41 protein-coding genes (1 of these 41 running past the window's edge) are annotated in these 57671 nt (G+C 42.7%); 15 read left to right on the top strand and 26 right to left on the bottom strand.

Features of this window, described 5'->3' with window-relative positions; translation table 11 throughout:
• The 3 genes from MHO82_RS13840 to MHO82_RS13830 all read right to left on the bottom strand — a co-directional run.
• On the bottom strand, positions 1–1531 hold the 5' portion of the coding sequence (locus tag MHO82_RS13840; protein ID WP_239184542.1) for a response regulator. Its footprint begins 623 nt before the window's first position; 1531 of the gene's 2154 nt are visible here — the first part of the coding sequence; the start codon lies at positions 1529–1531; the stop codon falls past the left edge of the window.
• Between the two features lie 107 nt (positions 1532–1638).
• Positions 1639–5880 (bottom strand): response regulator, encoded by a 4242-nt coding sequence (locus MHO82_RS13835; protein WP_239184541.1) that lies wholly within the window; start codon positions 5878–5880, stop codon positions 1639–1641.
• Between the two features lie 197 nt (positions 5881–6077).
• Positions 6078–6275 carry a hypothetical protein gene (locus tag MHO82_RS13830; protein ID WP_239184540.1) on the bottom strand — a complete coding sequence of 66 codons (198 nt, stop codon included), beginning with the start codon at positions 6273–6275 and terminating at the stop codon, positions 6078–6080.
• A 366-nt stretch (positions 6276–6641) separates the two neighbouring features.
• On the opposite strand from MHO82_RS13830, the gene MHO82_RS13825 reads away from it, so the two are divergent.
• On the top strand, positions 6642–7421 hold the full coding sequence (locus MHO82_RS13825; protein WP_239184539.1) for a DUF4344 domain-containing metallopeptidase: 780 nt from the start codon (positions 6642–6644) through the stop codon (positions 7419–7421).
• 89 nt (positions 7422–7510) lie between these two features.
• Here MHO82_RS13825 and MHO82_RS13820 read toward each other — a convergent pair whose 3' ends face one another.
• The 12 genes from MHO82_RS13820 to MHO82_RS13765 are packed head-to-tail and all read right to left on the bottom strand — an operon-like array spanning position 7511 to position 19767.
• On the bottom strand, positions 7511–9190 hold the full coding sequence (locus tag MHO82_RS13820; protein ID WP_239184610.1) for a fused response regulator/phosphatase: 1680 nt from the start codon (positions 9188–9190) through the stop codon (positions 7511–7513).
• Positions 9191–9214: 24 nt separating this feature from the next.
• The gene (locus MHO82_RS13815) at positions 9215–9514 is read right to left on the bottom strand and encodes an STAS domain-containing protein (RefSeq protein WP_239184538.1); all 300 of its coding nucleotides are present in this window, start codon (positions 9512–9514) and stop codon (positions 9215–9217) included.
• Between the two features lie 37 nt (positions 9515–9551).
• A complete protein-coding gene (locus tag MHO82_RS13810) occupies positions 9552–10772 on the bottom strand; it encodes a methyl-accepting chemotaxis protein (RefSeq protein WP_239184537.1) in 1221 nt (406 codons plus the stop codon).
• A complete protein-coding gene (locus tag MHO82_RS13805) occupies positions 10765–11823 on the bottom strand; it encodes a chemotaxis response regulator protein-glutamate methylesterase (RefSeq protein ID WP_239184536.1) in 1059 nt (352 codons plus the stop codon). The genes MHO82_RS13810 and MHO82_RS13805 overlap by 8 nt, the downstream gene beginning before the upstream one ends.
• A complete protein-coding gene (locus tag MHO82_RS13800) occupies positions 11823–12470 on the bottom strand; it encodes a chemotaxis protein CheD (protein ID WP_239184535.1) in 648 nt (215 codons plus the stop codon). The genes MHO82_RS13805 and MHO82_RS13800 overlap by 1 nt, the downstream gene beginning before the upstream one ends.
• A gap of 22 nt (positions 12471–12492) precedes the next feature.
• Positions 12493–13371 (bottom strand): protein-glutamate O-methyltransferase CheR, encoded by an 879-nt coding sequence (locus MHO82_RS13795; protein ID WP_275440617.1) that lies wholly within the window; start codon positions 13369–13371, stop codon positions 12493–12495.
• Positions 13352–15787, bottom strand: a complete 2436-nt coding sequence (aer2, locus tag MHO82_RS13790) for an aerotaxis transducer Aer2 (protein ID WP_343299972.1) — start codon at positions 15785–15787, stop codon at positions 13352–13354. The genes MHO82_RS13795 and aer2 overlap by 20 nt, the downstream gene beginning before the upstream one ends.
• The gene (locus MHO82_RS13785) at positions 15788–16267 is read right to left on the bottom strand and encodes a chemotaxis protein CheW (RefSeq protein WP_239184534.1); all 480 of its coding nucleotides are present in this window, start codon (positions 16265–16267) and stop codon (positions 15788–15790) included.
• Positions 16264–16776 carry a chemotaxis protein CheW gene (locus MHO82_RS13780; RefSeq protein ID WP_343299971.1) on the bottom strand — a complete coding sequence of 171 codons (513 nt, stop codon included), beginning with the start codon at positions 16774–16776 and terminating at the stop codon, positions 16264–16266. Before MHO82_RS13780 ends, MHO82_RS13785 begins: the two co-directional genes overlap by 4 nt.
• Positions 16777–16796: 20 nt before the next feature.
• A complete protein-coding gene (locus MHO82_RS13775) occupies positions 16797–18959 on the bottom strand; it encodes a chemotaxis protein CheA (protein ID WP_239184533.1) in 2163 nt (720 codons plus the stop codon).
• A 19-nt stretch (positions 18960–18978) separates the two neighbouring features.
• The gene (locus MHO82_RS13770; RefSeq protein WP_239184532.1) at positions 18979–19338 is read right to left on the bottom strand and encodes a response regulator; all 360 of its coding nucleotides are present in this window, start codon (positions 19336–19338) and stop codon (positions 18979–18981) included.
• Positions 19339–19368: 30 nt separating this feature from the next.
• Entirely contained in the window at positions 19369–19767 is a 399-nt protein-coding gene (locus MHO82_RS13765) for an STAS domain-containing protein (protein ID WP_343299970.1), read from the bottom strand.
• A 239-nt stretch (positions 19768–20006) separates the two neighbouring features.
• Here MHO82_RS13765 and MHO82_RS13760 point away from each other — a divergent pair, with 239 nt between their 5' ends.
• Genes MHO82_RS13760 through MHO82_RS13750 form a run of 3 tightly spaced genes read left to right on the top strand, consistent with a single transcriptional unit; the run spans position 20007 to position 22251 of the window.
• On the top strand, positions 20007–20861 hold the full coding sequence (locus MHO82_RS13760; protein ID WP_239184530.1) for an ABC transporter ATP-binding protein: 855 nt from the start codon (positions 20007–20009) through the stop codon (positions 20859–20861).
• Positions 20858–21790, top strand: a complete 933-nt coding sequence (locus MHO82_RS13755; RefSeq protein ID WP_239184529.1) for an ATP-binding cassette domain-containing protein — start codon at positions 20858–20860, stop codon at positions 21788–21790. The genes MHO82_RS13760 and MHO82_RS13755 overlap by 4 nt, the downstream gene beginning before the upstream one ends.
• Positions 21787–22251, top strand: coding sequence for a transcriptional regulator (locus MHO82_RS13750; RefSeq protein ID WP_239184528.1), 465 nt, complete (start codon positions 21787–21789; stop codon positions 22249–22251). Before MHO82_RS13755 ends, MHO82_RS13750 begins: the two co-directional genes overlap by 4 nt.
• A 358-nt stretch (positions 22252–22609) precedes the next feature.
• On the opposite strand, the gene MHO82_RS13745 is transcribed toward MHO82_RS13750, so the two are convergent.
• Positions 22610–24610 carry a replication initiator protein RctB domain-containing protein gene (locus MHO82_RS13745; RefSeq protein ID WP_239184527.1) on the bottom strand — a complete coding sequence of 667 codons (2001 nt, stop codon included), beginning with the start codon at positions 24608–24610 and terminating at the stop codon, positions 22610–22612.
• Positions 24611–25863: 1253 nt separating this feature from the next.
• Here MHO82_RS13745 and MHO82_RS13740 point away from each other — a divergent pair.
• From MHO82_RS13740 to MHO82_RS13720, 5 genes are all read left to right on the top strand, one after another.
• Complete coding sequence (locus tag MHO82_RS13740) at positions 25864–27081, top strand: AAA family ATPase (protein ID WP_239184526.1); 1218 nt, start codon at positions 25864–25866, stop codon at positions 27079–27081.
• Between the two features lie 11 nt (positions 27082–27092).
• On the top strand, positions 27093–28067 hold the full coding sequence (locus MHO82_RS13735; RefSeq protein WP_239184525.1) for a ParB/RepB/Spo0J family partition protein: 975 nt from the start codon (positions 27093–27095) through the stop codon (positions 28065–28067).
• A 109-nt stretch (positions 28068–28176) separates the two neighbouring features.
• Entirely contained in the window at positions 28177–30267 is a 2091-nt protein-coding gene (locus tag MHO82_RS13730) for a GNAT family N-acetyltransferase (protein WP_239184524.1), read from the top strand.
• A gap of 283 nt (positions 30268–30550) precedes the next feature.
• Positions 30551–32230 (top strand): FapA family protein, encoded by a 1680-nt coding sequence (locus MHO82_RS13725; RefSeq protein WP_239184523.1) that lies wholly within the window; start codon positions 30551–30553, stop codon positions 32228–32230.
• Positions 32231–32518: 288 nt separating this feature from the next.
• On the top strand, positions 32519–33994 hold the full coding sequence (locus tag MHO82_RS13720; RefSeq protein WP_239184522.1) for an HD domain-containing phosphohydrolase: 1476 nt from the start codon (positions 32519–32521) through the stop codon (positions 33992–33994).
• A gap of 70 nt (positions 33995–34064) precedes the next feature.
• On the opposite strand, the gene MHO82_RS13715 is transcribed toward MHO82_RS13720, so the two are convergent.
• From MHO82_RS13715 to MHO82_RS13680, 8 genes are all read right to left on the bottom strand, one after another.
• The gene (locus tag MHO82_RS13715; RefSeq protein ID WP_239184521.1) at positions 34065–36182 is read right to left on the bottom strand and encodes a type I secretion system permease/ATPase; all 2118 of its coding nucleotides are present in this window, start codon (positions 36180–36182) and stop codon (positions 34065–34067) included.
• Positions 36183–38114 (bottom strand): EAL domain-containing protein, encoded by a 1932-nt coding sequence (locus MHO82_RS13710; protein ID WP_239184520.1) that lies wholly within the window; start codon positions 38112–38114, stop codon positions 36183–36185.
• 5 nt (positions 38115–38119) lie between these two features.
• A complete protein-coding gene (locus tag MHO82_RS13705; RefSeq protein ID WP_239184519.1) occupies positions 38120–38785 on the bottom strand; it encodes a transglutaminase-like cysteine peptidase in 666 nt (221 codons plus the stop codon).
• 16 nt (positions 38786–38801) lie between these two features.
• On the bottom strand, positions 38802–39395 hold the full coding sequence (locus MHO82_RS13700) for an OmpA family protein (protein WP_239184518.1): 594 nt from the start codon (positions 39393–39395) through the stop codon (positions 38802–38804).
• Positions 39395–40714, bottom strand: a complete 1320-nt coding sequence (locus MHO82_RS13695) for a TolC family outer membrane protein (RefSeq protein WP_239184517.1) — start codon at positions 40712–40714, stop codon at positions 39395–39397. Before MHO82_RS13695 ends, MHO82_RS13700 begins: the two co-directional genes overlap by 1 nt.
• Before the next feature lie 13 nt (positions 40715–40727).
• Positions 40728–42119, bottom strand: coding sequence for an HlyD family type I secretion periplasmic adaptor subunit (locus tag MHO82_RS13690; protein ID WP_239184516.1), 1392 nt, complete (start codon positions 42117–42119; stop codon positions 40728–40730).
• Positions 42120–42288: 169 nt separating this feature from the next.
• The gene (locus MHO82_RS13685; RefSeq protein WP_239184515.1) at positions 42289–43626 is read right to left on the bottom strand and encodes a sigma-54 dependent transcriptional regulator; all 1338 of its coding nucleotides are present in this window, start codon (positions 43624–43626) and stop codon (positions 42289–42291) included.
• On the bottom strand, positions 43623–45317 hold the full coding sequence (locus tag MHO82_RS13680; RefSeq protein WP_239184514.1) for an ATP-binding protein: 1695 nt from the start codon (positions 45315–45317) through the stop codon (positions 43623–43625). Before MHO82_RS13680 ends, MHO82_RS13685 begins: the two co-directional genes overlap by 4 nt.
• Before the next feature lie 318 nt (positions 45318–45635).
• Between MHO82_RS13680 and pdxH the strand changes: the two genes are divergently transcribed.
• The gene (pdxH, locus tag MHO82_RS13675; protein ID WP_239184513.1) at positions 45636–46271 is read left to right on the top strand and encodes a pyridoxamine 5'-phosphate oxidase; all 636 of its coding nucleotides are present in this window, start codon (positions 45636–45638) and stop codon (positions 46269–46271) included.
• A 78-nt stretch (positions 46272–46349) separates the two neighbouring features.
• On the opposite strand, the gene MHO82_RS13670 is transcribed toward pdxH, so the two are convergent.
• Both MHO82_RS13670 and MHO82_RS13665 read right to left on the bottom strand, forming a co-directional pair.
• Complete coding sequence (locus MHO82_RS13670; RefSeq protein ID WP_239184606.1) at positions 46350–47027, bottom strand: helix-turn-helix transcriptional regulator; 678 nt, start codon at positions 47025–47027, stop codon at positions 46350–46352.
• 526 nt (positions 47028–47553) lie between these two features.
• Positions 47554–49392, bottom strand: a complete 1839-nt coding sequence (locus MHO82_RS13665) for an SUMF1/EgtB/PvdO family nonheme iron enzyme (RefSeq protein WP_239184512.1) — start codon at positions 49390–49392, stop codon at positions 47554–47556.
• A 616-nt stretch (positions 49393–50008) separates the two neighbouring features.
• On the opposite strand from MHO82_RS13665, the gene MHO82_RS13660 reads away from it, so the two are divergent.
• From MHO82_RS13660 to MHO82_RS13640, 5 genes are all read left to right on the top strand, one after another.
• Positions 50009–50785, top strand: coding sequence for an AraC family transcriptional regulator (locus MHO82_RS13660; RefSeq protein ID WP_239184511.1), 777 nt, complete (start codon positions 50009–50011; stop codon positions 50783–50785).
• 177 nt (positions 50786–50962) lie between these two features.
• Positions 50963–54094 (top strand): bifunctional proline dehydrogenase/L-glutamate gamma-semialdehyde dehydrogenase PutA, encoded by a 3132-nt coding sequence (gene putA / locus MHO82_RS13655; RefSeq protein ID WP_239184510.1) that lies wholly within the window; start codon positions 50963–50965, stop codon positions 54092–54094.
• A 53-nt stretch (positions 54095–54147) separates the two neighbouring features.
• Positions 54148–54861, top strand: coding sequence for an aldehyde dehydrogenase family protein (locus MHO82_RS13650; RefSeq protein ID WP_239184509.1), 714 nt, complete (start codon positions 54148–54150; stop codon positions 54859–54861).
• A 129-nt stretch (positions 54862–54990) separates the two neighbouring features.
• Entirely contained in the window at positions 54991–56487 is a 1497-nt protein-coding gene (gene putP / locus MHO82_RS13645) for a sodium/proline symporter PutP (RefSeq protein ID WP_239184508.1), read from the top strand.
• Positions 56488–56696: 209 nt separating this feature from the next.
• Positions 56697–57671, top strand: a 975-nt coding sequence (locus tag MHO82_RS13640) for a retention module-containing protein (RefSeq protein ID WP_239184507.1), incomplete at its 3' end; no start/stop codon positions are given.

Here is a 57671-nt window from a genome sequence, read left to right as displayed (position 1 = left end):
GATTTTTAAACTCATACGGCAACATTTGTAAAAATGACTGTTCAATAATCACCAAATCAAAATGATGGCTAAGCATATTGCTGTCATTCACATTACCCATCACCGTCACTTTGCAGCCCCACTGCTCAAGTTGTTTACTCAGGTTTCGTTGATAAACTAATTCTGGCTCACCGAGCAGCACGGTTTTTGAACGCATATCGACATCGTATTCAACACACCCAGCCACAACTTTATCGGGTTCGATTGGCATCGTGAGGTGAACAATAAAAACAGAACCTTTCCCTTCTTCACTTTCAATGGAGATACTTCCCCCCATCATCTCCGCCAATTTTTTACTGATGGCCAATCCCAGACCTGTCCCCCCGTATCGGCGTGTGGTGGAAGAGTCCACCTGACTAAACGCTTTAAATAATTTACTTTGCCCTTGCTGGGAAATACCAATGCCTGTATCTCGGACCATGAACTTCAATTTTTGATTACCCGCAATGGTCGCAGTGCCATCCAATGAAACATGTACGGTCACTTCACCATTGGAGGTAAATTTAATGGCATTATTTGCAAGGTTAATTAAAATCTGACTAAGACGAACTTGATCCCCAAGAACAAAAGGATTCACGTTTGAGTCAAGAAAGCAGGAAAAGTGCAGCCCTTTTTTTTCAGAACCAAAAGCCAAGAGTTCCGTTAAATGATTTAATAAAAAATGTAAATTACACGGGACTTTTTCCAGCTCAATGCTGCCCGCTTCTATTTTTGAAAAATCCAGCACATCGTTAATCACATTCAACAGCGCATCCGCTGAACTATTAATAGATTCAGCAAACGTCGTTTGATCTTTATCGAGTTTCGATTCCAACAAAAAACTGGTCATCCCGATAATGCCATTCAAAGGCGTGCGAATTTCATGACTCATGGTCGCTAAAAATTCACTTTTTGCTTTCGAAGCTTGTTTTGCTCTCTCGGCAAATAATAACGCTTCTTTTTGAGAAAGTTGCAATTCTCTGGTTCGCTCTTCCACTTTCGTTTCAAGCTGTTCTTTATAACTTTGCAGCTCTTGCTGGGCCGCGATGCGTTCGCGGATCTCATTCTGCTGCTCTTTCACTTTTTGTTCTAATTCATTTTTCAGCAAATCAACATGCTGCTTCTGTTGATCCAACTGCATGAATATTTTCACTTTTGAAATAAGGTTGTGGGTATCGAGTGGTTTAAATAAATAATCAACAGCACCAACTTCATAGCCTTTAAAAATGTGCTGTTTACTTTTATTAATGGCGGTAACAAAAATAATGGGAATAAACCGAGTCCGCCCAACTGATCGCAAATACTCCGCCGTTTCAAAACCATCCATGACTGGCATTTGCACATCAAGTAACACAAGACAATACTCATGGCGAGCACATAACTTAAGTGCCTCATTGCCTGAAGCAGCGGTGTGTAATTCTGCCCCAATATCTTCCAGCAAGGTTTCTAACGCCAAAAGATTTTTAGGCTCATCATCAACCATTAAGATTTTCTGTTTAACTTGTTGTGTCATTCATTAAAACCACTCATATCATCACAACATGTAAGCAATCCCCTCACTTATACCTGTAAAACTAGGAACAAATGGCTAAAAAATCAATGTCTGGAATAGCACGGTTATTAGAGAAATAATTTAATCATGGCTATCAAACGGTGAACATCAATCGGCTTAGTTAAATATTCAGAAGCCCCCGCATTTAAGCACGCAATTCGGTCTTCCGCCATGGCTTTGGCCGTTAAAGCAATGATAGGAATATTTTGATAGTCCGAGCGTTTACGAATGATTTCCATGGCTTCAAAGCCGTCCATTTCCGGCATCATAATGTCCATTAGAATCAACTCAATATTGGCGTCTTGGTCCAACACTTCAAGGGCACTTTTGCCACTGTCGGCAATCACCACGTCCATGCCTTCCTCTTCCAACTTACTAGAAAGCGCATAAGTATTACGCATGTCATCATCCACCAATAAGATCCGGCGACCAGCTACGCTCTTATCTTCATGACCCGCTTCAAACGTAATGTCTTCACTCGTGTCTTTAGCCGTTAAGCCTCGCAAAAATTGTTCGATATCTGCCAACAGACGTTGAGGTGACTCAGGCCCTTTAATCACAACATCAGCACAATACTGGCTAATCTCTTCCCGTTGTTCGTCTTCTAATTCTTTGCCAGTATGAACAATCACCCTTGGTTTGTAGTCACTGTCTTTCGCGATATGAAGCAAGAGTTCATGACCCGTCATATCCGGTAAACCTAAATCCAAAACCACACAATCAAAGTCGATGTTCGACATTTTTTGAATCGCCTCTTCCCCTGTTTCTGCAAAATACACAGCAACAGATAAAGGGGCAAACAGGGCTTCCAACGCAACACGTTCATTGGCTTCATCTTCTACGATCAAGATTTTCTCAAGTTGCTGCAAGCGCTCCACATTTAAACCTGACAATGCTTTTTTTACCATCTCTTCGCTGATCGGTTTCATGGTAAAGTCCAGCGCACCGTGTTCCATAGAATCCGTTTGATAATTATCACTCGATAACACATGAACAGGGATCATTTTGGTGGTGTCAGACTCTTTCAGCTTGGATAGCACTTCAAAACCATTCATGTCTGGCAAGCCAATATCCAGCAAAATACCCAAAGGCAAAAAGTGAGACGCCATGTACAAGCCATCATAGCCTGTACCACTGAGTAAACATTCAAAACCGGCATCTTCAATAATGTTTCTGAGCACCTCAGAAAAATGCACATCATCTTCAATCACCAAAATAGACCGTAAGTTAGATAGATCTGCACTGGTACTGGGTTCTTGCGTTTTAACAATAGGGGTCAGCTCAAACTGATTTTGAATAATGTCTTGCTGACCAACCAAAGAGTCTTTTTCTGAATAAGAAGAGGAAGAATACTGAGACGAACATTCCATATCCTCAGGCCCCTGCAACGGCAGATATAAGGTGAACTCACTGCCTTTACCCAACTCACTATGTACTTGAATTTCTCCACCTAAAATCCGAGTAAGCTCACGAGAGATAGTAAGACCAAGCCCTGTACCTCCGTATTTACGAGACACAGAGCCATCTTGTTGCTGAAAAGCTTCAAAAATAATATGGACTTTTTCTTTATTGATCCCAACACCAGTATCAGTGACCGTAATACCAATACAAGAGTCCGCTGTTAGAGATTCACAAGAAAAAGTAACCTCTTGATCAGGGCGATGAACATGTACCGTCACAGAGCCAGCATCGGTAAACTTCAGTGCATTAGATAAGAAGTTGCGCAGAATTTGCTCCATGCGGTGACTGTCAGAAATAAAAAACTCTGGTACATCATCATCCACGCTACAATAAAAGTTGAGATTTTTTTGTTTCGCAACAGGATCAAACAGCGACGTTAAGTTACTGATAGAGTCTTGGATATACACTTCTTCTAAATTGATGTCGAGCTTACCCGCTTCCACTTTTGAGAGATCCAGAATATCGTTGATCATCTCTAGCAAACTTTTACCGCCTTCATTAATGATTTGAGCCGCTTTTATTTGTTTTTCACTCAGGTTGCCTTCTTTATTGTCTGCCAAAGTTTGCGATAAAATCAGTAAGCTGTTTAATGGCGTTCTCAATTCATGGGACATGTTGGCAAGAAATTCGGATTTATACTTACTGCTAAGTGCCAATGCCGCACTTTTTTCTTCTAGGATCTTTCTCGATTTTTCAAGTTCGTCATTTTTGTCGCTGATCTCTACTTGTTTACGCTCTAAATCTTCATTACTACGCTTTAACGCATTTTGCTGAATTTGTAGCTCATCTTTTGATTGCTCTAGCTGCTTTTTCTGCGACGCAAGTTCTTCATTAGAGATTTTTAATTTATCTTGCTGTGCCTGAGACTCTTGCGCTAGTGTCTGAGATTCACTGAGTAACTCGCTAATACGTTGCTTACTGCTTAAGTTATTCATGTTCACACCTAAACTGTAAGCAAGCTGATCCAATAACTCTAAGTACTGAGGCGTGAACGCTTTAAACGAAGCCAGCTCCAATACACCAATACAACGGTTCTCATACAGAATAGGTTGAACCAAGATATTTAAAGGCTCAGCTTCACCAAGGCCGGAATGAATATGAATGTAATTCTCTGGTACGGAAGTTAATAAAATAATCTCTTTTTCTAGTGCACTTTGCCCAACCAACCCCTCTCCAAGGCGATAGCTGTTTGATAAATTTTTGCGCTCTTTATACGCATAACTTCCGAGCAAGACATACTTATCGTGATGAACATCGGTTCCCACCAGATCTATTTTTTCCAGCACATAAAACACACCTTGACCAATAGAAAGTACCTTCGCAATCTCAGACAATACCGATTGGGCCAGCATGGGCATATCCGTCGCACGTGCTGCAATATCCGTTAACGTTGATAACTTGGTTTTGTTGTAGTTCTGCTCCTCTACTTCCACCACTCGATCCGTCACTTGCTGCATCATGTGTAATAGAGCAATCCCTAACTCATCATTCGCTGATCGAGGCGAAATTTTCCGATTGTAATCCCCAGCCGCAAAGCCGTTAGCCTCTTCAACAATATCGCGAAAATTCAACTGCATCTGCTGCAAAGCTTTGCCTAATACATCCAAGTCAGAGATCAAGGTAATGTCGTCTTTTAAATCCCCTTGCGCTGCCTTTTCAGTGATTCTGACTTTTTCTTTTAACGCGGCAATCATGTCGATTAAAGCCGCATAAATCCCCGTATGCCTTTCAGATGAACTTTCAATCTTTAAATTAATATCACCGAGTGCCACTTGAGACGCCAACTTCTCTATTTCTTCAGGCTCTCCCCCTACCGCTCTCATGATGGTATTTGTGACCCAAATAGTAATGGTCACCGATAAAATCATGGAAATAATAACCAACCCAAAGATGAAAAGGTTGATAGTAGATAAGGTACTTACTAGCAAATACAGCGCATCACGAGCGTCTTTTTGCTCTTCATTCGAAGATGAGGTCAGGATCTCTTCAAGCTCACGTAGGGTGGTGTGCTCTAGACGATCAATCGCCGATAAAGCTTGGGTTCGTCGGCTAGGATCGTAATTATTAAAAACATCATCGGCGGTATCGGTAATAACCGTATACAAGCGAGAAATATTAATTAAATCGCGAATTTCTTGTGGCTTTTGCTCAAGCGGTTCAAGCAAACGTAGATACTTTTCAAAATCTTTGGCGTTGAGCTCAAACTCTTCTTTTTCATCCAGCTCTCCCCCAACGTATTCACTTAATGATGCCAGCATATCGCCAGCTTCATCCACCAGCTCTAGGTAATAACGAACACCAGGAAGATCATCCCCAAGCGCATCATCTAAATTGTGGGTTTTAAGTGCTTCCTCATACTCATTTTCTTTTAAGCTATCTAATAAGAACTCTAGTGATCGCCCTTGATTATGCTCGAGATCATCCACCCGCTTTCTTGCCCATATATCGACATCGGGGTTATAGGAAAGAAACACCTCTTTATTAATGATATTGATATAGTCACGTACCAAAAATTCAATCCGTTTTAATTTGGCGACATCAACATCCGTATCCGATTCTAAAGGTCGTAACTGTTCGAGGAGGGTTCGAAAATCTTGATGATTCAGTTTAAATTCTTCAAGCTCATCAGATTCACCAGTTGTGTATTCCAGCACATTACTGTGCATGTCTTCTAATTTACCTAAAATTTTTAAATAAAGAATAACGCCAGGAACATCATCTTCAGTAATCACGAGCGCATTCGTTTTTACGCCAGCATTCAATGTATAAACGGTAATACCCATCAGTAAAATCAGCACTAAAATGATCGAAAAGGCCAGACTGATTTTCTTACCAATAGAAATGCTCATGCGTGGCTGTCACCTTTGCGAACTTGCACCAATTCAGTAAGTATAGAAAAGGAATATCACCCAGAAAGATTTTAGTAATAATTCACATAATTAAAAGCATGACAGGAAGGGTGAGGCAGTCGTACAAAGAACAATAAGAACATAGAATGCCTAAGACAATTAGCTTTGTGTCTTAGGCATCAAAAAGGATGGGGGATTCAGTGTAATAAACCGAGATCTTCAGCTTCTTCTAACGTTAATCCACTGGCCCTGATATCGCGTAATATTTCAATACGCCTTCTCGTTTCCGCCTTCTTTTTTTGGCTAGTGGGAATGCTGGATGCGGTCTCATCTTTATAGTCCCACTTTGAAGAGACCGATGTAATTTCAGTATGATCCAAAGAGTTAATAGACACAGTTACCTCCTGCGAAACCTTGCGTCAAATTCACTGTATCAGTACCAAAGGGACGACACCTTGTTAAGATCAATAAAACCACTTTGTGACCTAGAATAAGTTTGACCGATTTTCTTCTTTTTTTACTGTCCTTCTTCGTTTTAAACAGGTACTTTCAGAGGTTCCCCCACAAAGAAAACATCGTGCACTAATAAGCATAAAGCCAAGAGAAGTAAACAGCTTACTCCACTTCCACTTTTCTAACTTCAGCGGCCTGCTTCAACCACATGGTTAACTCAGAATTAGAAAGTCGCCCTTAGTTTCGTACTCTTTCGTCATTACTTTCATATACTAGTGAAGACGGAATTATTTATAGGGATCTAATTTATGATGTCGCAGCCACTAAAGACTTTTCTCTTATGCTCATCACTCGCATTCGCTTTACCAAGTACAGCGGAAGTTCATTTAATTTTTAAGGCATCAAATAACCCTGAAGATAAAAAAGCCAAAGATTTAGCCCTTGCACCTTCAGAGCATGTACTGAACTTCGTGAATGCAGAATTAGATCTACATGGAGATTTGGACATCATTTACGGTGCTGAAGATGGCCCTTTATTTGACCCCAAAACCATGAGCATTCAAATACCGTATGAGTTTGTACACGAAGTCTACCGACGCTTCACTACCGACAAATACCATGAACAAGGTATTGATGAGGCTCAAGCCACTGGCGATGCCATTATGCATACTTTATTGCACGAATACGGCCATGCCTATGTGTTTGCGAATGAAGTCCCTGTATTGGGAAAAGAAGAGGATGCCGTTGATAATTTAGCCACAATTTTACTGCTCAATTTTTTTGAAAATGGCGATGAGATTGCCTATAGCGCCGCCGATTTATTTGCACTTGAAGATCAAGACACCAGTGAATATACCGAAAGCCACTTTTGGGATGAGCACAGCCTAGATGCCCAGCGTTACTTTAGTACGTTGTGCTTAATTTATGGTAGCGACCCTGAAAAATACGCCACCATGTTTGAGCAAGAACAAATCGATGAAGAACGAGACCGTTTCTGTATTGAAGAGTTTGAACACCAAACCCAAGCGTGGTTTGAAGCACTTCAACTCAGCGAGTATGCCGAAGATAAAGCCAAATCCACTCAGTAATCCAACAAATACGCCCTAAAATGAAGACAAAAGAGCTGCCTTCACGTTAGGGCGTATTGCAATAATATCTGGATAATAAGCCCAGCTTATCAGAACTCATTTTTGTTTTGATCTAACACATAATCAATGGTGACACAGCGCCCATCCTCCGAGTACGTGACGCCGTCACATAGTTGATGAATAAGCATCATACCGCGACCATAAGACTTATCATCCCCCGCCTGAGTAATGACATTCGGATCAAAACTGGACCCATTGTGCTGCAATGAAATGGTGATCTTTTTCTCTTTCGGGGCAAACTGTAAACCAAATTGTATTTCTGCGCTCACGGCCAATTGTTCAAGCCGCTCTTCACGCAATTGGTAATAAACCAGAAAACCGTTCTCTCCCTGCTTTAAATTCGAGTCCAATTCCAATAAACCATGTTCAACCGTGTTGGCCACTAATTCTGAAAGCACAGAGCACAATAAATCTAAATCTTCTCCTCCGCTAATAATTCCCGTTAGTAACAAACGAATCTCAGCCATAATGGACAAGCTTTTAATGGCCTCATGATCCAAACTCACCGACAAAGAAACGGGCAGTCTAGAAGTTCGATTATGCAGTTCCGCTTGCAGCGTTTCATCAATATTATCTGCGCTAATAGGAAAAGTTAACGTCAGCAAAGACAGATCGTCTTTTGCTTCTTCTTCCCCAGTAAACTCGACCACTGCGTCCATTAACCCGGCAATTAAGTCGGTTGGTGCCGAGTTGATCACCGCTTCCGTTCTTTGTTCACCAAATTGCTCTTTCGACACATTGGGCGCTTCGGTTAATCCATCGCTATAGAACAGCACTTTTTGCCCGGGCTCAAAGCGAATTTTTACAATATCCGCTTCAAACTCATCGTCATTTAATACGCCAAATGGCATGTGTTTTGAGACAAGCGTTTCCACTATACTGCCATCACTGTCAATAACGTATGCGTCCGGTAAACCGCCTCCCCACCAGTTCATTTCTAATCCGTTGGCAGACACTTCCACCACGCTGGCGGCCACCATCATACTGCTGGGTAAAAAACGTAATAGCGCCCCGTTAATTTCACTGACGATAGTCCCTAAAGACATGCCTTTTGCGGCCATGGAGAAAAAGCCACGGGCCACAGGAATGGTTGAAATAGCCGCTGGCAGCCCATGACCTGTCGCGTCTGCAAGAATGGCGTAAATACCGCCCTGTGGCCTTGGGGAGATAAGGACAAGATCGCCATTAAATACCGTACATGAACTGCTTAAAAAATCCACACCGCGAGCATCTTTGTAGCACTTCTCCATAAAGTTGCCAAAAATACCTTCAGCCACAGAATGTTCATAGTCTACATGCTCACGATAACTAGTAAGCTCATCCCGTTGCTGCGCCACTTCTCTGTAAATTTTAGCCGTACGGAAATGAGCTTGTACTTTTGCAATGAGCGTAGTGCGATCAACCGGTTTAAGAATAAAGTCATCGCCATACAGCAGACATTTACCAAACGATTCTTTATCACTCAGCGCGGTAAGAAAAATAATAGGAATGTGTTTACTAGTAAATTCAGCTTTGATCTCTTTTGCCGCTTCAAACCCGTTTTTTACTGGCATGATCACATCCATGATCACAATATCAGGTAATTCGGAGGAACTATGAAAGTAATCTACTGCTTGCTGACCATCATCGCACACAATTAAGCGCTCAGTATGGCTTTTCAACATCCCTTGCAGTAAGACCTGATTCATCCTCTGATCTTCTACGATCATCACGTTCATTGAATGCCTCTCTTTTTACTCAATAACAAACTTCTTATCAAAACGGGAAATTAAAAGGACTTTTTTTATCTGAGGCATACAATTCACAATGTGGATACTTTTGTCCGGTTTTTTTAAACTGGTCTGCATATTCAGCAACATACCAAGACCCGCACTGTCCATGTAATCTGCATTCCGAAAATCAATTATTATCTCGTGATCGGTGAGGTCTTCGTAACAATCACGAAAATCTTGTACCGAGCTAAAATCAAACTGCCCTTCAACAAAAATGACAGAACGTTGAAGATTTTCATTAATTTCTCTGGTTATTGGCATATTCCCTTCTCCGTTATACCTAATGAATTAAATCACGCTAAAAAAGCTCAATATCCCCTTCATCCATTGAGGATTGCTGGGCAGAGGTATGCACCGCTTTACCTGCATCAGCAATCAATGCATCTAACTCTTTTTCAAATAAGCTCAGATCTATCGTCGAGCGGTGAAGATGTTTTTGAACAAGTTCATGCAGACGCTCTAGCAAGCGCACACTGTGAGCCGCATGATCGCCTTGTTGGCTCACTATGTCTGCAAACTGCAGTCCTCGAATAGATTGTCCTACCGAATCGGATAACTGAGCTCCAATCTGTTTGACCTTATCGACCTCTTCTGTCACCTGAGTGTTTACTTTTTCGACTCCAGACAGCATCTTATCGACCTGCATCTTAGACTCGATAGCAATGGTCATGTCTAAAGAAGCAATATCACCAACCGTGGCATTCACTTCCCCCACCGTGTGCTGAGCGACTTTCACTTGTTTATGAATCTCATCATTTAATCGCCCCGCTTCTACCGATAAGTTACGTACTTCTTGAGCAACCACCTCAAACCCACGCCCAGCTTCTCCAGCTCGCGCGGCTTCAATGGCCGCATTTAACGCCAACAAGTTCGTTTGATCGGAGAGGCCACGAACTTGATGAAGTAACTTAAACACCGACTCTAGCTTTTCAGACATGTCCTGAATGCTATGAACAGCTGAAATGCTTTTTTCACTGACATTCACCAAAATAGTGACGTATTCATCAATGATTTTTTCCGTTTGAGGAACCACCTTAGATAAATTAAATTCACTCTCTCGATTATTCAGCAAATCAGTCACCAAGCCTTCCGCAATACCAGCCTGCTTCTGACACGCTTTTTCCATACCAAAAAAGCTATTGTTCAAGGTGACCACAGAGTCTTCCATGATCATTTTTTGCTTATCTAATGAGGCCCGAATAGGATGGATCTCCAGCATTAAGAAGTGATCAATTTTTTCAAGCGTACGACGGGTAGATTCATCTTCATTCGGTATGGTTTGCACGTGGGCTTGCTCAACAGACTCGGTATCTCTTAGTAAATGGCGACCAATACCACGACTCCATGACAAAGCCACCATAATAAACAACATGACCATCACCAAAGTACTTTGCGCTTCCATGAACGCAATACCACCAGCTACTGTCACCGCAAAGCTCACAATAAGATCTGGCATGCTAAAAGATGAACTGTCGTTCAATACCGCTTCGCTTTTCAAACTCGATTCCAACTCACTCATAACATTGCTCCACAATAAACGAGGCCACCTTTTTTAGTGGTAATACAGATTGTGCGGCACCTAACTCAACAGCCACACGAGGCATGCCCCATACAACCGATGACTTTTCATCTTGTGCCACTGTCATACCACCTTGCTCTTTAATATCTAATAAACCTTGCGCACCATCTGAGCCCATTCCAGTAAGTAAAATAGACAACGCTTTAGGACCAACAGAATGCGCAATAGAAGAAAATAAAATGTCCACGGAAGGTTTATGGCGATTCACTGGCTCGCCATCTTCCAGTTCGCCATACAACCGACCACCACGCCGTACCACCATCATGTGTTTATCCCCCGGAGCCACATAGGCACACCCCGCAATTAAAGGGGCAGATTGCGTGGAGAGCTCTTGCACTTGAATCGCTGAATGCGCATCAAGGCGCTCGGCAAACGGCCTGCTAAACGCTGCATTTATATGCTGTGTAATCACGATAGGCGGCAATCTTGCTGGCAGTACACTAAAAACGCTACGAATGGCTTCTGTTCCTCCAGTAGATGCACCTATCGCAATCAAATCAAAACTCGATTTCGACTTTTTAGCACTCGCCTTAGAAGACATTGAATTAGGTATCATTGAATCCGTCAGGCCATTATGGATATTGGCTTCCGCTGCCATTTTTACCTTTTCGATCACCAGTTCACGATAAGCAACTAGTTCTGATACGACTCTTTGATCGGGCTTGGGAAAATAGTCGACAGCCCCTAATTCAAGAGCTTCTAATGTTACGGCCGCACCATGTTGAGTTAAGGTCGAAATCATCACCACAGGCAACGGGTAAAGGCGCATTAGGTTTTTTAGAAACTGAACTCCGTTCATGCGAGGCATTTCGATATCGAGAGTTAATACATCAGGCTGAAGCTGCTTTATTAAGTCACGTGCATGGTACGGATCTTCGGCTGCCCCAACCACTTCTAGGCTGGGATCAGAATTCAAAATTTCGGTGAGTAAAGAGCGAAATACAGCCGAGTCATCCACAACCAATACTTTGTATTTTTCCTGTCTTGTCATTAAAATAGCTCCGCATCATTATCGTGAGGGGCATGAGTTTCCTCATACAAAGCACGGCTGTATTTTTCTTCATCCCGCTCAAGCGTATGCGCGTAATCCATACTCAGCTTTCTGACCCAAGCCTGGCCTGTTATGGGATCAAACATTATCTTTCGGGGTAATGTCCCCCCCAGATCCGAAGAAACCAATTCAAAATGCTCTTGCTTGACGTAATCGAGAATAAACTCAATATTCTTTTCACCAACCAAGATTTGCTTCCCGATCACACTGCCTCCGCCAAACAATTTGATACTTAAGTTATCTCGTGACGCACCATGACGAACCACTTGATTAATCAGTAGCTCCATCGCATGGTTACCATAACGCGCAGCTGAAGAAAGGATCTCTGTTGGATGCCAATGTTCAATGTCGTCGGTTTCATCAAAAGGAAGCATAAAGTGGTTCATGCCCCCCACCTGTGCGTATTTATCCCATACACACGCACTGATACACGATCCCAAACCAGTGCAAATAATTTCAGGATCATGCGTGGTATACACCCCACCTGGAAACACTTTCACCATCATTCGATCTCGACCTGAATGAAAAAAGCGTGAGGTACGACCCACTCGGTTCATATTGCTATTTATGATATTAGGTAGTGCCATTGCCCAGCCTGCTACACACCCATTAATTTTTTAGGTATATGGTGTGCCCTATGTGTTCAAACTTATTACTTAATGAGCCAACATTCTCCGAATGACCGATGATCAAAACGCCGTCATCAGCCAACACCCTATGAAAGCTATTTAGTAACTTTTCTTGAGTTTCTTTATCAAAATAAATCATGACATTACGACAAAAAATAAGGTCAAATTTATGCTTAAAAGACCATTCCCCAAGTAGATTTATCTGTTTAAAACGAATGTTCTCTTTAATGGCATTTTTGGCTTTAAATACATCATGATTCGCCCCTTTCCCTTTCACAAAGCCCGCTTTTAAGTACACCTCTGGAATAGTAGGAACAAGCTCCATTGGGTAAATGCCTGCTTGTGCTTTTTTAAGAACATTTGTATCTAAATCTGATGCTAATACCTTGGCTTGCAAAAAAGGGGACATCAACGCCCCAGCCGACTCCAAAACTGACGCTAAGCTGTAAGGCTCTTGCCCTGTGGAACATCCTGCTGACCACACCCTGATTTTCTCTTGTCCCTTATTTTTCCATTTCGGAACCAGTGTTTTAACGACATAGTCGAAGTGATGGCTCTCTCTAAAAAAGTCCGTTTTATTAGTGGTTAATAAGTTTATGAAAATTTCCTGCTCTTCAGCCTGCTGTTTCACAAGACTCAAATAGTCACAAACTGATGTTAAAGACAGCTCTCTCACGCGGCGAGACAACCTGCCATAAATCATACGACGCTTTACTTCTGGTAAATAAATACCCACGTTTTTATGCATAAACCATTGCACAAATTTGAAGTCTTTTTCCGTAAAAGAAAATTCCTGGGTTAACGTCGTTTCCTCGGCAGGTTGTGCTCTAACGGAAAGATTAGAACTCCTCCCACTCATCTCCATCCTCCGCTAGATTTCGACTCACAACATTTCTTTTTCGTACTGCTGCTGACCCACTTCTCTCGCTGCCAAACGTCGGCTTTACTACCGTCGAATGTCTTCCTCGGTTCGGCACTGATTTCACCGAAGATAAGCTTGATACATTGTTGTCAGTCACAAAGAAATTCATTAGATTCAGTAGCTCGCCCCCTTCATCCCGCAGAGACTGACTCGCGGCAGACGCTTCTTCAACTAACGCCGCATTTTGCTGGGTCATTTCATCCATCTTCGCTACCGCTCTACTGATTTCATCAATGCCGGTAGATTGCTCTTGGCTCGCCTGATCAATACTGCCAATCAACGCAGACACTTCCCCCACCGCTTCAACGATTTCATTGAGGGTTTCACCGGATTCATCCACTAAACGGGAGCCTTCACCGACTTTTTCCACGCTGTCTTTAATGAGATCTTTAATTTCTTTTGCCGCTCCCGCACTGCGCTGAGCAAGGTTACGAACTTCGCCAGCCACCACAGCAAAGCCTTTACCTTGCTCACCAGCACGCGCCGCTTCCACCGCAGCGTTCAAAGCCAACAAATTGGTTTGGAAGGCAATTTCGTCAATAACACCGATAATGTCCGCAATTTTCTTACTGGCTGAATTGATTTCCGCCATCGCAGCCACCGCCTGACCAACAACCTGACCACCTTTTTTCGCTTTTCCAGTGGCATCATTGGCAAGGGTGTTCGCACTGCGTGCACTTTCTGCGTTTTGGCGTACCGTGGCTGTCATTTCTTCCATGCTGGCTGCGGTTTCTTCAAGACTTGAAGCTTGCGACTCTGTGCGCTGGCTGAGATCATTATTGCCATCCGCAATTTCAGTGGATGCCGTTGCCACCCGTGCTGAAGAACTGGTGATTTTCTCAACCATGTCACGCAGATTCACAATTGAAGAATTCACCGCATTGGATAATTCACCAAATTCACCTTGCGCTTCTTCCGACATGGTTTGCTTTAAGTCACCTTCCGCCACGCTCGACATTACCTCGATACATTGACGGATTGGATCCACCACGGCATCCAACAAACCGTTAATGCCATCACCCAATTGAGCCATGAATCCACTGTAAGCCGCAGTATCAATACGGTGATCCAAGTTACCCTGTGCAGCATTTGCAATCAGGGTTTCTACTTGGCGCTGACCGTCCATTTGTTCGGTAATATCCACCCACTGTAAGGCAGGCCCTATGTACTTACCATTCGCATCACGCATGGCAATACAGGTTAACGTAAATTCCAGCTCTCCTACTTTCACGTTGGTTGTAAAAGGCAGGCGATCTGGATTATCAATAATACTACGCTGATGAGCGGGGTTTTTATGGAAAATATCAATGCTTTTTCCCACTAAGGTATCCACCTTAAAACCAGGAAACAGCGATTGCAGTTCACGTTCACGGCGTTTTAGCAGCTCTGTTAAAGCAGGGTTCAAATACTGAATATTGCCATCCAAATCCGCCATCATCATATTAGTAGTCATGCCATTCACCGCAGAGGCTAAACGACCAACTTCAATTTCTTTATGGCGCTTTTCGGTTACATTCTCCCACTCTAAAGTGCTACCAACGTACTCTCCCTGAGCATCAATGATCGCCGCCACATTAAGCTCAATCAGAACGTTACCAATTTTAATGTCTGTGCTGTAGGGCAAGTTATTTGGATCAGAGAGTAACTGACGCTGATGAGCGGGGTTTTTATGAAATTCATCAATACAACGCCCTGCTAACCACTCTTCTGTGGCGGTAAAGCCTGGCCATACCTTTCTAAATTCGGTTTGGCACTCTTTAAATAACGCGATGGTTTGTTGATTGACGTACGTGATGTTGAGCTCACGATCCACCATCACCATCGCCGTTTGGGCTTGATCTACCGCTGACTGCAAACGAGCCACATCGTTTTCTTTTGCCAGTTCAGCCGTCACATCACTCCACTCAAGGGTATTTCCCACGTAATTACCACGAGCATCGATAATGCCGCCGATATTAAGTTTCAGTGACACGCCGCCAACATTAATTGTTGTTTCATAAGGTAGATTGCCTGGATCTGACAATAAACGACGCTGGTGCTGAGGGTCTTTATGGAAAATATCAATACACGCACCAATCACCGCTTCTTTCTCTGCAGAGAAACTTGGCCACATCGTACGAAATAAACTTTCATGCTCTTGCAGTAAAGAGAGTGATTTTTTATTAACGTATGTAATGGTGAAATCTCGATCCACCATCATTAACGCCGTTTGAGCACCATCAAGGGCAGCCAGCATATGCTCCATGTTGTTTGAAATACCGCCTTGATCTGGTGACAATACCGATGGCTCTGTTTCTAATTGAGTTTCACGCTGCTTTTGAAGCTCATTTTTATTTCTTTTCCACCACGACATCTAAAATTCCTCTTCACTGACATTAGACTCAATCACTTTGTGGAGAACACTGAAATCAAATAGCTGCTCAATTTTGATTAACACCACATGACAATTATTTACTGACGCGATCCCTTCGATGAATCGGTGCTCGACATTGCTTCCTAGTTGGGGCGTTGTTTTTATTTCTGTTTGTGAAAGTTGATACACTTCGGAGACAGCATCAACAATAATGCCTAACGAACCGTGATCGGCACAATGCAGCACAATCACGACCGTGGTGGCTTTCAGCTCAGCAGACCCCATGCCAAACCGCTGCTTTAGATCAATAATAGGGACGTACTCTCCCCTTAAATCCAATACACCTAATAAATAAGCTTCTGTGTTCGGGATTCGACGAACGTCTGTCCACCCTCGAACTTCTCGGACATCCAAAATATCCACACCATACTCTTCTTGATCCAATAAGAAGGTTAAGTATTCTTTCGTTGCTATACTCATCCTGCCTCCGGCTGAAAAATATGGTCAAAATTAAGCAGTTCATCCACGTTCAATAACGACATCACCTGATCTTGAACATTGAATAAGCCGTCGATAAATGGAGTGACGGAGGTTTCTCCGATCACTGCCGTTTTCTCTTGATTGGTGCTGCTCACAACATCAGAAACCGCATCCACCACCACGCCCATTAAGCGTTCACCATTGCCAGAGCTGGTTTTTAACACCAGTACCACCGTAGTGGCGAGGTATTCGGCTTTGGGTACAGTGAACCTCAAACGTAAATCCATAATAGGGACAATCATGCCTCGCAGGTTAATTACGCCTTTAATGTAAAATGGCGCTTTGGGTATCAAGGTTGGTGGCTCCCAAACCCGAATTTCTTCTACAGAGCAAATTTCCACACCATACAACTCATCGGCAATACGAAAACTCAAAAAATCCGCCCCGTGGTTGCCGTTCATATCCATGATGCTCGATTCAAGGGATGTGTTGTCTTGCTGCACTTCCATGGCTCTTTTCTACCTCTTTGTTAGGCGGCAATATAAGGAGAGTTATCTTTGCGTTCGAGTCCCTCACGATGCAGGTAACCCGAAATAATGCCTTGAATATCCAAAATAAGAGAAACAGAGCCGTCCCCTAAAATCGTGGCACCAGAAAAACCTGGAACCTTGGTGTAATTAGACTCTAAGCTCTTAATCACCACCTGTTGCTGGCCCAATAGCTCATCAAGCAATAAACCCACTTTATTGCCCCCTGCTTCCACAAAGCACAATAAACGCCCCGCTAAACTGCCACTGGTGCCTAGCTCGAATTCTTCATGTAAGCGCATAATGGGAATGTTTTCATCACGCAGTCGATATAATTCAATGCCACCAGACGCAATTTTTACTCGCTCAGATTTTATTTGGATGGACTCAATAATCGTGATCAAAGGAATAACAAACACTTGCTCCGCTACCTTCACTAGCTGGCCGTCTAAAATGGCCAAGGTTAATGGCAAACTGATTGTAAAACGGCTCCCTTCACCTTCCTTCGAAATCACATCAATCTGACCACCAAGCCCTTCAATGTTCCTTTTCACCACATCCATACCGACCCCTCGGCCAGAAATGTCAGACACTTGCTCAGCCGTTGAAAACCCCGGAGCAAAAATCAAATTAAAGATATAGTTATCAGAAAACTCATCCAAATGACTGTCAGGCGCTAAAATGCCTTTATCCACCGCTTTTTGCCAAATACGTTCTTTATTCAACCCAGCACCGTCATCAGCCACTTCAATCACAATTGAGCCTCCCTGATGGTAGGCATTGAGCTCAATGTTTCCCACTTCCCCTTTATTATGACTGAGCCTTTCTGCTGGCATTTCCAAGCCATGATCAATGGCATTACGTACTAAATGCACTAATGGATCGGCAATACGCTCTAATACAGTTTTATCCAATTCCGTGTGCTCACCTTGGACATTCAGCTGAACTTTCTTACCTAATTTGCCGGATAAATCTCGCACAAGGCGTGGAAAGCGGTTAAACGCAAAGCTGATGGGCAGCATACGAATATTCAATACGCTCTCTTGCAGCTCTTTGGTGTTTTGCAGTAGCTGATCCAGCCCTGCTTGCAAACGCTCAATTTTCTCGGCGCTAAAATCGGTACCCAGCTCTGTCAGCATGGACTGAGTGATCACCAGCTCTCCCACTAAGTTGATCAAATTGTCGACTTTTTCAATGTCCACTCGAATTGAGCTGACACTGGTGTCACTCTTAACTTGGGTTTGTGCTGGCACTCTCTCTGCTTTCTCAACTTTCGAGGCTGGTTTTTCTACAGGAGAAGACGGTGCGACTGCATTAGAGTTCGGGGTAGCAGCAACAGGCTCCGATGTCAGTGTGATGTTTGGTTCTTTAATTTCAGGTAACACATCTTCTGCTGGTGGCTCCCCTAATGGGGCTGGCATCATCAATGGGGCATCATGAACCAGACGAGTAATGATCAAATCACATTCGTCTTCCACCCACTCAAACACTTCATTGATGTGCTCTCGTTTCACCGTGCCATCTAAGGTAATACGCCAAGAGAGAAAACACATTTCAGGCTCAATGATGTCCAGATCTGGCAAAGAATCCACTTGGCAAGCCACCGAGCTGTAAGTACCCAGCTCCCGAAGCTCTTTAATAATACGAACCGGATCATTACCGCTAAAAAAGATGTCTTTATGAGGGATAAACTGGATCAACCAATCGCTGCTGCCATCGTCTGTTACGACCTTATTCATCTCTGCTGCTGGCTCAGGGGCCTTCTCTTGGTTTGCTTCACCAGACAAGAGCTGCTCAAATTTTGCCATCAGCTCTGTTCGCATTGCAGTGTTATGCTCAGTGCCAGTTTCATGTGCCACCAGCATATCATTGATGCAATCGCCCCCTTTTAAGAGCAGATCAATGATCTGATGATCCAGCTGACGGCGCCCTTCACGAGCCTCATCAAGAAACGCTTCCATTAAGTGAGTAAATTCACTGATATCAAGAAGATCAAAGGTTGCACCACCACCTTTGATCGAGTGGGCTGCGCGAAATATTGTATTGATGGTTTCAAGATCCACACTTCCAGGATCCATTGAAACCAGTTGGTTCTCCAGTACTTCAAGGTTTTCACGACACTCTTCGTAGAACACCTTACGGAGCTGATCCATATCTAAGGCCATGGCAGACTCCTTCTGGAGATTAAATCACACGATCTAACGTTTTTAGTAAGGTATCAGGGTTAAAAGGTTTTACGATCCAACCTGTTGCGCCTGCTTGCTTGCCTGCCGATTTTTTCTCTGCCGACGTTTCCGTGGTTAGCATCAGTATGGGAGTAAATTTATACTGTGGATTGGTTCTCAGCATCTTAACCAGTTCTAACCCATCCATGTTCGGCATATTGACATCTGAAATCACCACATCGAAACGCTGTCCCTTGGCTTTTTTCAAAGCATCCATACCATCGTTTGCGGTCTCAACATCATAGCCGGCTTCTTTTAATGTATGACTGACCATTTGTCGAATGGACACCGAGTCATCAGCTGCCAATATTCTAGGCATAAGTTCACCTCTCTTTCCTTAGCCAAGTATTTAATTTTTATTATTACAAGATAATGCGGTATCAAGGCCCAATACAGTGGCAGCAAGTACCAATTCATCCGATATGCTTTGCCAACGAATCTCTATGCCTTTTTTCTGACAGGTGACAAACAAAGACAATAAAAGCTGTAATCCAGCCGCATCTGTTTTTTGTACTTTACTGCCATCCAACATAATGTTTTTGGTGTTCGCAATGCTATCTGAATAGCGCTTTCGAATTTCTAGCACCTGAGTAATGTCTATTGATTCAGTAAGAACGTACTCCATTGTGCCTCCCTTTCCATCCACAAGTGCCAAACAAGTAGATATAAATCCAATCACATAATAAGTGTAGCTCCTCTGCCTAAAGCGCCAGTTTTTTTTACAGTTTTTATGCACATTCTTGTACATCTGATCTTACATATTCTATTTATGATTAAAATTTATCCGCCGTCTAAGAAAGCACACACTTTTCACTCTAAGAGCCAAATGATTTCTGTGCTTTTCTATTAAGTTCATATGTCTTATTTCATTGCTGTTGTAAAACTTTTCGACTCAGTTCAATTAATTCTAGATGCCTTCTTCTCTCTCAAACCATAAAAGATAATGATAATGGTTTTCATTACTTTGTATTTTTGGGAGAGAACACCATGGAAGAACAATTTCTTCAGGAGGCGATGCATTCAGATCCGTTGATCCGAGTGAAAAACTTGTGCGTCGATTACATTACCGATAGTGGCGATTTCAGAGCTGTTAATAATGTCAGTTTTGATATTGGTAAAGGCGAGATTTTTGGACTAGCCGGAGAGTCAGGTTGCGGGAAAAGTACCATCGCGTTTGCCTTAACCCGATTACATAAGCCGCCAGCGTTTATTTCTAATGGCCAGCTGATCTTTGAAGGCCAAGATCTACTGAAGCTATCCGATAAAGAGCTGGGCATCGTACGGTGGCAACAAATTGCGATGGTATTTCAAAGTGCCATGAACTCACTCAACCCAGTGCTTCCCGTGGAAGAGCAATTTGCGGATGTACTTCGCCACCATATGGGCATGAACAACGAAGAAGCACGAGCACGAGCCGAGCAATTACTTGATCTGGTGAATATTCCAAGACACCGCTTATCCGAGTATCCCCACCAGTTTAGTGGCGGTATGCGCCAGCGCCTTGTGATTGCTATTGCTCTGAGTTTAAACCCTAAATTGATCATCATGGATGAGCCAACCACCGCGCTAGATGTGGTGGTACAACGTGAAATCCTGCAACAAATTTACAGCTTACGTGAAGAGTTTGGGTTTTCTGTACTTTTCATCACCCATGATTTGGCATTAATGAGCCAGTTGTGTGATCGCATTGCCGTGATGCGCCACGGGCAAATCGCCGAAGTGAATCACGCTCATCAAATCCGTAATAACCCTCAACATACCTACACTCAAAAACTATGGGCCTCGTTCCCTAACATTCATGAAGGTAAACACAACCGCACACCACAAGGAGCAATCGCATGAGTCAACCAATCATCCAACTAAAAAACGTGGTGAAAGATTTCTCTGTCGGCGGTGGGTTTGGCAAAAGTGAAACCTTTCGAGCATTACAAGGGATCAGTTTCGACATTCACAAAGGCAAAACATTAGCGCTGGTGGGGGAGTCCGGCTGCGGAAAAAGCACGTGTGCACGTTTGATCACCAAGGTATACCCAGCTTCTGAAGGAGAAATCCTGTTTAACGGTCGCAACATTGACGAGATCCACCGTCGTAAAGAGTTACTGGCTTATCGCAGCAAAGTACAAATGGTTTTCCAAGACCCATTTGGATCACTCAACCCAACTCACACCATTGCACACCATTTAACCCGCCCATTAAAAATTCATAAACAAATCAGCTCAGACAGTGAACTTCAGCCAAAACTAGAAGAATTGATCAATTTAGTCGAGTTAGCTCCAGACACCTTAGAAAAATTCCCACATCAACTCAGTGGGGGGCAGCGTCAGCGTGTGAACTTAGCCAGAGCCATTGCAGTAGGTGCTGAAGTCATTCTGGCCGATGAACCCACCTCTATGCTGGATGTCTCCATCCGTTTAGGGGTATTGCAATTAATGCAACGCATGAAAGAAGAAATGGGCATTGGCTTTTTGTACATAACCCACGATTTAGCGACCGCCCATTACATCGCCGAAGAAACCGCAGTAATGTATCGCGGTCAGATCGTCGAATGGGGAGATACCCAACAGATCCTACAAAACCCACAGCACCCTTACACCAAACTCTTGATCTCTGCCGTTCCGGATCCCGATCTTCCTTTTGGTGAGTTAGTTAAAACTGAACCAAACTATTCAGAGCAAGCGGATCTTATTCGAGAACAAAGTGGCCATGCGCAACCTAAATTCGAACAAGTGTCCGACAATCATTTTGTTCGAGTATGGGAAAACGCAGCATGATAACACTGTCAGATTGGTTAAGTGAGATAAGTAATTGGTATCAACAAACTGATATGCAAGATATGGATACCCTTAGCCCTCTGATCCACTCCCCACCAGAAGCGGTATGGGGGCCAGAGCTCAGCGATGAGCAAAGTAAAGCCATTGCTTGTTGGTTAGATGGGTGCTTAAGGCTATATAAGCATTACCATCAAGACATTCAAAGCGATAAGGCCTATGGCTATCTACAATTGGCGTATTCAAAACTTCAGTTTGTCGCCACTCAGCCACACGTTGATAAAGATATAAAACAATGGGCCATTAAACGTCTAGATCATTTAATAGTGTTACTGCTTGAGTTTTGTAATCAGCAACAATCGGCAAGCTGGCAGGCAGAAAGTCAAAACCAGATCGAGCTACACGTTGCATTCATGAATTCACTGCACAATATTAACCTAGAGGGCACCATGTACGCCGCTTAACCCGAGGATCGGTTTAATCAATGTAACCTTGATCATCTTTCCGTAAATGAAGAATGATCTCTCGACTTCCAATGACGGGAGATCAGTAAGGCCCGGAAAGATGATCAAGACACACTGTGATCCATCTTTATCTTCTTTATACCCTTAACAGCAAAAAAAAAGCGAGCTTTAAAAGCTCGCGAATATACTATTGCACAACAATGAAGTTAGAAAATATAACAATATGAGCCAATCTATTAGTTAGAAAGGACAAAGGTTGTCTATTCGCTACTGATAATGCCAAAGCCGATTGCACCATATGTCAGCATTAAGTCAGAGACAAGACAGTACTCTGTCAATCTTGCTTATTTTCCCATTATCATAATTCTTTGGCGACCTCATCCAATGCCAACAATACTTGTTGATCAATATGCCCCTCAAACACCAACTTACAGACTTTGCGACGTACTGCTAAACCTGAAATTAAGCGCTCAATCGACAAATGACGCTCATTAGGTTGATTATTAAAAAGTTCAACAGTTTTACTTAGCGTTTCGTACGGGATCTTTTCCCCTCCCACACGCAGCCAATCAAGCTTCTCAATCAAGCCGTGGCACTCTTCTGCAATTGAGGTCGCAGAATGCCCAGTCATAGCAGATAATGCCGTGATACTGCGCTCTAGGGCTTCTGGTGGCGTATATTTTGATAATACGATAGTTAACTCATCAGCATTGATTTCTACCAAATGCTTACGCAGTTTCACCCGACGCCCTAGTCGGCCTCCTGTTTTAGGGGCTTTTCTCTGGATCGGTTCAAATTCTCCATCAATGATCTCTGATAATTGATCCAATTTTTTACGAGGAATGATCTCATTGCGTAATGGGTTTGGCATCGTAGGAGCCATATTACGTTTGCCCTCATTGGTGGTTCGAGCACGCGAGTAACGAATGACTTCACTCGCATCACAATGAATATCAATTTGATAATCCATGACTTTACTATCTTGAACCAGCTTTTGCACCGTTAGGTGGTAACCCCATAAATTAACAGCAAAGACTTCATCGGCCACGGTTCCTTCCGCCAGTTTTTTAAGTTCACGTATTAAATCAGTTGAAAAACGTCGCCATTCAATATTACGGGCAAGCTTTTGATTTAATTCACTTAATAACATGGCATCATTAACACGACGTGACATGCGACTTCTGAAGAAAGTGTATAATTGGAATACCAAAGTGTGCTGACGTAAGATCTCAGGTGGAAATAGGAAAAAGTAATCTCGAGTTAATAACTCATCAAAAAAAGACGGTTCCCATACCAAGATATAGAGATTGGGTTTGATCTTGATCTCACCATTATCTCCTTCACGCGGGGCTTCTTCAGAAGCAGTGATCGTACGCGCTAAGAATCGAAAACGATCACTTTTAAACCCCTCAGGCATATTTTCGCTTAACCAACGACCTGTTAACTCATGCAGTTGAAAGTCTGTAAATTCAATACGATCAATGCTTTCTCGAATGGAGTCTCGGGCAGGTCCACTGTCTTTTTTCCCACGTAATGCCAATATATCAGTAATATAAATAGGAGTTTTATTTCCCATTGCCCGAGCTTGGATCTGGTAATCCTCTTGATGATGATCATGGTATTGTACGGTGAGTGTAAACAGGGCAAACAGAGTCATGAGATCATCAACGGTCATGATATTTTTTGATGATCTTGTTTCTATGATCGCTTTAGTACCTGAAATGGCGACCATGGCCTTCTGGTAATTCTTACGAGTTCGTGGGGGAGCTAACGCTTGATCAATGATCCCGGCCCAACTAGTAGGAGAAACAACAAATTGATCCGCTTCATCACGAATTGAAGGAGGAGTGCCTAAACCATGTTCATTTAATAAACTGCGATTTACTTGGGTTTGTGCTAGTGCTTTGGAACGACGTTGTTTGTCTTGTTGTTGGCTCTGCTCTGAACGTAACCCTGCGGTACCTAATAAAGAAATTAATTGAGAAGGATTAATAAAGCGATGCAGCATGGTTTTGCCTGCCAAGCCTTCTTCAAATTTCACTGGAAACTGTTGAAATAAACCAATATTTACAGCTGCACGTAAACGTTGCTGAATAGCAGCACGTGTTATTTGTCCATCTGTAGCAATAATAAGTTCTGTGGTTGATACCATGCCATCTTGGCAAGATAGACCACGAAGTGAGATCAAGTTCAGTAGTTCAAGAATGCTTTTTGTTACCCCTTTAAAATGTTGATATTGATTGATCCAATCAACAAGATTCGGTGGGATTTCAAATAAATGTCCGTCTTTATGAGATCGAGGTGATGGAATGTGGATCTTTTCTGCTGCTGATGGTTTGGTTTTTTTATTCTGTTCCATTACTCATAAAGCGTAATTTTGTCATATTTCCGAAAAGGTTAAATCAATTATCTAAGGAAATAAAGAAAAATTTTATTATTCTTTTTCACTGATCTTTAAGATTATTTTGATATAAATGATTAATATGATCTTATGATCTGAATTTTAAATCACCATTAACATACTGATTTATATGAAATTAAAAAACAGACATCTTGGAACACTGATCAAGGTACCCATGGATCCATGATCATCAAAGACTTGAAAGCATGATCATTACTTAATCGGAAGTGTGATCATAATAGGGCAGAAACCATGATCATCAATGGAATGGAAAAATGATCATGATAAGCGCACAGGTTATCCACAGGGCGAGTGGTCTCTGAGGATCTTACTGAGGCTTTTTGGGGGTTTTGAGCTGAAAAGTGCTGGGACCGATGATCATGTTGGTGTCGATCAATGGTCTTTTTTTGCTTTTTCCTGATTGTAATGCGTTTTTTGTCTCTTGGTTGGCTTTTAGTAAGATTAAAAAGAAAGTTGAAATGACACTGAGAGTAATTTAGACGCTCTTTGATAGTGTTCCGGAGATTTTGAAACAATGATCAAGTGAAGTTATGTGTATTTCAATTTTTTTGCTAATGTATTTATTGGGTTGAGTGGGTCGAAAAGGAGTAACTAACACCTTATTGTTATTACACTCTCCGTAATCCAGTCGTTATCGAGTATGCTTCCGGATAAAAAAGAGGGGTTGATATTACTTGATCATCGTTCTGGAAGTTGGATCTTTTTTCTTCTTCCTATTTGTTTGATTTTGTCGCATTTTTCCTCTTGATCATCGTCCCTATCGGCTGGAACAATGATCAAGTAATGATGGGGAGGGAGTTGGCTATTTTCTTGTTTTTATAATGTCTATGATCTTTTGTTGATAAAGGGAGCAGGCGCTATCAGCTGAAGGTGGTGGTTGCTCATTTTTCAATAGATGGGGATTTTTAGTTGAAATGACACTTCCCGTAAGACAGTGTTTGATTCATACACTTCCGAGAGTTTTACACTGTAAATTGCTCGTATTGTGACGCTGTAACAATTTTATTGTTTTTATTTTTCCCAGTCTTTTACTTCATTGTTTTGATTTATTTTTACGCGTTATTAATAAGCTTTACACCAAGATATTTACTTTATTAATTAGATCACGCTCTAATTAATCTGAGCACCTTTTTATTGAATATGATAATAATTGCTGTACAATTTTCTTTAATTTGAAAATGGTGGCGATTATGAATAGAGAACAAACAATTGACAATTTGCTCACGATAGCCGAGCAAACCAAACAAGTTCAGTCTGATCGAATTGAGATTGTGCTCGAAGAGCGCAAAGATGATCACTTTCCTCCGATGTCCAAAGCTTTGATGGAAACTCGCTCAGGTCTGACTCGTCGTAAACTGGATGAAGCTATTTCTAGAATGGAAGCGGAAGGGCACCAATTTACTAAAAATAACGCAAACCATTATTCAATTAGTTTAGGTGAAGCTCACATGCTGATGGACGCGGCAAAAGTGCCTGCTTTCCATGAGCTAAAAAGAAACAGTAATAATAAGCCTTGGGTGGTTAACGTACAGAACCAAAAAGGTGGTACAGGTAAATCCATGACAGCGGTACATTTAGCCGCTTGTTTGGCGTTAAACTTAGAAAAGCGCTACCGTATTTGTTTAATTGACTTGGATCCCCAGGGCTCATTACGTTTGTTTTTGAACCCTCAAATCAGTGTTAACGAGCATGATACTATCTATTCAGCTGTGGATGTGATGCTGGATAATGTGCCTGAAGACGAGCCTGTCGATCGTGATTTTCTTCATCGCAATGTGTTGTTATCCACCCAATACCCGAACCTGAAAACCATTTCTGCTTTCCCTGAAGATGCCATGTTTAATGCCGAAGCGTGGCAGCACTTGTCCATGAATCAATCGCTCGACATTGTTCAGTTATTAAAAGAAAAAGTTATCGATCCTATTTCGGACGATTTTGACATTATCATGATTGATACCGGTCCTCATGTGGATCCATTAGTATGGAACGCCATGTACGCGTCCAATTCATTGATCATTCCTTGTGCTGCTAAACGTTTAGACTGGGCTTCTACGGTGAACTTTTTCCAGCATTTACCTACTGTGTATGAGATGTTCCCTGAAGATTGGCATGGCTTAGAGTTTGTACGCTTGATGCCAACCATGTTTGAAGATGATAATAAAAAGCAAGTCTCGGTTCTGACGGAAATGAATTATCTACTGGGTGAGCAAGTGATGATGGCTACGATCCCTCGTAGTCGTGCTTTTGAAACTTGTGCAGACACTTATAGTACTGTCTTTGATTTAACAGCGAGTGATTTTGAAGGTGGTAAAAAAACGTTAGCAACAGCGCAAGATGCTGTTCAAAAGAGTGCCCTTGAGCTAGAGCGTGTGCTTCATAGTAATTGGGCTTCATTAAATCAGGAGTAAGATGAAAGATTATGGCTCTAAAAACCTCCGATCTTAATGCCAAACTTTTCGGTAAAGCGAATAAACGCCGAGCAACCACACCCGTGGAAGCACAGCAAGCAGTCAAAGCGCAGACCCAAGTTATCGAGTTAGCCGTTGCTGGCCAAGATTTAGTGTCGTTTGAATTAAAAAAAATCCCAGCTGATCAGATTGATTCAAAAACCGTGGTGTTTGCCCAGAATTCTCGTGAGCAGTCTTTTTTAACTGAGCATGCGTTGTCTGATATTTTAACGACCTTAAAAGAGCGCGGTCAGCAATATCCGGCAGTAGGGCGGATTGGTCAAAATGGCATGATTGAAGTTCTTGATGGTAGTCGCCGTCGAATGTCATGTATTTTGGCTCAGCAAGATTTCTTAATTTATGTGGCTAAAGACATAAATTCTGAGCATGCCAAGTTTTTGTCAGATGTGGCTAATGCCCATAAGCCGCTTTCTTTGTTTGAACGTGGTAAAGAAATGCAGGCGCTGTTGGCCAGCGGCAAAGCATCGGATCAAAAAGAGTTAGCCAAATTGTGTCAATGCAGTGAAGCCTTAGTGAGTGGGGCTTTAAAAGCCGCTACGCTCCCGTTGGTTTTATTGCAGGCTTATCCATCAGTTGGCGAACTTGGTCGCCCAACCATAGTGAAGCTGCATAAACTCTATTCTGGATTAACTGACGAACAGAAAGAGATGCTACTGGCACAATGTTATGATCAACACGGTTATGCATGGCAAAAAATTGATGGTCAAGGTGTTGCTCGAATTACCAAAGAAGTGACAACCTTGATAGAAAAGTGGATTGAAGAGCTTCAGCCACCAAAGCAAAAACCAAAAACAAGCAAATCTGAATTGATCAAAGGGCGTGCAAGCTATGTCCGAAAAGGCGATTCGTTGACGCTTGATCTGAAAAAAATAGACGACAGTCAAATGGATGATATTTTGAATTTCATCCAAGCTCAATTGGGTTAACTTTCATTTCTAAGGCCGCGTTCTGCGGCCTTTTTTATTTCAGTGGCCGTAATACTCAACTCAGTAGTTTGTTATTATACAAACATTCCTATTTACTGAGATTTTCTCCATGCAAGCCCATCTTTCTTTTTTCTCTTCTCTTCATCAGCAAGCCCAAATGGCGAACGTTCGTTACTGCATCGTACTACGCGGAGAGCAAGTGTGGGCCGAACAATGGTTGCTTGAATTTTATGACACCACCTTCAATGATGTTCAATCTGTGGCGTGGTTAGGTAAGAAACGTACTGATGACTTTCATTCGTTGACCATTAAACAAGGCGCTCAATTATTAGGAAGAGAGTCAATGGGGCTTGTTTATGATGCGCATGAAGGCTTTGATGCTAACAGCTTTAATGCGGCCACTGGAACTTTAGTGGGGGGCGGGTTATGTTTTTTATGTTTGCCACCACAGAAAAATACGTCGCCTGACAGGTTTTCGACGTGGTTTGAGCGTCAAATGGAAGCGCACAATGTTGTGATTGTTGAGCAGGGTTTACCATTACCACAATTGCCTCCGTCGCTACCCAACCATCAACCTCATGAACCATTGCAATATCAGTGTTGTCATCAAGAGCAGTTAGATGCTGTTGAAGGGATCATTCGAGTGGTGACAGGGCATCGCAAGCGTCCTTTGGTATTAACGGCAGACCGAGGACGAGGGAAATCTGCAGCCTTAGGTATCGCTGCCGCGCAATTAATGCAATCTCGTTCGATTCGTATTCTGATCACTGCCCCTTCATTCAAAGCTGTCGGCTCTGTTTTCGAGCATGCGCTTCGTTTACTGCCTTCGACTGCTTTCAGTCAAAATAAAACCATTTCTTTTGCAGGCAGTACACTTGATTTTATTGCGCCTGATGAATTGCTATTGTCTCCGCAAGAAGCGGATCTGGTTCTCGTTGATGAAGCAGCTGTTATCCCAGAAGCGATGTTGACTCAGTTTCTGAATCGATACAGCCGAATGGCCTTTTCTAGCACCATTCATGGTTATGAGGGAACTGGCCGAGGGTTTGCGATTAAGTTTCAGCAATCTTTGAATGAGCTGACTCCTAACTGGCGAAAAGTGTCGTTATCGACTCCTGTTCGTTGGGCTGATCATGATCCGTTAGAGCAATGGTTATTTGATGTGTTTTTATTTAATGCTGATTTGGCTGGGTTGGGTGAGCCTACAGAAAGGGAGCTTGCTGATATTCGCATTGAATTAATGGACAAATCAGATTTGGTGGCTGATACACAACGTTTAGGTCAGCTGTTTTCTATTTTGGTGAATGCGCATTATCAAACCTCTCCCAATGATCTTGTGCAGATGCTGAATGACGAAGCTGTTGATGTATGGGCAGTGTATGCTGGCTCAAATATTATTGGGTGCAGCATTCTTTGCCAAGAAGGGGGGCTAGAGCCGGAGTTAGTACAACAAATCGTGTTGGGAGCTCGCCGTCCTGCCGGTCACTTGATTCCTTCGTCCATTGCTAATTATCTGCAGCTTCCTCAAGCTGCCATAGAACGATGTGTCCGTATCATGAGAATCGCTCTTCACCCTCGTTTTCAGAACCATGGTATTGGCTCGTCAATATTGACTCAGTTAGCGCAGCATTACCGCATTATGGGATTTGATTATCTTGGTACCAGCTTTGGCGCGACAGCTGATTTATTGAATTTTTGGTTTTCAAATGGTTTTACCCCAGTACGTTTAGGGGTGAGTCGAGATCAGGCCAGCGGCACTTTTTCGTTATTAGCCGTTTCTCCACTTTCTTCGTCATCATCACGCTGGCTTGTGGAGGCTCAGCAGCAATTTGGCTTTATGTTTTCTTCTCAGCTTGTGGAGCAGTACCGCGCATTAGAGCCCAAGCTCGTGAATATATTATTGACTGCTACTCCAGCAGCTTCAACGGAGCCTTTACCTTCCTCTTTACAGAGGTTAATAAAGGGCTACGCAGATGGGCGGTTAGGGTATGATTTAGTGATTGGGGCGTTAGAGCCTGCGTTTTATCGTGCTGCAAAACATTTAGACTCATCAGACAGCCTCTCCTTATTAGCGATACGAAAAATATGCCAGCGTCACAGTTGGCGAGAGTTGTGTGAAGAGTTCTCGCTTCAAGGTCGACGCCAGGCAGAGGGCCAGTTAAGAAAGTTTACCCAAGATATTCTATTACCTCTGCTTTAGTTTTTCCTTTTTCTCTAATTTACAGTGTAAATTCTTGAACCAATTTACACTGTAAATCCCCCTAAAGTTCCATCGTTAAATTGTCACACTTACGAGACAGCTCATAGTTTCATTTTTGATATTGATAGCAGGATCACTACTTGAACCAAGGTCTCGCTTTATAAATGGAGTTTAACGGAGAAGCTGTTTTATTATTAAGAACTGAAATACCAAAATTGGGATTATTGATTAGACTTACAGTTAGTACCGCTAGTCCCATAAGTGAGAACAACTAGGACGTTTTATGATAGATACATTGCTTCGGCTTTCTGAGGATAAAAATTCATTATGTGTTCACTTACCTGAGCATATTGAATTAGAAGACTCTTACCAACCTGAAGATGTAGTAAATGCGCTTCCTCTGTTTGAGGCGGGCGGTTTTTATGTGGTTGAAGAGGCTGTCGCTGAGTTATTAGCGGCAGTTAAAGCGGGTGAGTTTGATTCCATCGAATCACTTACTATTGCTGAGCGCCGTGATACTTTAGTTAGCGTCGTGATGGATGATGATCAAATGTCTGCATCCCTTCATGTTACAGGGGCTTATGGTGGCAACCCACCAACAGGCAATTTGTTATTGGCGTTATTGGCTGAGTATCGCATCACTAAAGGAGTGAACAAGAAAGCGTTAAAAATGGTGTTAGAGAAAAGTAAGATGCTAGCACCCGGTGAAGAAAAGACTTTTGAGGTTGCCCGAGGAAAACCCGCAAAGGCAGGCACAAATTCAACGTTTGTGGCTTTGGTGGATGATGTACGTGAACGTGTGTTACGTCCGCAAGGCGATGAAGATGGTCAAGTGGATATGCGTGACTTGGGTGACATTACGACCATTGCTGAAGGTACGCCTGTTATGAAGCGTATTCAGGCCACTAAGGGCGTGGATGGCATGAGTGTCACTGGTAATGTGCTTCAAGCTGAAAATGGTAAAGAGGTCCCATTTAAGCTTAATAATGGCACCGCTGTGAGTGAAGATGATACCAATATGCTGATAGCCACCATGGCAGGGTTACCTTGGATACACGAAGACGGTATTGAGATTGATGACTCTTTAACGATGAAGAGTGTAGATGTTGGTACTGGTCATGTGAAATTTAAAGGCAGTATCATTATTGAAGGGGACGTGTCTCCAGGGATGAAGGTAGAAGCTGAAGGCAACGTAATGGTAGGAGGCTTTGTTGAGTCGGCCTTGATTAAAGCCGGTGGTGATATTGTGGTGATGAAAGGCATCATAGGTCATCAAGTGGAAGAAGACGAGCCGATGTCGTGTAAGTTGGAAGCGGGCAATAATATTACGGCGAAGTTTTCTCAGTACGCGGAGCTTAAAGCTGGGTTGGATATTAAGTTGACGTTGCATGCCATGCATTGCCGAATTTCTTGCAGTGGTAGCCTAGTGGTGATGGACGCCACAGAAAAAAGTGGAACATTAAGTGGGGGCACTATTGAAGTAACTAAGGCCATCACAACGGTTAATTTGGGATCCTTGGCTGGTACTCACACGACCGTAAGTGCCTTTACGGATTATAATGAGCATCGTGAAGCGCTGTCTGTTTTTCAAAAAGCGTATGATGAAGAGCAACAACAGTTAGCCAAGGCGACTGAAGCCGAATTAAAATTAACAAAGTTACCTGAAAATAAACGATCTGAAGAGCTCGTTGAAAAGATTAAACAGTTTAAGAGTCATCATAAAAGTGAGCTGGCTGCGTGCCATAGCCGTTTAAGCTTGCAACAGAAAAAGCTCGATACCATGATGCGTGAAAACATCATTGAAGTGAAAAATAGGATTTACAGTGGTGTGATGATCCAGTTCTCTCAAGAACGTTTGATGACTAAACGAGAACACAGCCCGAGCAGAGTATTATTTGATGGTTATGAAATTAAAATTGATCCGATGACAACAAAAAAGACAAATCAGCAACCCCCGCAATAACACGCCTTAATTGATTTCCTCCTAATAAGGCTTCTCTCTTTCAATCTAAGAAGAGCAGAAGCCTTAAACTATTTCTCACCTTTTCTTTTCTGCTGATACACTGCACTTTACTAACATAACAATGAACGACTCAGTGAATGGCACCATGCCGTTCTTTCGATTTACACTGTAAATCAGGCTTCTTCATAATAATTATTCATACCAACTCTGAAATAAAATATTGGCTGATCGTGTCTACTGTTTTTATAACAATAATAACTCAATGACAGATTGGTCTAGGGGATTTTTATGGCGTTTACACAATACAATAAAAAGGCGACATTATTTCACTATCTGCTTGCGGGAGGGCTGTACGGTGCTTACGGGGGAAAAGTATGCCCATTTCTTGATACTTTATCTCTGCAATACATTCTAAGTCATGTGGCCATTGTATTTTTTATTCTTACTAGTATGCGTTTTATGGTGACTCAACACTGGCTTTCCATGAAGCACACCGATCTATTAAAGCTGGATATTTTGTTGTTTGGCAGTATGGGAGTCGTACTGGCGGTTTGGTTTAATACTTATCATGACTTTCCTATCGACAGTAATGCGAAAGTTGTTTTTGGTATGGTGACGTTAGGAATTCTGACGGGCAGTAATTTATCTTTAATGCACCGTTATGAAGAGTTTGTTTGCCGTATTAAACATAACCAACTTACGATGTTGCAAGTCGGCGCTAAAGAATCCATTGCAAAAAAACTGGTGATGTTAATTATTTTATTGCTACTGACTTTGACTACGGTACTTACCATGGTCGCAGTCAAAGATTTGTATTGGTTGCAAGAGCATGTCGACAAACTCCTAGATGGCTCAGCACGCGTGAGTGTGATTAAAGAGTTTGTGTATGTTACCGCTGTCATGGTGGGCTATACCATCATGATCATGGCAAGCTGGGTCAAGTTATTGGATTTGACCTTATTGAAACAACAAGAAGTGTTGCAGAAAGTGGCTGATGGTGACATGGACGTTCGAGTACCTGTGTTTGCCAATGATGAGCTAGGACATATTGCTGGGTTAACTAATAATATGCTGAATGAACTTCAGCAAACCCAACAAGAAGTGATGGATACGCGAGATGTGGCTATTATCGGTTTATCGGCTTTGGCTGAGTCTCGTGATAATGAAACAGGCGCACATATTTTGCGTACGCAGGAATACGTCAAAGCGTTGGCTCAAGAGCTGGCGATGAAACCTGCGTATCAGTCATTGCTGACTCCAAGTTATATTGATCTACTTTACAAATCTGCACCCTTGCACGATGTCGGTAAAGTTGGGATCCCTGATGCGATTTTATTAAAGCCGGGTAAGTTGACCGATGATGAATTTGAAATTATGAAAAAACATCCAGAGATCGGTGCGGAGGCACTCTCGATTGCAGAGCAGCAAATGGGAGAAAGCTCCTTTTTAAGTGTGGCACGAGAGATTGCTCATACGCATCATGAAAAATGGGATGGCTCTGGATACCCACAGGGCTTAATTGGCGATGCCATACCGCTCTCAGGGCGTTTGATGGCGTTAGCCGATGTGTATGATGCCTTGATCTCAAAACGTGTTTATAAGCCCGCTTTTAGCCATGAAAAAGCAAAAGCAATTATTTTAGAAGGGGAAGGGACACATTTTGATCCTGATGTGATTACTGCCTTCTTGACTGTGGAAGACGAATTTAAGCATATCGCTGGGCGGATTCAGGACAAAGAGGGTGAAGTACCTGAAAAGGTTTAATTTGAGAAAATAAAAAGGGCGATTACGTGACAACGTAATCGCCCTTTTTGTTTGGTTAATATGGAGTGTATTATTGATTGACTGCTCGTATTTTTCCTTCTCGTAAGCTGCGCAATACGGCTTCTTTTGGACCATCGGCAATGATTAAACCGTGCTCCATTACAATCACACGATCAACCACATCCAACATACTGGTTTTGTGAGTGATTAAAATCAGAGTTTCTTCTTTTTTCAGTCGAGCCAATTGCTGCTTGATGTGAAGCTCTGTGCGGTTATCCATACTACTGGTTGGTTCATCCAGTAAGAGAACTGGCGGGCGGCCTAATAAAGCACGTGCAATGGCAACAGCTTGTTTTTGGCCACCAGATAGGAATTGGCCACCTTCACCGACCTGACGCTCAAGGCCTGCCGGATCCGTTTGGGTAAACGCGGTGACACCTGCGCGGTTGGCAGCATCCATTACTTCACGGTCGTCGAGCAGTGGTCGACCTAATGTGATGTTGTCTCGTATTGAACCGTAAAACAGCATCAGATCTTGTGGTACACAGCCAATGTTGCGTCTAACATCGATGTGATGCAATTGGGAGATATCCGTATCGTCAATACGCACTGAGCCCCTTGTGGGCTTGTATAGGCCCATGATGAGACGTTCTAGAGTGGTTTTACCTGCACCAATACGACCGATGATCGCTACTTTTTCTCCTGGTTGAATGGTAAGGCTGAGATCTCGAACGGAAGCCACTTCACTGTTCGGGTACTGGAAGCTCACTCTATCAAGCTCTACTTTACCTTGGATGATCGGCCTATGGATGTAGCGTTTTCCTTCTTCTTGTTCATCAGGCATTGCCATTAACTGTTCAATAATGGTCATGGCGGATTTGGCTTGGTTGTAGCGAGTCGATAGTAAGGAAAGCTGTACCAAAGGCCCAATGGCTTTACCACTTAGCATGGTTGCGGCAATTAACCCACCCATGGTGAACTCACCATCCGAGATTAAGTAGACGCCTAAAATGATCATTCCCACGTTAGCGGCTTGTTGAACAAAACCAGCCACATTTTGAACGGAATCGGTAATCCGGCGAGTTTTGATGTTCCAGTTTGACATATGAGCCACAGCTTCTTCCCAGCGGTACTGAAACTGGCTTTGCGCACCATACAGCTTAATGGTTTCTAATCCCATCAGGCTTTCGATTAGATTAGCGTACTTTTGCGAGGCTAAACGGGAACCTTCTTCTATTGAACGTCTTAGAGGTGCTTGTATTAAGTAACTATGAATTATAAGAAGTAATACACCAATGATCGGCACCAGTACCAGTGGGCCTGCCATTAACCAAATAATAAAAAGGAACAATAGGGCAAAAGGCAGATCAATCAGTGAAGAAACGGTAGCAGAAGTGAAAAATTCGCGAATAGACTCAAATTCTTGTAAGTGACGAGCAAATGCCCCAACTGATTCAGGGCGAGATTCCATTCGCACCCCCATCACTTTGCTGAAAATATTGGATGAGATCAGAAGATCGGACTTTTTACCGGCCACATCAATAAAGTAGCTGCGAAGTAATTTTAAGATCAGATCAAATAAAAAGATGATCCCAATGCCAGAAGATAATACCCAAAGAGATTCGAAGGCGAGGTTCGGAACGACTTTATCGTAAACCAAGCGGGTAAACATGGGGCTGGCAATGGCAAATAGGTTGATCAGTATCGACGCGATAAAGACATCACGGTAAATACTTTTTGATTCCCATAACGTGCTCCAAAACCAATGCCCATCACGCGTTTTTAGGATTTCTGGGGAACGGTCATCATAACGAAATAATTTTTTTAACAGAAACAAACGGCCGGTGTAGAGGGCCTCTAGTTCTTCAAACGGTAACCATTTTTGCATGAGATCGGCCTGCGGAAGTACCACCTCGGCTTCTTTTTTCTCATGATCGATGGATAACAAAACACACGACTCACCGTCTTTTAGTAGTAAAACGGCAGGCAGTATAAGAGGGGATATGTTTTCTAATGAGGTTTGATTTTCTTTGGCAATCAGTCCGGCGCGCTCAGCGGCACGCGGAACAAGAAAAGGCGTTAATTTACCATCCGCTAGAGGAAGCCCCGAAATCAGAGCTTCTGGTGAGTTTGCTAACCCATAATAACGGCTGACATAAACTAAAGAATGTAACAGCGCATCTTTCATTTAGTCACTGGTCTCCATTTGCTTCTGCTCAAAAATAAACCCTTGGAAAGCATTCACAAAGTGCTCTGATAGTGTTGTTAACTGGGCTTCTGTTTCTACACGAGTGGCGATGGTGGTGATATCTAGGTTATGCGCGGTACGAGAGATGGAAGCCAGCACATTACGTTGCTGCTCATTTTCAAGCTCACCAGTGTAGACAAAATCAATCTTTACGTAATTCGGTCTAAATTCGGTTAAATAATCCAAAGAATGGAAATGACGGCCGTAATTATCGACACCAAAGGTGAAACCACGTTGTCTGATCACATCACACAGTAAGCCTGCATGGTCGGCGTAGTTCACAAACAAAGATTCTGGGATTTCAAATTGAATTTGAGACGCTAAGGCGGCTTGATGATCTAAGAAATGGTTTAACCAACGAACAAAAGTAGGGTTGGTGACACTGCTTTGAGTCAGGTTAATGGCAACAGGGCCTATATTTTCTTCGTTATGAAGCTTTTGCACCATGTGCTCAATGACATAACGGTCAAACATTTCCCCTTGATCTAATTGTTCTATGGCAGAGAGGAATTGCCCCGCTGAGTAATAGGTGTTGTTTTTACTGATCGCAGTAAAGACCTCACTGTGGATTAAAGTCCCTTTACTGTCTGATACTTTTTGGAATTTGAAACTGAATTGGTGGTTAGCAATGGCTTCCATAACAATGGTTTTCCACTGTTGTTTACCAATAGCTTGGCTGTCTGTTGACTGTTGAACGAGAGCTACCGGGTTACTCGGGTTTTGACCTGCTTGAGATAGCGCGTTATCGGCCAAAGAGAGTAGGGTGCCCACTTCTTTGTGACCTGTGTTAAAAACGAGACCGACCTGAGCATTCAGTGGGGCTGAGCCTGTTGGGTCTGGTTGTAAATCATCAACACAATAAAGAATGTTCTCTCCTAAGATACGCAGTTCTTCAATGGAGACGCTGGGAGCGAGAAAGGCAAATTCAGCTTCACCTAAGCGCGCGATAGTGGCTTCAGGCATGTTTACTGCCACTTTTAAGCTATTTGCGAGCTTTTCAATGGCATTGTCGCCAGCTTGGTAGCCTTGGTTTTCATAAAGCGACTGAATGTGGTCCACTTTCAGTAACGCCATACCACCATGACCCGACTCGGCTAACCACGTTTTTAGCTGCCCCATGAAATAACTGCGGTTTCCAAGCCCTGAAATTGGGTCTTGATAAGCGCGCTCACGTAAACGATCGGCTTCTTTTGCTTGCTCTTCAAAGTGCAGTTGCAGTTGGCTCGACATTTTATTAATGCCTTTTACTACCGAAACTAAGTCTGATGTTCTTGGTAGAGGAAGTGGCTCACCAAATTGATTTTCAGTGATTTGACGTGTCTTTAAGGTAATGGCTTTGAGTGGCTTTAAAGCGTAACCCAGTAATAACGATACCATGACAGCGGTTAAGGCAAAAATAAAGAGAAACCCTGTCACAAGCTGGTTCATTGCTTGCCATAGTTGTTGATAAGCATAGCCGGGATGACCAATGATCTCGACTTCGGCAAGCTGTAACCATCCGCTGGTTAAGACGCGACTGTCGGTGATGGTTCTAAATAAATCTAGGTTGGTAAACCACTCAGGCACACCTTCGATAGTGGTTGGGTAGGTTCGGATGATCTCATCGCCCGTGCGAAGCATGGTTAACCGTACGGCTTTGTAGTAACCACCATCAAATAAGGCATTGATCACGGACTCCGCGGCCACCGTATCGTCTGATTCAAGGTAAGGTGATAGCGCTAACCCCATGGAGTTAACGGTGTTGTTGATCTCAGACATTTGCTGAGACTCTAAAAATTGGCGAGTGGTATTAAACTCGACAACAAAAACAGAGGTAACAAGCAGTATGAAAACCGCGAGCATCCATGTTAGAAGTTGTTTATACAAGGTCATAGTGGTTACCCATCATAGTTTTGAATAGGTTTATTAAACTGCTCGGCTTTGTTTCGTGAGCGAAGATCATTCCAAAGTTTCAAGCGGGAAGATTTACCTGCAAGCGTACCGCTACCTTTTTCTTTCATGAGCCACAGTTGGCTACCATTAAAGCTATAAATAGGAAGTAAATCAGTACGTTGTGACGCAGGTTTAATTGTGCCATTTATGTTGTCGAGCAGTATTGGCTCTGAGGATGGTGTTTTGTAGTAAGCAACAACCATATGGAATTGATTCAGCTCAATGGCTTTTACATACACTAATCTTAGCTTTTTATCGTCAACGCCTAGTTCGCGTAAAGAGAAGTATTTGGCAATACTAAAGTCTTCACAGTCCCCGGCGTTACTGCCAAGAAATTCGAGTGGTGTTGCCCAGTAGTCTGTTTTCCCCCATAAATCGATGTCATTAACAAAATAGAGCTGATTGAAAAAATCATTAATGGCTTCGAGTTTTTTTGATTCAGGTAAGTTCTTCGAGTCTTCAATCAATTCGCGCCAAGCGGTGACGCGTTTTCCGGCTCGATCGCCATAAAATTGAGAGACTTTTGAAATCCAGGTGCGTTCTTGGTCCGTTAGCGCAATGGCACTAACGGAGGCAAGAAGCAAAATGATGATCAGAGGCCAAGCTTTCATACTTTGCCTTTATGATTTATTTGTCTTTGGTTGTAAAAATTGTCCACTCTTGTTCAACGTCTCTGTATTGGCCGACAACAGTGCCAGAGACTCGGCGGTTGGCGGCGTGATCCATTAAGTCGTATTGATTGTCCGCCTTCAAGTTATCACCATGAGCAACAATAGTCAGTCTATTTGGCGCGATACCCCTGAAGATTAATGCTTTTCTTACATTTTGAGCACGCTGCTCTGAGAGCTCTAAGTTGTGCGCCGACTTGCCTGTTTTACTGGCGTATCCTTGGATTTCAAGTTTGGTATCTTTGTATTCCTTCATGAAAACTGCCATTTCATCCAAGTTGCTCTGATAAGCGGCGGTGATCTCAGTAGAATCTACATCAAATAAAATGTGTACTTTCCCTGTTGCTGTTTTTTCGATGTTTTGTGGGCAGCCATCGTTATTAATTTCTGCAATGTAGGGGGTGTTTTCACACAAGTCACGGGCATTAATTACGCCGTCTTCGTCGTCATCTCGTAAATCAGCGCTTTGGTTTGCAGGGGTAAATGAAGTCGCTTCATGTGACGTACAACCTGCTAATGCCAATCCAATTATGGCGATGGTGAGAGCTTTCATTATTTGTCCTCCGCGCTGTTTTTCACTGATTTGCTCCACTCGTCGGGAATATCTACTCGTAAGGCGTTTAGTAAGCTGCCTGTGGCGTTAAGAACGCGGTATTTGGCTAAGTCTTCACTGTAATTAGCGTCTAGGTAAGACTTACGCGCTTCAAATAGCTCATTCTCGGTGTTGAGCAAATCCAGCAGGGTACGTTTACCAATTCTAAATTGTTTTTCATAAGCAATAACGGTTTTTGCTGCAGCATCGACATGTTCAGCTAAAAACTCTTTTTGTTGCTGGGTATAATTCAATGCATTCCAGGAAAGGTGGGTCCCTTCTTCAAGCATACGTAGGGCGTTATCACGTAGATCTTTGGACTTATCTACTTGGTATGCTGCTTTTACCGAGGCTGCGCGATCAGCGCCACCATTATACAAGTTATAGCGCATTCTAATCATTGCGGTGAACTCGTCAGTTTGTCCCTCTAAACCACCAGCGTCTTCTTGCCATGATTGGCTGGCTTCAAACGAAATGGTTGGGTAGTTAACGCCTTGCGATTGCTTATATTGGAATTGTGCGGCTTCGATGTCTTCTGCTGAGACTTTTAAAACTGGGTGCTCTGAGGTTGCGGTTTTAATGGCATCTTGCAAAGACAGGGGCAGAGCCAGTTCATCAACTTCGGGCTTGATCAAATCTTGAGGTTCTTGGCCAACGGCGCGTCGAAACTGAGTATGAGCATCAAACAAATTGTTTTGAGCGGCTAAAAGGTTACTGTGTGCACGAGACAAACGGGCTTCAACTTGAACCAAATCTGCCGTTGAACCAATCCCTGAGTTTGTGCGCTTTTTAATGTCTTTATAGATTTTCTTGTGAATGAAAAGGTTGTTTTCAGACAGCTTCAATACTTCTTCTGCTTTTATCGCATTGATGTAAATTTCTACGACATTAAGAGCTTTATCTTGAGCGTCACTGAGCAGTTGATAACGTAAAGACTCCGTTTCTGCCTCAGTGCGATTGATGTCGTTATAGGTAGACGAGCCATCCCAAATAAGTTGAGTTAAGGTTAACGTGGCTTCTTTTCGGGTAAGATCAGTTTCAGTGCCTCTCACGGTATCTACATTTTCGTAGCCGATGCCAGCATCCAGATCCAAGCTTGGTCGGTAAGCGCCAATGGCACCATTAATGTCTTGCTGGCGGCTTTTAAAATCATGAAATGCGCTGCGAATTTCAGGATTAGTTGCCAATGTAATGGCGACTGCTTGTTCAAGAGACTGTGCTTGTGTCGCCAAACTAAGTGTACTAATGCTGGCGGCTAAAGTGAGCTTCTTCCAATTCAACGTAATGCTCCTACTATTCTCTTAAGGCCGTTTTTTGGGCTTGGATGATAGGTTTTAATAAATAATCTAAAATGGTTCTTTTACCGGTAATTATGTCCACAGAAGCGGTCATGCCAGGAATGATCGGCATGGTTTTATCATTACCAAAACTGTTTTGCTCTGTCCGAATACGAACTAAATAAAAGCTGTTGCCTTCTTCGTCTTGAATGGTATCGGCACTGATGTGCTCTAATACGCCGTTGAGGCCACCGTAGCGAGTAAAGTCATAGGCACTGAATTTTACAATTGCTGGCAGATCTGGGCGTAAAAAAGCGATGTCTTGCGGCGCTATTTTTGCTTCCACCAATAAGTTATCTTCAGTGGGAACAATCTCGATTAAATCCATACCTGGTTGAATAACACCACCAACGGTATTTACGTGGATCTTTTTAATGGTACCCGTGACAGGAGACAACACCGTAGTACGATTTACTCTGTCTTCTAATCCCACTTTGGATTCGGTAAGAGACGACAGTTTATCTTGAATGTTGTTAAGCTCTTCTTGCTGTTCTGAACGGAACTTTAGTGCGATTTCAATGCGTTTAAAGACCACTTCTTTTATTGCAGCATTCAGCGTCGGGATTTTTAATTCCGTGGAGACTAATTCACGTTGAGTGTCATTCACTTGTCGTTGCAGTTTTAGCAGTTCAATGCGTGGAACAACGCCTTCATCGGCAAGGGGTTTTGTGATGCTAAGTTCTTTATTGGCAAAATCGTAACTGCGCTTTAAATTACGAACTCTGGCATTCAGTTCAACTAAATCACGTTCTTTTTGGTTAATCTGTTGATCAAAAACCGTAATTTGGTTTTTTACGCTGTTTAATCGATCACGGTATTCCGCTTGATGGCGGTGGACGAGAGTTGGATTAGCTTGCTTGAAAGCCTCGTCATACGCGAGTTGAGTATCGTCGATCACAATACTTTTTCGCCAGTTGGTTCTCGTTTTATTCTTGTCGATGGTAATGCTGGCAATTTCTGCGGTAAGGCGTGTGGCCTCGGCAGATAAATTCATGACTTCTTGTTCTCTTTCTCGAAAATCAGAACGAAAACGAGTGTCATCAATCAGCAGGAGTTGCTGGTTTTTTTGTACCGTTTGCCCTTCTTTGACCAGCATTTCTTTGACCAACCCGCCTTCTAGGTTTTGCACGATTTGCAGTTGAGAAGAGGGGATCACTTTACCTGAGCCGACGGTAACTTTGTCTATTTGAGCCCATGATGCCCATATTGTGGCACAGACCATAAAAAGAACGATGACCCACAGCAGAATGCGCCCATTTGTTGGCGTATTGAGGAGTAAAGCCGCGGTTTTATCATCAAGAAAGTCGAGCTCTTTTGCGGAAAGTCGTTGAGGTTTGTCTTTATTCATATGACGTTACTACTCATGATAGTCACTATAAAATACATCCTGTTTTTCATTATATGGTGGCTATTGATGGATGCGCCAATATGTTGACGCGCAATCTTAGTCGTTTTTCAAAATAATGTTAAGTTTTATTATTTATATGATTGTATTTTGTGACCATACGTTGTATGGATTATGGTTTGAAATCGTCTTTATTGAGCCCATGTTTTTTCATTTTGTCGTATAGGGTTTTACGGGCTAACCCAAATTCTTCTTGGACTTCTTTTAAACGGCCATTGTGGCGGTTAAGAGCATTGGAAAGCAGTGTTAGCTCAAACCTGTCAATGCGTTTGGCTAAACTGAGGGGGGCACTGTCTTCTTCTGAATTTGAATGGGTATTAAAGTCGGGGGTTTCTCCCATCAACACCATACGCTCTGCAAAGTTTTTCAACTCGCGTACATTACCCGGCCAATCATGTTGGAGTAGGTTGTTTTGCTGAGTGGGGGTGATCGCAGGGGGCTCGATGCCATAGCGTGTGGCAGCATCACGGGCAAAGTTTTTAAATAACATCAGGATATCGTCTTTGCGTTCTTTCAGTGACGGAATCATGATATTGATGGCATTGAGTTGATAGTAGAGAGCCTGATTCAAGGTACCAACTTCTAGTGCTGCTGTTAAGTTTGCAGAACTGGCTGCAATAATACGAACATTCAGATCGGTTAATTGACCATTGTGTGCTTTGAAGGTGCGAGTGGTTAAAATGTTGATTAATTTGGTTTGGACATCAGAAGGCAGCAGATCAAGCCCATTAATAAATAAAGTGCCGCCATTAGCGTTGATGAGTTTCCCTTGCTGCTTACTGCTGGTTTGTGTGATGGTGTCGTACCCAAATAGTTCACTTGCAATAAGGTGTGAAGGGATTGTATGGCAATTTAGGGTGACAAAAGGCCCAATATGGCGCTGACTGTGATCATGTAAAAAACGTGCGACTAAGGCTTTTCCTGAGCCCGGTTCTCCTTGTACCATCACATCATCAGTACTGTCTTTGATGTGCCCTAGAATACGTCTAAGCTGCTTGATTTGTTCGTTATTTCCGAGAATTCTTGGGCCTGGGCCACTTTGTGCTTCTAATTCTTTGCGTAGCTCTCGGTTTTCGAGTACCAGTGAGCGTTTGTCAGAAGCGCGTTTAACCACATCTAATAGATGATCGGTAGAAAATGGCTTTTCCAAAAAATCGTAAGCGCCTGCTCGCATGGCATCTACCGCCATGGAAATATCGCCATGTCCAGTTAACATAATGATTTGCAGATCCGGATCCACGGTAAGGGCTTTTTTAAGAAACTCTAAACCATCCATCATGGGCATGTTGATATCGGAGATGATCACTCCAGAAAAAAAACTGTCGATAGTCTTTAAAGCATCAATGGCATTGGAGAAACAGCTGACAGTGTAGTCTTCGATTTCAAGGGTTTGAGCGAGTGCATCACGAACGTGTTGTTCATCATCGATAAAAATTACTGGGTTGTTCACTTGGTGCCTTCTTCAATAATATTCAGTGTAATGGAAAAAATGACGCCGCCTTTAGGTGCGTGTTGTACGTTTAATTGGCCTGAAAAGGATTCGATAATGCGCTTTGATATTGTTAGACCTAGGCCAAGGCCATCGCTTTTCGTGGTATAAAAGGGATCGAATATGTGTTTTAGTTGCTCGTCGGTCATGCCAGATCCGTTATCGGTCACTTCGATGATTGCCATGTTTTTATCTCGATGAGTAGAGATGGCAATTTGTGGAGAAGGAGATTGAGTTAATGCTTGGATGGCGTTGTGAAGCAAATTAACTAAGACTTGTTCAAATTGCACAGGATCAGCTTTGACAACCAGTGATGGTAAGGGATCTTCCAAACGTAGCGTTACTCCGTGCTGAATGATCTTGTTATGGATAATGCCAAGTGCAGAGTGAATGGAGTCATTAACAGCGGCGTGGCCTATGTTGTTTTGTGTGTTTTTACGAGCAAAGACCTTAAATTTGGCAATGATTTCAGACACCATGATATTTAAATCAACGATCTGTTTAAGATTGCTTTCTACTACTGCATATTTTTCACGTGCCAGCAGGCGTTGGCTGTTTTCAGCATAAGTTCTGATGGCGGCAAGAGGCTGGTTAATTTCATGGTTAATGCCCGCAGACAGCTCGCCTAGCATGGCTAATTTGGCCGCTTGCAGCAGCTCTGACTGGGTTTGTCGAAGCTCTGCTTGGGAATGTTCATACTGTTCGATGGTACGTCGTAACTCTTGGTTCGTTTCCGACAAGTTTTTAGTTCGTTCAGCCACCAGTAGTTCCAGTTGATCATTGAGTGTAGCGAGCTTTTTCTTGGCTTTTAAAGTTTGATGCCAAGAGGCCATGACTAAAACAAGCAAGCTGTAAAACACCACAAACAGAAAAATGGCTTGGGCGATGTTGTTATAGGCTTTTTTTACATTAGAGAGGGCAATAATGTTGATCCCTGCTTGTTGCATCTGATACTGCGCAAAGAAGTAGCGTTGGTAGCCGTGATCATCGGTATCCTTGAGCGTTAGAGACTCTGCTAAAGGTAGTTGTGTTAAAAAGTCCAGCGTGGATACCGCAGCAAGAGGCGCATTGCCATATTGCCTAGAGTCAATCACGGTTTGTTTGGTTCTTTTATCCAAAGGTACAAGTGTGTTGTAGAGCCACGATGGTCGAGAGCTGTAAAAAATTACTGAGTGTTTGTCCATCAAAGTGAAATCAAGTGTATCGTAGCCCCAAAGTTGGCTAATCTCTTCCAAATTGACCTTAATGGTCAGTACTCCACGAATATGCCCTTGTACTGTCACAGGAGCCGAAAAATAGTACCCCCGTTGTGCCGAGTGTTGTCCTAGTGCGAAGTATCGGCCTAATTGCCCCTTGATGGCTTCTGAGAAATAAGGGCGGTACGCAAAATTGAAACCAACAAAGCTGTCGGCTTCCTGCCAATTACTGGAGGCAATAGTTTCGCCACTTTCATTCAATAAATAGATGGTATCGGCGGCTGTTTCCTGGGCCCATTGCCATAACAGTTGGCTGGTGGGAGCATGATCATGGTGGGCTTTGACGTCTAGGGTGGCTTTTAAACGTGGATCATGGCTAAGTACGGAAGGTAATTGGCTGTAGCGTGACAGCTCTGCCTCTAGTTTCTCTCCCAGTCTTTGTACGTCATTAAACATACTGGATTCCACATGATTCTTAGCTTGTTGGTAAGTGATAAAGCCGATAAAACCCGTTAAGGTTATGCCGAATAAAAATAGAAATAAAACAGTGCGGTATTTTTTGTACACAGTCAGTCGCAATAGCAATGATTTTAATGATGACAATAGCAGAAACTGGTTTATTTATTAGAGAGCTAAGTAACATCCATATTATTAAGTTGTTCTCATTTATAATGGTGATGAAATTTCGCTTACTTTATCACCTTACTGTTCGCATAGTTCTTGAGTTTATGAGTGGTTAAGAGCACAATTTAAAAAAAATAGTTGGAGTGAAAAATGGAGTTATCAGAAATTCGTCGTGAGTATTGCCAGGGTGGTTTACGTCGTGATGATCTACCCACAGAGCCCGTTGAATTGTTTACTAAGTGGTTAAAGCAAGCTGTTGATGCGCAATTAACGGATCCGACAGCTATGACGATTGCAACAGTAGACGAATTTGGCCAACCGTTTCAACGTATTGTTTTACTCAAGCATTTTGATACCAAAGGATTTGTTTTTTATACCAACTTAGGTAGCCGAAAAGCCCAACAGCTACAGAACAATGGCAATATCAGTTTGCACTTTCCTTGGCATCCTCTCGAAAGACAGGTTCATATCACAGGTCAAGCTGTAAAATTAACGGCAATGGAAAACATGGCTTATTTTAGTTCTCGTCCTAAAGAAAGCCAAATAGCCGCTTGGGCCAGTAAGCAAAGCAGTCGAATTTCAGCCCGTAGTGCTTTAGAAAGTAAGTACTTAGAACTAAAACAAAAGTTTGCGAAAGGTGAAGTGCCTATTCCAACCTTTTGGGGAGGCTTCCGAGTAGAAGTGAAATCCATTGAATTTTGGCAAGGTGGAGAGCGCCGATTACACGATCGCTTCTTGTATAGTAAACAAGACAGCCGTTGGGACATTGAACGCCTAGCGCCATAGTGAAATTGTGCGTTGTATTTACAGTGTAAATAGCGAGTGAGGCTGGAGACTGCCTCACTCGTTTTTATGTAAAGGAAGTTATTCTTTTAAGATGATGGAAAGTTGTTTGGTTAACATACTTTCTGGAATATGGGAGCCAAAACCAGAGTTTAAAGCTAAATCAATCAATTCATTTTTTGTATTGGCGTTAAATTTAACTCTTAACTTTAGCACATGATTCTCAACGGTTTTTACGGTCATTTTTAATGCGCGTGCAATGTATTGTGGTTTTTTACCATAAAGGAGCAAAAACAGGACTTCCGACTCCCGTTTGTTAAGCGCCGTTTGGAGAGGGTGCTTATGGACATTAAAAGAAGCTTGAGTCGAAGTACTGAGTCCTGCTGCTCGGCAAATCCAGTGACCGACTTCTAAAATCGCTGTATCTGTCAGCTCTTGGCCAAAAAAAATAGTCCCCTGAATGTTGTTGTTATCATCTAGCCATGGCTTTTTCGTAAAAATATGAGCACGCCAGCGGCCATCTGGATATGGGTGAATATCTAAAATGCGCAGCTTAATATTTTCCTTCATGACCATCTGATCTTGCTCTTGGAATAATTGTGCGCAGTTTGTTGTTGGGCTTGGCATGTCAAAGTCGGTACGCCCAATGCAGTCATAGTGATGCTCAACGCCTACCAACTTGCCATACTCTTCATTTGCATAAACAAATACCGAGTTCTGATCTTTGCATCCCCAACAACCAGGAAGTTGATTAAACATGGATTGGAGGCGAGGATCTAATTTTTTATTTGTCACCAACTGACCTATTGCTCTTTATAGCGGCTACCGTTGAAAGATTGTTATTATTTGGTAACCAATTATGGTGGTTAATTCGAAGAAAACTCTATTAGTTCAGTTGGTTAGAGTAACAAAAAAAAAAGCCGGCTAAAAGCCGGCAAAGACAAGAGTTTGGCTCCGAAGAGCTAATCCTGTACGACGTGTAGAAGAGGTTGTCAAATAGGGCTTTATGAGGGTTTATAAAGTTGTTCCCCAATTGACATGTATCACATAGATACAATGAAGTTGCATTAGCTCTATCACTCACTAAGCAAATTCACGGGGCAGAATATACCTCTTTTACTACAAATGAGAAAGGGGGAATTAACCTATTGTTTCTTGTTCAATTTTATGCATATTCCGGTTTTATTGAAAATAAAGAACGCAAGAATACAAGTTATGTCTTTTTATGAAAAATATAATAAAAAACGCGATACTTGATCGCGTTTTTATCGTTGGTTTATCTGGCTTACAGTTCTCGAACAACTCGGAAGCCGATGTAATTTGCACTTATGCTTGGGCGTTGTTCTAAGCGCTCAAAGACACGGGCTTTGCTTGGGGCATAGCTCCAAGAGCCACCGCGAACGATACCTGATTGGGTTCTTGTCCATTCCCAAACATTGCCAGCAGTATCGTAGATCCCATATGGATTAGCCGCAAAGCTCATTACAGGAGAAGTGCTCTTATTTGACCAACTTGAGCCGCTCCAACCTGTATTTGCTTTACCTGCTCCAATGTCATTGCCCCACCAGAAAGCGGTTTTGCTTCCAGCTCGTGCTGCGACTTCCCACTGTGTTTCAGACGGTAGGTAGTAGTTATAACCTGTTTGCTTGCTCAGCCACTTGTTGTAAGTTTCAGCATCATTACGAGAGATACAAACAGCAGGTGCATTATCTTGCTGTACAAAGCCCGGCTTACGCCAGTTTTGCTCTTTTTTCAGAGTAACTTCACCACCTTCTGTAATGGTGCTACAACCTGCGCCTTTTTCCGCTTCAGTGATATACCCTGTGTTGTTCACAAACAATTCAAATTGCTTAACGGTGACAGGGGTTGCGCCAATTGAGTAAGCTTTGTTTAATGAAATGCTTTGCTCTGCATTTGGACCAATGGCGTATTGTCCTGCGCCAATGACTACCATTTTTGGTGCTTGATAGTTATTCTTTAGCGTATCTGAAAAGTTTTTGCCTGGACTTGGACGGTTTTTTTGCTCTTTAAGCTCAGCCCAAATAGTCAGATCTTTGCCAAGGGAAACTTGACGGCTATAAGGTTCAAAGCCCGGCTTTTCAATAGTTACTTGGTGTTTACCAGCAGGAAGCATGACATCAACAGGCGTGTTACCGTAATCAACGCCGTTAACGGTGACTTTATCTTCATGGCGATTAGAGCGAATGGTCATACTTAACCAGCGATTTTCATTATCACGCACATCACTAGACGAGCGTCGATCACCAGATTTCACACAGTAACGATTCGCTAATCCAAGTAGCTGACAGGCTGCGATTTCACTTGGGCGAGCTTTCAATTCAGACTCAAGACGCGTGATGTAACGGTTATTACCACTAAATCCACTGTCGATGATTCGGTTATTCAGAACGTGAATGTTAAAAGCAACTTTTCCTGAATTCTGCTGCGCTAAATCCGCTTCAGTTAGGTTAGTTAGTAGCTGATCTTGGAATGTGCTTACCGCTTTTTGCATTGTCAGTGTTTTACCCTGATTTGCACATTCAGCCAGTGTCATCGTGGTGTTACACGTAATGGTATGAATGACTTCTAGATTGTCACTGAATTCAAGCTCGGCGCGAGCACGACGTACGCGTGCTTCTTGCTTAGATTCTGCTAAGTTCTCCAACTCATTAAGCAGTTGCTTACGTAAGCGAGTGGTATTGGTTACTTGGCGCTGCTGTTCTTCAATATCTTGCGTGATGGTTAAAATCTCGACTTGATTTGATTTTACGGCATTCCAAGAGTCCTGATACTGCTTATGATAAGCAGAAATATCGATGTCCGGATTATCTAACATACGATTGTATTGCTTATCTAAGTCGGACTGCGCTTTCTGGCGTTGCTTTTCTAGCTCTAAAGAATGCTTGCTGTGCTGAGCACGTTGTTTCTTTAAGCTTTCTAAGGCCGCTTTCTTCTCAGAAAGTCCTGTATCAAGTGTGTCTATTTCACCTTGCTTGTTGGTTAGCTTCATTTCGAGAGAGGCTACAGGGTCTACCTTTAGACCGGCTTCATTTCCTAAAGCTGTACTTGGCAGAAGCATTGGTGACAGCGCGACAAGAAGCGCTGGAAAACCATTACGAATCATAAGTCCCTTGCTTTTGTATTCTAGTATGCAAACTATTGTGCATAAGGTGTTAACTGTTCATTTGACCTCGTAGGATATCATTTCATCGAAATAAAGACTGCTTACATTTGCGTTTTTTTGAAACAAAATGGCTTTTTTAGCGAAAAAAAATTTATTACATCAAAAAGTCTCTCTTAATATGAAATTAAAATAATAAAAATAGCTTAATCAATGTACTGGCGAACTTTATGGATGATTTTTTGAGATAAAGATTAGGCGGTAAAATTGTATGGCGTTTGATTTTCACTAGAGAGTACAGTGTTGGAAGAATGGGGTTCAATGTTCTTTCTTGATCATCTTTCCAGAAAAAATCGTAACTATGATCAAGGAGTGATCTTGTTCGATAAAGGTGAAAGCTTTTAAAAAACTCATTAAGGATCCTTGTATTACAATGATCGTGAGAATTTAATCTTTGTGGTGAGACCAAGAAGAATGAAGTTGAAATGACATGGTCCGTATTTCAACGCCACTTGATCATTGTTCCTTTATATATCAAGGGCTGCAGCGGTTTTTTACCTGGCTGGATTACTAAGTTACAATCCCCGTCATGATAAAATGGCAAGATAAGAGAAAGAATATGCCTGAAGATCCAATTAAACCTTCAGAGGTTTTGTTGTTACCCAGTGAAATGGACCACCATGATCACCATTACAATCAGATCGTGATTGGTTTAAAGGGGCAGGCTGAATTTAACATTGAAGGTTTAGGTAACTTAGTAGGACCTGGGCAGGGCTGCGTGGTAACGGCATGCTCTGATCATGCTTTCGGAGCGATTGGATGCTCTGAGATCTTGGTGTTGAATCTGCCGGATGAAAATCTCCTTGATCATGCTTGCAGAGATCGTTTGCAATCTTTGTTTTCAAGTAACAGTTATTTTCAGCTTGATAACCAGATCCAGCAGTTGATCTCTTTATTGGTGTCGGAAATGCAGGCCAGCCCTGATGATCATTTATTAAGTCGTGCGTGTAACGATACATTGATCGCTCTGTTACAGCGGCATTTTAGGCCAGCTAATCAATCCTTACGTGAAAAGCGGCTGAATATGGACATTATTGATCAATATGTAGCTCAGCATATTGGTCGTAAGATCAGTGTAGCGCAGCTCGCTGGTAGTGTTTTTTTAGGTGAGAGTCAGTTTCATGCGTTATTTAAGCAGCAAACGGGCGTGACACCACATCAGTATGTATTGGGTAAGCGAGTGGACTTTGCCAAAGAGTTATTAGAGCAGGGAGTCATGACATTGAGTCAGGTCGCGGAAGTGTCCGGCTTCTCTACACAAAGTGCATTTACACACACATTCAGCCGACTATATGGGGTGTCCCCTTTACAGTATCGTAAAAAAATGACCATCTAAAAGTAGCAGATAATGCGGTATCTGCGTTCTCATTTTGTTAAAAATCCGACTTTTTTACAACTTACTCGGAGTTTTTGGCAAGATTTTACGAGATTTCGAAAATAAACTCCTTCCTCATAGAAACAATGGTGTAACATTTCCCGTTTATGTCATCGGGAAAGCTATGAGGGATACAAAATGTTTAAAGCGATAGATGCGCTTTCGCCATCATTTATTGAACGTCCATTGCACGAGCTTTGGCAGTTAATTTCACCTTTATATATTGTTGATGAGTCTAAATGGCTTAATGAACTCCTTCCGATGGCAACCCCATCAGAGCAAGAAAAATCGCAAATCAGTGCCAAAGCAACAGAGCTGATTGAGCGTGTTCGCGCTGATAAGCAAGCCATTCAAATGATCGATGCGCTTTTGCTAGAGTACAGCTTAGATACTAAAGAAGGTATTTTGCTGATGTGTCTGGCAGAAGCGTTAATGCGAATTCCAGATGCAGCGACGGCGGATGCGTTAATCCGCGATAAGCTCAGTGTTGCTGACTGGAAGTCCCACCTTAAAAATTCAGATTCGACCTTTGTTAATGCGTCCACTTGGGGATTATTACTGACGGGTAAAGTGGTCAGCATGGACACGCGTGAAGATGGTTCTTCGGCAAATGTGATTAACCGTTTAGTCAACAAGTTGTCTGAGCCTGTGATCCGTCAAGCAATGAACCAAGCGATGAAGGTGATGGGTCACCAGTTCGTTTTGGGACGTAATATTGGTGAAGCACAAAAAAATGGTCGTTCTTCACGTGATAAAGGCTACACCTACTCGTTTGATATGCTGGGTGAAGCGGCATTGACTGCGGTTGATGCCAATAAATATTTTAAAGATTACATCATGGCTATCGAAGCGGTTGGACGCGATAGCTACGCTAACGACAAAACACCAGCCCCAACAGTATCCATTAAGCTTTCCGCATTACACCCTCGTTATGAAACGGCGAATGAAGCACGCATCATGACGGAAATGCACGATACTGTATTAACCCTGCTAGAGCGTGCTCGTGAGCTGGATGTGGGCATTACTATTGATGCGGAAGAAGCGGATCGGTTAGAGCTGTCTCTTAAGCTGTTCGAAAAACTGTATCGAAATGAAAAAGTAAAAGGCTGGGGTAAGTTTGGCCTTGTGGTTCAAGCTTATTCCAAACGTGCTCTGCCAACCTTAGTGTGGCTAGCGGCTTTAGCAAAAGAGCAAGGGGATGTGATTCCACTTCGCTTAGTGAAAGGCGCGTACTGGGACAGTGAATTGAAATTGTCTCAGCAAAATGGCTATGCGGCTTACCCCGTTTATACACGTAAAGAAGCGACGGATGTGGCGTATTTAGCGTGTGCTCGTTTCTTATTAAGTGACCATGTAAAAGGGTGCATTTACCCGCAGTTTGCTAGTCATAATGCACATACTGTTTCTGCGGTCGCGGTAATGGCAACCCATTCTGATTTTGAATTCCAACGTCTGCATGGCATGGGGGATGCGCTTTATGATCACGCGCTTGATATGTATGGCACAGACGTGCGTATCTATGCGCCAGTGGGCAGCCATAAAGATCTCCTGCCTTACTTAGTGCGCCGCTTACTAGAAAATGGAGCTAATAGCTCGTTTGTACACCGTTTAGTGGATGCAAGATGCCCTGTTTCTGATCTGACTCAGCACCCGGTCGATACGTTAATGGGCCGTAGTACACTGCATAACACCTTGATCCCACTTCCGGATCAAATCTTTTCGGATCGTAAAAATTCATTCAGCATTAACGTTGATATTGAAAGTGAAGCAAAACCATTTGAAGAAAAGATCGCAGAATATATGGATCAAACATGGTCTGCTGGTCCTATCGTGAACGGAACAATGATCAAGAGATCTGAAAGCATGATCAAGGAAGAGGGGATCTTCGAAGTAACCGCTCCTTATGATCGCCGTATTTCTGTTGGATCGGTTGCTTGGGCTAACCCTGATCATGTTTCCGAAGCGCTGGACTCTGCATCGTCGTATTTCTCGGTATGGTCTCAAACTCGTGCTGATGAGCGAGCGCAATATCTCGATAAATTGGCGGATTTATTAGAAGAGAACCTAGCTGAGCTGGTGGCGCTTTGCCACAAAGAAGCGGGTAAAACCATTCATGACAGTATTGATGAAGTACGTGAAGCCGTTGATTTTTGTCGTTACTACTCTGTACAGGCGAAAAGCAATTTCTTAGCGCCAAAGACCGTTGTGGGCTTTGATGAAGTGTCTCGTCAGATTGAGCGTCAGGGGCGTGGCGTATTTGCGTGTATTAGCCCGTGGAACTTCCCGTTAGCGATTTTCTTAGGTCAGGTCTCGGCTGCACTTGTGAGTGGTAATACCGTTATTGCTAAGCCAGCGGAGCAAACGTCATTGATTGCGGCTCGTGCTATTGAATTAATGCTTGAAGCTGGTGTTCCGGGAGAGGCTATTCATTTGCTTCCTGGCGATGGTGCGACAGTTGGTGCCCCATTAACGTCAGATCCGCGTATCGCTGGTGTTGCTTTTACTGGTTCAACAGAAACAGCGCAGCTCATTAACCGCTCTTTGGCGAATCGAGATACTGAGCTTGCTCCACTGATTGCTGAAACGGGTGGTCAAAATGCCATGATCGTTGATAGTACGGCGCTGCCAGAGCAAGTTGTACGTGACGTGATGCGTTCCGCTTTTGCATCCGCTGGCCAACGCTGTTCTGCGCTTCGTGTGTTGTTTGTGCAAGAAGACATTGCAAATCGAATCACGACTTTAATTCAAGGTGCAATGAAAGAACTTCATGTTGGTTTGCCATATCTACACAGTACGGATGTTGGGCCTGTGATTGATGATAAAGCGAAGCAGAAGTTACTTGCTCACATCGAAAAGTTGACAAACTCAGACAAGTTGATTGGTCAAGTAGAGCTAGGTTCTATTTGTGAACATGGTGATTTTGTTCCACCAACGGCGTTTGAGATCAATAGTATTGATCAGTTAGAAAATGAGCAGTTTGGTCCAATTTTACATATTGTTCGTTTTAAAGCGAATGAGCTTGATAAGGTGATCGATCAAGTTAATAACACGGGCTTTGGTCTAACCATGGGGGTTCATAGTCGTAACGAAAGAACCTATGCCCATATTGAGCGTCGTGCACGAGTGGGTAACTGCTACATTAACCGTGATCAAGTTGGTGCAGTGGTAGGTGTCCAGCCATTTGGCGGTCAAGGGTTATCCGGCACTGGACCAAAAGCAGGTGGACCACACTATCTGTACCGCTTTACGAAAGAAGTTGTCTCTGCTTAGGCTGAGCTATCAAACCTTAAGTTATTAAAAATACTGCATTGAGGATAAATCAGATGGCAGAACAAATTCAGAATCACATTAATCTTGCTTTAAGTAACTGGGAAGCTTGGAATTGTTTAGGTGTGTCAGTGCGCAGTGACATCATAATGCGCTGGGCAGACAGTATTGCGCAAGAGCCATTATTGGGTGTAATGGCCAGTAAAATGGCGAAATATCAAGCTCGCCAGGCAGTGGCTTTATTAGCAGAAGACAAGTTAATGCCTGGGCCAACGGGTGAAACTAATGAATTGTATAGCTCTGGTCGAGGTGTATTTGCGGTTACGGTGGACAATGGATCACCAATCAGCGGGTTAGTTGCTCACATGAGTGCGGCTCTGTTAGCGGGTAACTGCGTTATTTTATCGTATAGCTCAGAGCAGGCAGATTTAGCCGCTGTTTTACAGCGCACTCTAATCGCTACTGGGGTATCTGAATCTGCAATCCAATTAATTCAGAACAGTGTGCTTGCCGATGTGGTGAGCCATGAAAAACTGTCAGGGGTTGCGTATGTTGGTAGTAATACTACCGCTTTAGCTCTGAATCGTCAGTTAGCGGCAAGAGCCGGGTTATTAGCCCAGCTGATAGCGGAAACGGACTTAGAGCATTTAACGACAGTGACGGATTCTCATTTTATTTTGAGGTTTATTACTGAGCGTACTCGTACTATTAATATAACGGCTGTTGGTGGCAATGCGACTTTGCTTGAACTAGGAAGTGGTAGCCACTAAATCAGCTAATTTGAAATCCCACTGTTTCATTTTGTCTTTAATGATGAAAGGAAATGGTGGGATTTCTGTTAGATGACAGTCAAACACAATACCCTAAATAGGATTAGGGAATACAATGAGGGAAACTCAATGATTGAAAATAGCTTTGCTATTACCGGAACTTTTATCGCTTACTTGATAATGATGCTGGCGATAGGGGTATATGCCTATAAACGAACGTCAAATTCGACGGATTATTTCTTAGGTGGCCGTAACTTAGGGCCATGGCCTGCTGCTTTGTCTGCGGGTGCATCAGACATGAGTGGTTGGTTACTACTTGGTCTGCCAGGTTACGCATACGCAGCAGGTTTAGAGTCATTATGGCTTGCTGGTGGCCTACTATTAGGTACATGGGCAAACTGGCTGATTTGTGCAAAGCGTCTTCGTACGTACAGTATTACGACAGACAATTCATTAACGTTACCTGAGTTTTTATCGCGTCGTTTTAATGATAAGTCTAAGCTTGTGCAAACCATTGCTGCTTTCTTCATTTTGCTTTTCTTCCTTTTCTATACGAGCTCTGGCTTAGTGGCTGGTGGTAAATTATTTGAAACTGTGTTCGGCTTGGACTATACCATGGCGGTGATCATTGGTGCTGCTTGTGTGGTTTCTTATACGCTGTTTGGTGGTTTCCTTGCGGTATCTTGGACTGACTTGGTTCAGGGGTTACTAATGTCTGCAGCCTTACTAATCGTACCAATTGCAGCAATGGACGGTGGCCTTGGTCAGTTAAGTGCTGATCTTGCGGCGAAAAATCCAGAGCTTTTGACTATTTGGAATGATGCCAAGGGTGAGCCTTTATCTGCGATTGCTATTATTTCTCTGGCAGCTTGGGGTTTAGGTTATTTTGGTCAGCCACATATTTTGGCACGTTTTAAAGCAACGCGTACTAATGGTGATTTAACAACAGCTCGTCGTATTGCCGTGGTATGGACTGCTCTTTCAATGACAGGTGCAGTATTGGTTGGTTTAGTGGGGCTATTGTACGTTGATAATCAACTAGCAGGTGAGTTGGCTGACGGTGAGAAAATTTTCATGTTACTAGTGAACGCAATTTTCCATCCTGTTATTGCTGGTATCTTATTGGCTGCTATTTTGGCGGCAATCATGAGTACTGCTGATTCACAGCTATTGGTGTCTTCTTCTGCATTGGCGGAAGACTTCTATAAACAAGTGTTTAAGCCAGAAGCTTCAGCTCAAGAAGTTGTGATGGTTGGACGTGTATCTGTAATCATACTTTCACTCATTGCCTTGTTCTTAGCGATGGATCCAGAAAGCTCTGTTCTTGGTTTAGTGTCATACGCCTGGGCAGGTTTTGGTGCTGCGTTTGGCCCAGCGTTAGTACTGAGCTTATATTGGAAGCGAATGAATCGTAATGGTGCGCTTGCAGGTATTCTTGTTGGTGGTATTACCATTGTACTTTGGAAGCAATTCTCAGGCGGAATCTTTGATCTCTATGAAATTGTCCCTGGCATTATTCTAGCGACAATTGCAATTATAGTGACAAGCCTAGCCACTAAAGAGCCAGAACAAAAAGTTCAGGACCAGTTTAAGGAATATGAATCAAATCTCATTAACTTAGACTAATCATACTGACATTATTTTGACAAAAGCGAGCGTAAGCTCGCTTTTTTGTTAGCAGTATGTTGTTCATGATTGTAATTCGGTGGGCTTATATAAATTAAAATGATAATTTAGTTAAAAGTAAAAATTTTGACGCTATATGAGTATTTTATAAAGCATAGGGCGAAATATCAGTTTTCAGTGTTTAGGTACAGAGGGAAAGAATGGCATCGATGCAATCAATAGTCGTAGCAGCAATTTCAGGTTTGAATGGAAATAATGTTGTTATTGATAAAGATGGCAATATTCAGTTTTTGCAAGAAGGTATGACAATAACATCTGGTGACGTATTGATCACTGATGGGCAAGGTCGTATCGAAGCAGATGATGATACTCAAATTTCTGTTGAGAGTGCCGGTATTACTCGTATTACAGAGGATGGAGCTTTAGAAGCTCTGGCATTAGATGATGATATTGCACAAATTTTTGAGGCTTTAGAGTCTGGGCAAGATCCTACTCAATTGTCTGAAGAATTTGCTACTGCGGCTGGTGGAGTTCAAGGTTCAAGTCTGACCACTTCACAAGCGATTGAACGTACTGGTGCTGAAACTTTAGCCCAAACAGCATTTGACACTGCAAGCTTAGAAGATCAAGGATTATCACAAACACAATCTGTGGCATTGGCGCAAGCTCTTCGCTTATTCTCTACCGCTGCACCTGTGTTAACTGATGATGGCCGTGAATTAGATGCTCCTAAAGTATCAATTATTGATGGTGGTGATGATTACCTTAATAATGAAGAAGTAAAAGACGGTATTGTTGAAGCTGTTATTACATTACCAGATCGTACTGATACTTCGACTGATGTTTTAGTTGTAGATTTTAATGATGGCAATGGTCCTCAAGAGTTCCCACTTAATGAGTTGACGATTACTGATGGTACAGTGACTTTACCGATCCCTGTCTCTGAATTAGTGCATGGAAATACGATTCAAATTGATGTTCAGGTACAAGTACCATCAGGTGGCTTATCAGATACAGGTAGTGATACTACCCAAGTTGATTTACATGTTGGCACCGACGGTGACGATAAAACGTCAGCGGTAAGTATCGACGGCATCACGGAAGACCGTGGTGAGAGCGGGAGTGATTTTGTTACCAACGATAATACCTTGGTCATCAACGGTAAAGTGGAGCTCGCGACGGGC

The sequence above is a fragment of the Vibrio sp. Of7-15 genome (assembly GCF_022347565.1).
Taxonomy (GTDB): domain Bacteria; phylum Pseudomonadota; class Gammaproteobacteria; order Enterobacterales; family Vibrionaceae; genus NORP241.
Note: the sequence above shows the minus strand (reverse complement) of the source record. Positions and strands in the feature narration are given on the sequence as shown.

Bases quoted from the DNA above. Each gene is read 5' to 3' on its own strand.
- MHO82_RS13775 (WP_239184533.1), bottom strand. From the start codon at position 18,959: ATGGCCTTAGATATGGATCAGCTCCGTAAGGTGTTCTACGAAGAGTGT.
- MHO82_RS13705 (WP_239184519.1), bottom strand. From the start codon at position 38,785: ATGAAAGCTTGGCCTCTGATCATCATTTTGCTTCTTGCCTCCGTTAGT.
- MHO82_RS13670 (WP_239184606.1), bottom strand. From the start codon at position 47,027: ATGTTTAATCAACTTCCTGGTTGTTGGGGATGCAAAGATCAGAACTCG.
- MHO82_RS13820 (WP_239184610.1), bottom strand. From the start codon at position 9,190: ATGATCGTAGAAGATCAGAGGATGAATCAGGTCTTACTGCAAGGGATG.
- MHO82_RS13720 (WP_239184522.1), top strand. From the start codon at position 32,519: ATGGCGTTTACACAATACAATAAAAAGGCGACATTATTTCACTATCTG.
- MHO82_RS13700 (WP_239184518.1), bottom strand. From the start codon at position 39,395: ATGAAAGCTCTCACCATCGCCATAATTGGATTGGCATTAGCAGGTTGT.
- MHO82_RS13660 (WP_239184511.1), top strand. From the start codon at position 50,009: ATGCCTGAAGATCCAATTAAACCTTCAGAGGTTTTGTTGTTACCCAGT.
- MHO82_RS13755 (WP_239184529.1), top strand. From the start codon at position 20,858: ATGAGTCAACCAATCATCCAACTAAAAAACGTGGTGAAAGATTTCTCT.
- MHO82_RS13825 (WP_239184539.1), top strand. From the start codon at position 6,642: ATGATGTCGCAGCCACTAAAGACTTTTCTCTTATGCTCATCACTCGCA.
- MHO82_RS13745 (WP_239184527.1), bottom strand. From the start codon at position 24,610: ATGGAACAGAATAAAAAAACCAAACCATCAGCAGCAGAAAAGATCCAC.
- MHO82_RS13680 (WP_239184514.1), bottom strand. From the start codon at position 45,317: ATGTTTAATGACGTACAAAGACTGGGAGAGAAACTAGAGGCAGAGCTG.
- putA (WP_239184510.1), top strand. From the start codon at position 50,963: ATGTTTAAAGCGATAGATGCGCTTTCGCCATCATTTATTGAACGTCCA.
- MHO82_RS13760 (WP_239184530.1), top strand. From the start codon at position 20,007: ATGGAAGAACAATTTCTTCAGGAGGCGATGCATTCAGATCCGTTGATC.
- MHO82_RS13710 (WP_239184520.1), bottom strand. From the start codon at position 38,114: ATGACCTTGTATAAACAACTTCTAACATGGATGCTCGCGGTTTTCATA.
- MHO82_RS13770 (WP_239184532.1), bottom strand. From the start codon at position 19,338: ATGCCTAGAATATTGGCAGCTGATGACTCGGTGTCCATTCGACAAATG.
- MHO82_RS13665 (WP_239184512.1), bottom strand. From the start codon at position 49,392: ATGATTCGTAATGGTTTTCCAGCGCTTCTTGTCGCGCTGTCACCAATG.
- aer2 (WP_343299972.1), bottom strand. From the start codon at position 15,787: ATGTCGTGGTGGAAAAGAAATAAAAATGAGCTTCAAAAGCAGCGTGAA.
- MHO82_RS13810 (WP_239184537.1), bottom strand. From the start codon at position 10,772: ATGAGTGAGTTGGAATCGAGTTTGAAAAGCGAAGCGGTATTGAACGAC.
- MHO82_RS13835 (WP_239184541.1), bottom strand. From the start codon at position 5,880: ATGAGCATTTCTATTGGTAAGAAAATCAGTCTGGCCTTTTCGATCATT.
- putP (WP_239184508.1), top strand. From the start codon at position 54,991: ATGATTGAAAATAGCTTTGCTATTACCGGAACTTTTATCGCTTACTTG.
- MHO82_RS13730 (WP_239184524.1), top strand. From the start codon at position 28,177: ATGCAAGCCCATCTTTCTTTTTTCTCTTCTCTTCATCAGCAAGCCCAA.
- pdxH (WP_239184513.1), top strand. From the start codon at position 45,636: ATGGAGTTATCAGAAATTCGTCGTGAGTATTGCCAGGGTGGTTTACGT.
- MHO82_RS13650 (WP_239184509.1), top strand. From the start codon at position 54,148: ATGGCAGAACAAATTCAGAATCACATTAATCTTGCTTTAAGTAACTGG.
- MHO82_RS13725 (WP_239184523.1), top strand. From the start codon at position 30,551: ATGATAGATACATTGCTTCGGCTTTCTGAGGATAAAAATTCATTATGT.
- MHO82_RS13765 (WP_343299970.1), bottom strand. From the start codon at position 19,767: ATGTACAAGAATGTGCATAAAAACTGTAAAAAAAACTGGCGCTTTAGG.
- MHO82_RS13795 (WP_275440617.1), bottom strand. From the start codon at position 13,371: ATGAGTGGGAGGAGTTCTAATCTTTCCGTTAGAGCACAACCTGCCGAG.
- MHO82_RS13800 (WP_239184535.1), bottom strand. From the start codon at position 12,470: ATGGCACTACCTAATATCATAAATAGCAATATGAACCGAGTGGGTCGT.
- MHO82_RS13805 (WP_239184536.1), bottom strand. From the start codon at position 11,823: ATGACAAGACAGGAAAAATACAAAGTATTGGTTGTGGATGACTCGGCT.
- MHO82_RS13715 (WP_239184521.1), bottom strand. From the start codon at position 36,182: ATGAAAGATGCGCTGTTACATTCTTTAGTTTATGTCAGCCGTTATTAT.
- MHO82_RS13735 (WP_239184525.1), top strand. From the start codon at position 27,093: ATGGCTCTAAAAACCTCCGATCTTAATGCCAAACTTTTCGGTAAAGCG.
- MHO82_RS13815 (WP_239184538.1), bottom strand. From the start codon at position 9,514: ATGCCAATAACCAGAGAAATTAATGAAAATCTTCAACGTTCTGTCATT.
- MHO82_RS13740 (WP_239184526.1), top strand. From the start codon at position 25,864: ATGAATAGAGAACAAACAATTGACAATTTGCTCACGATAGCCGAGCAA.
- MHO82_RS13750 (WP_239184528.1), top strand. From the start codon at position 21,787: ATGATAACACTGTCAGATTGGTTAAGTGAGATAAGTAATTGGTATCAA.
- MHO82_RS13785 (WP_239184534.1), bottom strand. From the start codon at position 16,267: ATGAGTATAGCAACGAAAGAATACTTAACCTTCTTATTGGATCAAGAA.
- MHO82_RS13690 (WP_239184516.1), bottom strand. From the start codon at position 42,119: ATGAATAAAGACAAACCTCAACGACTTTCCGCAAAAGAGCTCGACTTT.
- MHO82_RS13780 (WP_343299971.1), bottom strand. From the start codon at position 16,776: ATGGAAGTGCAGCAAGACAACACATCCCTTGAATCGAGCATCATGGAT.